Genomic DNA, 57,671 nt, shown 5'->3' on the forward strand with positions numbered 1-57,671 from the left:
GGGGTATTTCGACGGGGCCATCAGAGAATCGATGTCCTTTCAGGATGTTTGGCTTACCCTCAATCAAACCAAGGACGATTCACTACGCCACCGGTAACCACTCCACGATCAGCCTGCGTGAGGAGCTGATCGACCGGGGTCTGACGACCGTGCCCACCCCGAAGCGGCCCTCCAAGCCGCCGGTGCTGTCTACGATCCACAAAATGCTCACCAACCCCTACTACAAGGGCAGCGTCCGGTTCCGCGGCGCCAGCTACGACGGCATCCACGAACCCCTGGTCGCGCCCGAGGTCTGGTACCGAGTTCAGGCCGTTCTGAACGCGCATCAGACATCTGGAGAGAAGACTCAATCCCACGACCACTACCTCAAGGGAAGCCTGTACTGCGGGGAGTGCGGGTCCCGGCTGACGCTGACCAACGCCAGGAGCCGCCGCGGGGTCGTCTACCCGTACTTCATGTGCTCCGGCCGGCACGCGAAGCGCACCAACTGCGAGCGCAAGTCCATGTTCGTGCCCGACATCGAAGCCGCCGTCGAGGACCACTACCGACAGGTGCAGATAGCCGAACACGTCGTGACCGCGCTCCGTGAGCTGGTCACCGGCGAGTTCGACCGGCTCCACGCCGTCGCCAAGCAGGAGAGCCAGGCGTACAAGATCGAACGCGACGCGCTCCGCGATGAGCGCACCAAGCTCATGCAGGCCCACTACGCCGGAGCCGTGCCCCTCGACCTGCTCGGCTCCGAGCAGCGTCGCATCGCCCGACGGCTCGTGTTCCTCGATGCGCAGATCAAGGCCGGCGACATCGAGTACGACCAAGCGAAAGCCCACCTGGACGACTGCCTCGCCCTCGCAGGCGACATGCACGCCATCTACATGAGCATCGACGACTCACTACGACGGATCGCCAACCAAGCCTTCTTCGACAAGCTCATCGTCCAAGACGAAGACTCCATCCACGGCGAACCCGGCGTCCCGTTCACCGTGTTCCTCAACCCCGACGTCCAGACCCTCGCCGTCCGTCAACAAGGACGGACGGCGGAGTCTAGAACTCAAACCGGTGATGTCGCTGGTTTGAACAACGACCTTCTGGTGGAGGTAAGGGGATTCGAACCCCTGACCTTCTCCATGCCATGGAGACGCGCTACCAACTGCGCCATACCCCCGAAAGGTGCCTCCCGGAACTCCGGGCGACTCGAACCATAGTACTCAGTCCCGGACCGTTTGCAAAATCGGCGAGGCCGCCGCCGCAGAACCTTCATCGACGACCGCCGGACGGCCCGGTCCACACAGCCCGGCGCCCACCGAGCACCCGGTCGCGCTCGCTAGGCTGGCCCCTATGAGCTGGATCGATTCCTCCCGGGTGGACCTCAACGTGCCGGTGCCCGGCGGCGTCCACCCGACCGCGGTCTGGGAACACCCGGCACGCGCCTCCGCGCCGACGGATCCGGTCACGGCGGCCCGCCCGCTGCTCCTCGTCCACGGCTTCCGCGGCGATCACCACGGCATGGACCTCATCGCCCACCACGTCCGCCGCCGCCCGGTCGTCGTCCCCGACCTCCCCGGCTTCGGGGCGACCGCTCCCCTGCCCGGCGGACTCACCCTCGGCTCCTACGTCGGCTTCCTCGACGGGCTCCTCGGCGTAGTCGAACAGCGGTTCGGCACCCGGCCGCTCGTCGTCGGTCACTCCTTCGGCTCGATCCTCGTCGCCCACCTCGCCGACCGCCTCGCTCGGCAGAACCATCCGCTCGACGCGCTCGCACTCATCAACCCGATCACCTCGCCCGCGCTCGAGGGGCCGTCGCGCCTCGCCTCGCACCTCGCCCGCGTCTACTACGCGCTCTCCGCCCGGCTGCCGGAGCGGGCCGGCGATGCCGTGCTCGGGCACCCGCTCATCGTGCGCGGGATGAGCGAGGTCATGGCGACCACCCGGGACCCCGGTCTGCGCCGCTACATCCACGATCAGCACCGCCGGTACTTCTCGACGTACAGCGACCGGGATTCCCTCGCCCAGGCGTTCGACATGTCCGTGTCCCACACCGCCGCCGAGGCGGCCCCAGCCCTCACCATGCCCGTGCTCGTGATCTCCGGGGGCGCCGATTCGATCGCACCGCCCGCTCCCACCCGCGCCTTCGTCGACGCGCTGCCCGATGCCCGCTCGCATGTGTTCGACGGCGTCGGGCACCTCGTCCACTACGAACGGCCCGAACCCACGGCCCGGCTCCTCGAGGACTTCGCCGACCGGCACCCCGGTCGCTGACCGCGGCTCCGCACCCGGATAGGGTGCCTCCATGGAGGATCCGACCCCGTTCACCGTGGCACAGCCGCGTCCCTCCGACTGGGCGGACCTCGCCCGGATCCACGTGCAGGCCTGGCGGGAGACCTACAGCTCTCTCCTGCCCGCCCGGTTCTTCGGCGATGAGGCCCTGCGGAAGCGGGAGGACATGTGGCGCTCCTCGCTCTCCCACCCTGATGCCGCAGAGCGGATCCGCGTCGCCCGGGTCGACGGGCGCCCGGTGGGTTTCGCGATCCACGGGCCGTCCCGGGACACCCCGCCGGTGCGCCCGCTGGAGCTGTTCACGCTCTACGTCCTCGCCGCTCACCACGGCACCGGAGCAGGCCAGGCGCTGCTCGACTCGGCGATCGGCGATGCGCCGGCTTCCCTGTGGGTCGCTGAGGAGAATCCCCGCGCCCGGCGCTTCTACGCCCGCAACGGGTTCGCCCGGGACGGCGCGCACCGGGTGGAGGACGACCTCGAGGACCTTGCCGAGGTCCGCCTGGTGCGCTGAGCACGAACATCCGGCAGACCCCGCGTGAACACCGCACGCTGCGCCACCGGCACCCGCTGACCGCCGGCAGTCGGTCGTCTACACTGCGAGCATGAAGGAACCGCGCACGCTCAGCGGCGATGCGACGCTGCATCTGCCGGAGTTCGACTCCCCGCCCGCGGACCCGCTCGCCCTGCTCCGACAGTGGATCGGCGACGCAGAGGACCGCGATGTGCGCGAGCCGCACGCCGCCGCCCTCGCCACCGCTGCAGCAGATGGGCGGGTCGCCCTGCGCACGGTGCTCCTCAAGGGGATCGGCGACGACGGGCCGGAGCTGAGCTTCACCGCGCGCAGCCGCAAGGGCGCCCACCTCGCGGCGAACCCGCACGCAGCGCTCAACTTCTACTGGCGCGAGACGCTCCAGCAGATCACCGTCGAGGGAGTGGTGCGCGCGCTCCCCGACGCCGTCTCCGACGCGATCTGGGAGGACCGCCCCCGAGGCGCCCGCGCCACCTCCTCGCACTCCTACCAGAGCGCCGAGCTCACCGAGGAGTCCGCGCTCTCCACGGCCGCGCGGGAGCTCGAGGAGTCCGCGGCGCCGATCCCCCGTCCCGAGCACTGGCATGCCTTCGTCCTCGTACCCGAGCGGATCGAGTTCTGGCACGGCAGCCCCGACCGCCTCCACCGGCGGCTCGAGTACTCGCGCACGGAATCCGGCGCTGCCTGGACCACGCACCGCCTCCAGCCCTGACGCCCGGACGGCGCACGCGCAGCCGTGCGCCACCACCGGTGAATGCAGGGGTTTCTCCGGAGAGCATCTGAATCTCCGCCCAGGGAACCCTGATCAGCGACGATTCGGTCGCCGCGGGCAGAAACTCTCGCATCGGCGGTCAGTGCGACGCCGCCAGGGTGCCAGCAGGGCGCCGGGCGGGTGCCAGGAGGGTGCCCGGGCCCGCAGGGCGCCTCTCAGTGCTCGGAGTCGTCGATATCGAAGTCGGCGAGGGTCGACTCGTACTCGGTGAGGCCGGCGTCCTCGTCCCCGGGCGCCTCGGACAGGCGGTTGGGCGAGGTATGACGCCACACCGGAGCACCCCCGGCGAAGGTCGAGCGCGAGAGCACGTTCGACGCGACCGAGGACACGACGATGAGCGCGAGGAAGCCGGCGACCGCCATGAAGAGGCGGGTGAGGCTGAAACCGTCGTGCCACAGCGTGTAGATGTAGGCGGCGAGCAGGATGAGCGGCATCGCCAGTCCCGTCGCCGGTGAGAACACGTTGATCCGCGACAGCGCATCGTTCGCGCGGAACATCGCGACCGCACAGAGGAGCACGATGGCGCTGCCGGTGATCCCGAAGACCCCGACGAGGGTGATGGCGAGCGTGTCCGGGATCATCAGCGGTGCCCCCTCGTCTGGATGCGGGACAGGGCCACGGTGGCGAGGATGCCGAGCATCGACGACAGGAAGATCACGTCGAGCACGATCGAGAGGTCGACGAGCATCGCGATGAAGGTGAGGATGCCGATCGCGGAGAAGTACACGAGGTCGCCGACGATCGCCCGCGAGCCCATGTCCTTGGCGGTGAGCACCCGGGAGAGGCCCACCACGATCGCCAGCGCGAGCAGGCCGATGCAGATCCACAGCACGATGGTCACTGGGCACTCCTCTCCGTCGATCCGGCTTCACCGGTCGTCCCGGATTCTCCCGGCGAGCCGGCGTCACCGCTCGGCCTCTGGACGGCGGCCCCCCTGCTGATCGGCTCGGGCTTCCGTCCGCGCGTCATGTGCAGCAGCCGGTCCTCCATCTCGTACAGGCCCTCGAGCACGTCCGCCTCGGACTCCCCGAACAGCGCATGGACGAAGAGCGTCGCACGCGACCGCTCGTCCGCCGCTGCCGAGGCGACGACGAGCGTGCCCGGAGTGATGGTGATCGAGGAGGCCATGAGGGTGATCTCGACGTCCGTCTCGCAGCGCAGCGGGAGCTCGACGATCATCGGCCGACCGTACTCCCCGGCCTTGAAGATCCCCGTGAGGACATCGACGGTGCCGGTGACGATCTCCTTGCCGATCCACAGGCTGTAGCCGATCGCCCGGAACGGATTCATCATCGTGTGCGCACCGCCTCGATGTAGGGGACCGTGTGCAGGAGGTCCTCCGCGGCCCGCTCGGTCACCGCGAACAGCAGATCAGGGAACAGGAACAGACCGACGGACAGCGCGATCATCACCGTGCCCGGCAGGAGCAGCCGCGTGCGGATCCGCACGGAGTCCGGCAGCTCGGTGAGCGCGGCGCGCCCGGTGCTCAGCGAGTCCGGGTGGTAGTGCGTCATCGGCTCCCCCCAGAAGGAGTTCGCCCACAGCCGCTGGAGGGCGAGGATGCTGATGAGCGACCCGAGGATCACTGCGCCGATGAGCACGGGGCCGAGCACGGACTCGTCCGCCGCCGAGGCCCGGATGAGCCCGATCTTGCCCCACACGCCGGAGGTCGGGGGCAGGCCGATGAGGGAGAACAGGCCGACCACCATGAGCACGGTCGCCCATTTCTCGCGCCCGGCTACCCCGGAGAGCTTCTTGAACGCGCCCGTGCCGTAGGTCTGCTCGACGGCACCCATGGTCAGCAGCAGTCCCGCCATGGTGATGATGTGGTGGGTGAGGTAGAAGGTGCCGGCGGACAGCGCGGCGGCACTCATGAGGACGACGCCGATGAGGATGTGGCCGACGCCGGACACCATCTGGAAGGCGAGCACGTTGCGCACGCGGATCTCGCCGAACGCGGAGAGCACCGCCAGCAGGATGGTGACGACGACGATGACCGCGACGACCCACGACCAGACCGGGGGCTCGACGAACACCGAGGAGTAGACCCGGTAGATCGCATAGAGCGCGACCTTGGTGTGGAGACCGGAGAACAGCGCCATCATGCCGGCGGAGGTGTTCGGGTAGCTGCGGACGAGCCAGCCGTGCACCGGCGCGGCACCGGCCTTGACGAACAGCGCGGTGAGCACGACGCCGATCGCGAGCTGCCCGGCCGGTGGGATCTCCTCCATCTCCGCGATGAGCGCGAGGTTGACCGTGCCGAGCGAGCCGTAGACGAAGCCGACGCCGATGAGCAGGATCGTCGAGGTCAGGAGGTTGACCATGACGAACATCCGGCCCACCCCGAGCCGCCGCCAGGTGCCGGTCACCGCGATGAGTGCGTAGGACGGCAGCACCATGACCTCGACGAAGACGAAGAGGTTGAAGAGATCACCGGTGAGGATCGCGCCGTACACGCCGGTGAGCATCATGAGGATGAGCGCGGGCATGAATCGGTACTGGTCCTCGCCGGTGGCGATGAGGAACCACGAGCACACGAGCGCGGCGATCGAGGTGACGGTGAGCAGCAGTGCGGCGAAGGTGTCGGACACGAACGGGATCGCCAGTCCGTCCACGAAGCCGCCCACGGAATGCGCGATCACCGGCTCCCGGGTGTGCACCGCGAGCAGGTACAGGCCCGCCGCCGTGATGAGGGCGGGGATGCCGATGAGGAGGATCCGGTCGAGGAGCCGGGAGCGGACGATCGTCGACAGCGCCGAGGCGCCGAGCGGGATCGCGATGATGAGCAGGAGGAGAGCGGAGTTCACTGTTCGCGGGCCTCCCCCGTGTTCGGCGGCGTGTGCTGGTCGTCGTCGTGGCCGAGCACGGCCATCGCGAGCATGAAGATCGTGATCGCGAGCGTGATGACGATCGCGGTGAGCACGAACGCCTGGGGCAGCGGGTCCGCGGCGATCGAGGGGTCGGTGCGCCCTTCGAGCGGCTCGCCGCGCCATGCTGTCACCCCGGAGGCGAGCAGCGCGAAGTTCGCCGCGTGGGAGATCAGCGTGAGTCCGAACACCGCGCGCACCATGGAGCGCTGCAGCAGCAGGTAGACGCCTCCGGCGACGAGGATTCCGACGGTCACTGCGAGGATCATTCGCCACGCTCCTGGTGCTGCTCGCCGGTGGACATGTGCTTCGACCGCACGCCGAGCCGGCTCCTCCGCTGGGGCTTGACGAGCGCACCGGCCTGCGGGCGCTCGCCGCGGGTCGCGTCGAGCGGGCCGTGGAGCTCGCCGTACATCATCTCGTCCGCGCGCTCGCGCGTGCCCTCGAACGGCAGCGCGTCGACGTCGCGCTGCATCTGCCCGTCGGTGAGGACGTCGTCGCCGGCCGGGGTGAACGCCGAGTCCGAGGTGCCGAGCAGGTTGAAGGACACGAGGATGAGTCCTACCACGGCCATGTACACGCCGACGTCGAACAGCAGCGAGGTGGTGAAGTGCTCGCCGAAGATGTACCCGTGGATCGGTTCGAGGAAGGAGCCGGCGAAGATCAGGCCGACGAACCCGGTGAGGACGGCGACCATGACGCCGCCGCCGATGAGGATGAGCGGGGCGCGCGGCGGACCGATCGCGCGGTCCTTCGAGGTCGACATGTAGAGCAGGCCGACGATCGCGGAGCCGACGAGCGCGGCGATGAAGCCGCCGCCGGGCTCGTTGTGGCCGCGCCAGAAGATCAGCGCGGAGGCGATCGCGAGGATCGGGCCGAGGACGCGCACCATGAGCTGCATCGGGATGACGTTGGGCCAGGCGACCATGACGGCGCGATGGGCGACCGAGCCGCGCGGTCGCAGGCTGAGCCACGGGGTGCGCGGCACCTCGGGGATGTCCGCGGCGTGCGGGTCGATGAACTTGTCGCGGACCGAGGACAGCACCGCGACGATCGCGATCCCGGCCATCCCGAGCACGGTGAGCTCGCCGAGCGTATCGAGTGCACGGAACTCCACGAGGATCGTGTTGACGATGTTCGAGCCGCCGCTGATCTCCGGGGCCTCGTGGAGGTAGTAGAGCGCGATCTCGGAGCGCTCCCGGCGACCGGTCATCACCCACACCGCGGTGCCGACGGCGACGCCGACGAACACGGCGAAGATCCCGCGCCGGGTCTGCGTGCGCTTGCGGTACCGCCAGAAGGTGCGCGGGAGCTTCTGCAGGACGAGCATGATGACGATGATCGTCATCGCCTCGACGAGCAGCTGGGTGAGTGTGACGTCGGGGGCGCCGAGCGCCATGATCTGCACGGTCGCAAGGATGCCGACGGCCGACAGCGCGACCGTCGCGGTCATCCGCGAGCGCGCGAAGCACACGGCGAGCACGGAGAAGCCGATGAGGACGAGGAGGACGAGGTCGATCGGGCGCGACAGGTTCGGCTGCACCGGCGGCAGACCGGGGCCGAGCGCGATCGCCAGGGTGCCGCCGAAGATCACGAGGGAGAGCAGTCCGAGGATCGCGCGCACGTGCGGCGCGGCGCGGACCGGGGCGACGAGTCCGCTGGCGCCGCGGCCGGCGGACTCGAGGCCGCGGGTGATGCCGCTGATGACATCGGCGCCGTCGAACGGCAGGCGGGCACGCATGAAGAACGGGAACACCGTGCGGCGGGCGAGGATGATGGCGATGCCGGCGGCGATGATGAGGATCGAGGCGATGAGCTCCGGGGAGATCCCGTGCCACAGCGCGAGGTGCGGGTGGGGGTCGGTGCCGGGCAGTGCGGCAGCGGCCGCGGGGACGACGAGGCGCTCGACCGTCGGGAGCATGAAGGCCAGCGGCACAGAGGCGAGGATCGGCAGCGCTGCGAAGGTGAGCATGACGCCGTCGGTGCGTCCGAGCCGCTCCCGGTCCGGGGCCGGACCGTCGACGAACGCGCCGAACACGACCTTGGCGCAGTAGGCGAAGGTGAGCACGGAGGCCGCGGCCGCGGCGATGAGCGCGGCCCAGCCGGTCCACGCCGCACCCGGCGCCTCGCCGAGTCCCATGAACACGGTCTCCTTCGAGGCGAAGCCGAGCAGCGGCGGGATGCCGGCCATCGAGGCGGTGCCGATGATCGTGACGACGAAGGCGAGCGGGGACACGCGGAAGAGCTGCGGAATCTTCCCGAAGTCGCGGGTGTGGCCGATGTGGTCGACGACGCCGACCATCATGAACAGGCCGGACTTGAACAGGGCATGGGCGATGACGTGGAGCACGGCGGCAGAGAGCGCGAGCTCGGTGCCGACGCCGATCGCGGCGACGATGAGGCCGAGCTGGCTCACCGTCGAGTAGGCCATGAGCTTCTTGAGGTCGACCTGGTTGAGGGCGAACCAGCCGCCGATCGCGGTGGTGATGAGTCCGGCGACGATGAGCACCGCGTTCCAGGCCGGGGTGGAGTGGAAGGCCGGGCTGAACCGGATGAGGAGGAAGATGCCGGCCTTGACGACCGCCGCGGCGTGGAGATAGGCGCTCACCGGAGTGGCGGCGGCCATCGCGTCGGGCAGCCAGGAGTGGAACGGGAACTGCGCGGACTTCGTCATCGCGGCGAGCGCGACGAGCAGTGCGACCGTCGTGGTGAATGCCGGATCGGCGCCCCACACCTCGTCGGTGAGCGCGGCGTGGATCGAGGTCGTGCCGGTGCGGGCGATGATGAAGCCGATCGCCACGAGCAGGCCGAGACCGCCGATGAAGGTGATGAACATCGTGCGCAGCGACGCCGGGTGGGCGGCGGCGCCCGAGCGGGCGATGAGCATGAACGACGCGAGCGAGGTGACCTCCCACGCGATGAAGAGCACGAGCAGGTCGTCGGTGAGGACGAGCACGACCATCGCGAAGGTGAAGGTCGCCATGAGCCAGTAGAAGCTGAGGTTCGGGCCCGGCGACAGGTAGGCCGTCGAGTAGAAGAGCACGAACGCGCCGATGACGAGGGCGATGAGGGTGAAGACCACGCCGATCCCGTCGACCCGGAAGGCCAGGGCGACGTCGAGGCTCGGGACCCATTCCCAGGCGGCTTCGACGGTGCCGCCGGCGAGGACCTCGGTGACAGCGGGCAGGAAGGCCGCGGCCGCGGCCAGATACGCGACTCCCAGCACCCACCCGGCATGGCGTCCGAGCCCGGCGGTGACGAGCGGGGTGAGGACGAGGAGGGCTGCGAGGATGCCCACGGTCACGAGGATCGTCATGTGTCGACGGCTCCCGTCCTGCCACGCGATGCACACGAGGACATCCGGGTCCCGACCATTGACTTCATGGTTGTCGATCCTAGCGAAACTGTACGATCCTCAGCAAAATGGTGAGAGCCGACGGAGAGTCGACAAACCGGTCCGGACGCTCATCGGCTCGGCCCGCCGAGGCATGGGCGCACTCCTCTAGGCTGATGCACCATGAAGCTGTTCTTCGATGCCCGGTTCACCCGCACCGATCGCCACGACGGGATCTCCCGCTACGGCTCGTGCCTGCTCGCCGCACTCCTCGAGGTCACCCGCGGGACCGAGATCGAGGTCATCGCGATCATCCACGACGAGGCGCAGCTCGCGCTGCTGCCCGACACCCCGTACGTCGTCCTCAACCATCCGATGTCCCCGGCCGAGCTGACCATCGCCAAGCGGCTCGACGCCCTGGGTGCCGATGTCGTGTTCTCGACGATGCAGGTGATGGGCTCCTGGGGCCGCGACCACGCGCTCGTCCTCACCCTCCACGACCTCATCTACTACGCGCACCCGCAGCCGCCGGCGGACCTGCCGGCGGTGGTGCGCGGGGCGTGGCGGCTCTACCACCGGGCGTACTGGCCGCAGCGGCTGATGCTCGACCGCGCGGACGCCGTCGCGGTGGTGAGCCGCACGACGGCCCGGCTCGTCGCCGAGCATGCGCTCACCTCGCGGCCGGTGCACGTCGTGCCCAATGCCGTCGCTCCCCCGCCGGAGCTGCCTGCCCGCGCGCCCGGCCACGACGCCCGCTCGCTCGTCTACATGGGGGCGTTCCTCCCCTACAAGAACGTCGAGGCGCTCATCCGCGCGCTCGCGCACCTGCCGGGCTGGACGCTCCACCTGCCGAGCCGGATCACCCCGGCCCGCGAGCGGGAGCTGCGGGCGCTCGTCCCCGACCGGGCGCGCGTCGTGTTCCACCGCGGGGCGAGCGACGAGGAGTATGCCGCGCTCCTCGATTCGGCGACTGCGCTCGTCACGGCCTCGCTCGACGAGGGCTTCGGGCTCCCCGTCGTCGAGGCGATGGCGCGCGGGGTGCCCGTCGCGGTGAGCGAGCTGCCGATCTTCCGGGAGCTCGCCGACGGGGTCGCGGAGTTCTTCGACCCGCACGATCCCGCCGACATCGCGCACGCCGTCTCCGCGCTGTCCGTGCCCGAGGTGTGGGCCGCCCGCGCCCAGGCGGCGCAGGTCAGGGCCGCAGAGTTCTCCTGGGAATCGTCCGCCGAGGTGCTCCTCGACCTCGCCCGCTCCCTCCACGCCGAGCGGACGCGACGCTGATCCGGCGCCGGATCAGGCGATGGCGGCGGGGTCGGAGCTCGCGCCCCAGGAGCGCAGCACCCAGGTGTCGCGGCGCGGGGTGAGCACGCCGTAGCCGCAGTTCGCCATGACGCCGAGGTACCCGGCGCCCTCGCGGCCCAGGCCGAGGAGCTCCTCGGCGGCCCCGCGGAGCACAGCGCCGTGGGCGACGACGGCGAGCGTCTCCTCCGCTCCGGCGCCGGCGACGATCTCGCGGATCGCTGCGACGACGCGGGCCGAGGACTCCCTGCGGCTCTCCCCGCCCGGGGGGCGCATGTCCACGCCGGACTGCCAGGCGGCGAGCTGGTCGGGCCAGATCTCCGCGATCTCCGACCGGGTGCGACCCTGCCATTCCCCGACGGAGATCTCGCGGAGCAGCGGGTCCGCCTCGAGCCCAGCGCCGGTCCGGGCCGCCAGGGCCTGGGCGGTCTCGTAGGCACGGGCGAGGTCGGAGGACACGATCCGGTCGATGCCGGAGCCGGCGAGCGCCTCGGCGGCCGCGCGGGCCTGGGAGCGGCCGAGCTCGTTGAGCGGGATGTCCGCTTGACCCTGGAATCGTCCTTCGGCGTTGTAGTCCGTCTGCCCGTGGCGCAGCAGGATGAGCGAGGCGACCACGGCTCAGGCCTCCGCGGTGCCGCGGGTCTCCGCGGCGTCAGCACCGGCGACGGCAGGCAGGTCGAGGTCGACGACCGGGCAGTCGCTCCACAGCCGCTCGAGGGCGTAGAACTGCCGGTCCTCCTCGGTGAACACGTGGACGACGATGTCGTCGAAGTCGATGAGCACCCAGTTCCCGTCGCCGTTCTCACGCCGCACGCGCTTGACGTCGTGCTCCTTGAGGAGCGCCTCCTCCACGCCGTCGACGATGGCCTTGACCTGGCGCTCGTTGGTCGCGGAGGCGATGACGAAGACGTCGGTGAGCGCGAGCTGGGCGCTGACGTCGAGGCCGACGATGTCGGTCCCGAGCTTGTCGGCGGCGGCTGCGGCGGCGGTGCGGGCGAGTGCGGTGGCTGCGGGAGTGGCCGTCACGCATGTCCTTTCGGGGGCATCGAGGTGCAGAGGGCGGGAGCGAGCGGGTCGGGAATCAGAAGATCAGCAGGAGCGCGATGACGACGAGGACGAGCGCGATCGCCGCAGACACCCCGAGCAGGACGTAGGGCACCTTCGAAGGACGCTCCCCGATGAGGATGTCGCCGTCCTGGCCGGTGACGTTGCGTGCGCTCAGCGGCGACGCGGGAGGGTTCTCGATCTCCTCGCCCACCTCCGCGTTGGGCAGATCCCACACCAGTCCGTCGGACTCGCCGTCCTCGTCGGCGTCGACCGAGGAGATCGGCTGGGTGGGCGGGTGCGCCGCGGCCCGACGCACCTGCTCGTCGTCCGAGGTGTGCTCGGCGGCGGGCCGGGAGACGATCGGCTCCTCGTCCGTCGACGTCGCGGGCCGTGCTCCGGCTCCGGTCTGCGTTCCGCCCGTCTTCGCGGACCCGCTCGGTGCGGTCCGGGCAGCGGGCCCGGCGGTGTCTCGACCGGAGTCGGACCCAGCGGACCCGGACTGCTCCTCGAGCTCGGCGCGGCGGGCGGCGTCCATCGCGGCCTGGGTGCGGGCGAGCGAGGTCGCGCCGGTCACCACCCGGATGCTCTGCGATGTGGGCGGATGCACCACCGGGGTGCGACGGGCGCGGGAGGCCGCCGCGCCGTTCGCCGCGGAGTCGTCCGGCCCGCCGAAGTCGAGTCCGGCCGGGTCTGCGGCAGACGCCGTAGCGGTGCTGATCTGCGGGCGTGCCGCGGCCTGGCGACGGGCGGTGAGATCATGGCCCGCGGTGTCCCGGGCCGGAGCGTCCGGGCGTACGGGGACCGGTTCTTCCGCAGAAGCGGGCGGAGGCGCCGGCGACGGCGCCGCAGGGGGTGCGGCGGGTGCGGACGCAGCGGACGAGTGCTCCGGAGCAGCACCGGGGCCGTTGCGCGGCTCACCGTCCTCCCGAGCGGGCTCGGCATCCTGCTCGCCGCTCGAGGGGCCGTCCTCCGCGTCGACCGGGGGCGGCTCGAGCCCGTGCTCGCGCAGGTAGCGCTTCCGCTCGGCACGAGTGGCGAAGTGCGGGATGTCATCGGCGCCGACGCCGGGCCGACCCGTGCCTCCCGGGAGGTTCCGGAGGTTGACGGAACTCGCTGCGTCGCGCGGAGCGGCCTCTCGCTGGGGGTGGTCCGACGCCAGCGGTCCGCGTTCGTGCCGGTCGGGCTCGAACGGCGTGTCTTCGAAGGCCGGGATCTCCGACTGCGGGGTCAGCGCCGAAGACGCAGACTCCGCGCGGGCGGCCGGAGGCGCCTGCTGGGCCGATGGCTGCTGGGTCGGGGCCTCGGTCCGAGCGGGATCTCCCGGCTGGGGAGAGGACTCCGTCGGTACGGCACCGGCAGCAGCCGCGCGCCGTTCCGCCTCCCGGCGTTCTCTGCGCGTCATGAACTGCTCAGCCATGCTCACTCCTGTACAACTCGTGTTTTGCGATGTACTGTACAACGCCGTCCGGCACGAGGTACCAGACCGGCAGATCGTCCTCCACCCGCGCCCGGCAGTCCGTCGACGAGATCGCCAGAGCCGGGATCTGCAGCAGGCTCAGGCCCTCCGTCGGCAGTCCGTCGACGACGAGCTCGTGGCCAGGTCGGGTCACACCGACGAAATGGGCCATCGAGAACAGCTCGTCGAGGTCCTTCCACGTCATGATCTGCGCCAGGGCATCGGCTCCGGTGATGAAGAACAGCTCGGCGGTCTCCCCGTACTCCGCCCGCAGATCCCGGAGGGTGTCGATGGTGTACGTGTCCCCCGGCCGGTCGACGTCGACGCGCGACACCGTGAAGCGGGGGTTCGACGCCGTCGCGATGACCGTCATGAGGTAGCGGTGCTCAGGCGGCGTCACCTCCCGCATGCTCTTCTGATACGGGCGTCCGGTAGGCACGAAGACGACCTCGTCGAGCGCGAACTTGGCCGCCACCTCGCTGGCGGCGACCAGGTGTCCATGGTGGATCGGGTCGAAGGTGCCGCCCATGACACCGACCCGGCGTGAGGAGAGACTCATATCAGTGGCGGTGCGAGATGCCCTTCCACGACATGGTGATGAACATCAGCAGCATGAGCGCCGCGAACGCGATGAGGCCGAAGAAGATCGGGTGCATCGGCAGGTCCACCACGGTGTGATGGGCCTCTTCGGCCTGGGCCAGCAGGATGGACGTCGTCACGGAGTGCTCCTTGTCTCACGACCGCGTGCGGTCGGGGTGATGGTCCTCAACAGTTTCTCATGCATTGTACGCAGGTGCCCCACGCGCCGTGCCGTGGGACGGGGATCGTGTCAGCCGCGGACCTGCCCGCTGCCGCGCATGATCCACTTGGTGGTGGTGAGCTGGGCCAGTCCCATGGGGCCGCGCGCGTGGAGCTTCTGGGTGGAGATCCCCACCTCCGCCCCGAGCCCGAACTCGCCGCCGTCGGTGAAGCGGGTCGACACGTTGATCCCGACCGCCGCGGAATCGATCGCCGCGACGAACCGCTCCGCCTTGTCGAGCTCGTTGGTCACGATGACCTCGGTGTGCCCCGAGGAGTAGGCGCGGATGTGCTCGATCGCCTCGTCGAGCCCGGCGACGATCTTCACCGCGAGCTCGAGCTGGAGGTACTCCTTGGCCCAGTCGCGGCGTGTCACCCGCTTGGTCCGCATGCCCTCGGGCGCGAACTGCGCGACGTCGGCGTCGGCGTGGACGACGACCCCGGCCTCGTCGAGCCGGGCGAGCAAGCGGGGCAGCACCCGCTTGGCGGCCTTCTCGTGGACGAGCAGGGTCTCGAGCGCGTTGCACACGCTCGGGCGCTGCGTCTTCGAGTTGATGACGAGGTCGCAGGCCATCCCGACCGGCGCGCTCGCGTCGAGGAACATGTGGACATTGCCCACCCCGGTCTCGATGACCGGGACGATCGATTCGCGCACGACTGCGGAGATGAGCTCCGCTCCCCCGCGCGGGATGAGCAGGTCGACGTGGTCGCGCGCCTGCATGAGTACCTTGGCGCCGTCGCGGCCGTACTCGTCGATCCCCTGCACGGCGTCGGCGGGCAGCCCGGTCGAGGCGACCGCGCGGCGCAGCAGCTCGATGAGCAGGGTGTTCGAGGAGCGCGCCGCGGAGCCGCCGCGCAGCACCACCGCGTTGCCGCTCTTGAGTGCGAGCACCGCGATGTCGACGGTGACGTTGGGGCGGGCCTCGTAGATCGCGCCGACGACGCCCATCGGCACGCGCTCCTGCCGCAGCAGGATGCCGTTGGGCAGGGTCCGGCCGAGCACGACGTCGCCCACCGGGTCCGGCAGCGCCACGACCTCGCGCACCGCGGCGGCGACTTCCGCGATCCGCTCGTCGGTGAGGGTGAGCCGGTCGATCATCGCCTCCGGGGTGTCCTTCTTCCGGGCGGTCTCGATGTCCTCGGCGTTCGCGGCCCGGATGTCCTCGGTGTTGTCCTCGAGGATGCGGGCGATCGCCTCGAGCGCGGCGTCCTTCTCCGTCGTGGAGGCGGCGGCGAGCGCGAAGGAGGCGGCCTTGGCCGCGCGCACCGTGCGGGTGACTCCGCGCACGGTCTTCTGGTCGATGTCGGGGGTGGGCGTGGGGATGTCGGTCATAGTGTTGCTTTCCTAGAACACCGCATCCGTGAGGACGAGGTCGTTGCGATGGATGACCTCTTTACGGTAGTCGCCGCCGAACCTGTCGCCAAGTGCGTCGATCGACATCCCGAACATGCCCGGCAGCTCGTGGGAGGCGAAATTCACCATCCCGCGCGCGATGAGGTCCCCGGCCGGATCGCGCACGTCGACAGGGTCCCCTGCCTCGAACTCGCCGCTCACCGCGGTCACTCCGGCGGCCAGCAGCGAGGTGCCGCGCCGCAGCAGCGCGCGCGCCGCCCCGGCGTCGACGTGGACGGAGCCGTGGGTCTCCGCGAGGTGGGCGAGCCACAGCAGGCGGGTCTGGCGCCGCCGGTGGGTGACCCCGAAGTACGTGCCGAGGTCCGCCCCGGCGAGCGCCGCACCGACCTGCGGGGCCGAGGTCAGCACGGTGGGGATGCCGGAGTCGGCGGCCATCGTCGCGGCCTGGACCTTGGTGAGCATGCCGCCGGTCCCGACGCCGGCCTCGCCGACCCCGCCGATCCCCACCGCCGCGAGGTCGTCGGATCCGGCGACGAAGGGCACGTGGACGGCCCCGGGGGTGCCGGGCGGCGCGGTGTAGAGAGCATCGACGTCGGAGAGCAGGACGAGCGCGTCGGCGTGGGCGAGGTGGGCGACGAGCGCGGCGAGCCGGTCGTTGTCGCCGAACCGGATCTCCCGCGTGGCGACGGTGTCGTTCTCGTTGACGATCGGCATGATGCCCAGCGCCAGCAGCCGGTCCACGGCGCGCTGCGCGTTGCGGTAGTGGGAGCGTCGGATGAGGTCGTCAGCGGTGAGCAGCACCTGGCCGGGGACCACCCCGTGCCCGGCCAGGGCATGGGTGTAGGCGGCCATGAGGAGGCTCTGGCCCACGCCCGCCGCGGCCTGCTGGGTGGCGAGGTCCTTGGGGCGCCGGGAGATCCCCATCGGCTCGAGCCCGGCGGCGATCGCGCCGGAGGACACGAGGATGACCTCGTGCCCAGCGGCGCGGTGGGCGGCGAGTGCCGCAGTGAGCGCGTGCAGGTGGGCGTGGTCGAGCCCGCCGGCCACGGAGGTGAGCGAGGACGAGCCGATCTTGACAACGACCCGCTTGGCGCCGGACACCGCCGTACGCACTGCGGCGAGATCGGCCCCCGCCCCGGCCGGAGCGGTCACGCGCCGGACTCCCGGGCGCGCTTCTCCGCGAGGCGCTCGGCCTCGAGCTCGGCGCGCGCCTCGGCCTTGGCATCCATCCGCTCGTGGAAGGCGGCCTTGCGCTCCTTGCGGGAGGCGCGCCCGGTCTCCTCGAGGCGCAGGTCGGTCCCGCGCTGGCCGAGCAGCTCCGCCCCGCCGACCATCGTCGGGTCCCAGTCGAAGACGACACCGGCCCCGGGCCCGATGACCACGGTGGAGCCCGGCACGGCACCGGCCTTGAACAGCTCCTCCTCGACGCCGAGCCGCTCGAGCCGGTCGCCGAGGTAGCCGACGGCCTCGTCGTTGGCGAAGTCGGTCTGCACGATCCAGCGCTCGGGCTTGTCGCCGAGGATCCGGAACACCGGCCCGTCGGCGGTCTCCTCGACCGTCACGCGGAAGCCGGCGTCGTCGACGGCCCGGGGCCGGATGACGATCCGTTCGGGCACGGCGGGCTCGGCCTCGCGGCGGGCGCGCTCGGCGGCGACGAGCTCGGCCATCGCGAAGGACAGCTCGCGCAGGCCGCGGTGGGACACGGCGGACACGTCGAACACGCGGTAGCCGGCGGCCTCGAGGTCGGCGCGGACGATATCGGCGAGGTCCTGCCCGTCGGGGATGTCGATCTTGTTGAGCGCGACGAGGGTGGGGCGCTCGGTGAGCGGGAGCAGGTCGCCGCCGTCATGGGCGATGTCGACGGCGTACTGCGCGAGCTCGGCCTCGATCGTCGCGAGGTCGGACACCGGGTCGCGGCCGGGCTCCCACGTCGCCATGTCGATGACGTGGACGAGTGCGGCGCAGCGCTCGACGTGGCGGAGGAACTCGAGTCCCAGGCCGCGGCCCTCGGATGCGCCCGGGATGAGTCCCGGGACGTCGGCGACGGTGAAGCGGACGTCCCCGGCCTCGACGACGCCGAGGTTGGGGACGAGCGTGGTGAACGGGTACTCCGCGATCTTGGGTCGGGCGGCGGACAGCGCGGCGATGAGGCTCGACTTCCCGGCCGACGGGAAGCCGATGAGCGCGATGTCCGCGACGGACTTGAGCTCGAGCACGAGGTCGCGGGTCTCGCCGGGCTCGCCGAGGAGGGCGAATCCCGGGGCCTTGCGCTTGGTCGAGGCGAGGGCGGCGTTGCCGAGCCCCCCGCGCCCACCGGCGGCGGCGACGAACTCCGTGCCGGGCTCGACGAGGTCGGCGATGACCTCGCCGGCGGTGCTCTTGACCACGGTGCCCACCGGCACCGGGAGCACCAGGGTCTCGCCGTCGGCGCCGTGGCGCAGATCGCCCTTGCCGATCCCGCCGTTGGGGGCGGAGCGGTGCGGGCTGCGGTGGTAGGGCAGCAGGGTGGTCGTCTGGTCGTCGACGAGGAGCACCACGTCGCCGCCGTCGCCCCCGTTCGCACCGTCCGGGCCGCCGAGCGGCTTGAACTTCTCCCGGCGGATCGAGGCGCAGCCGTTGCCGCCGTCGCCTGCGGAGACGTGCAGGGTGACGCGATCGATGAACTCCGTGGCCATGGCCGTCCTTTGCGTTCGGAGGGTGCGGGTACGGGAATGGGGCGAGCCCAGCGGGCTCACCCCATCCACGTGCGGAACGTGCTCAGCGGGCGCGTGCCCGCGAGCCGACCGGTGCTGCCGGTCGCTCGGCGTCTCAGCCGGCGATGATGTTGACGACCTTGCGGCCGCTCTTGGCACCGAACTCCACGGTGCCCGCCGCGAGGGCGAAGAGGGTGTCGTCGCCGCCGCGGCCGACGTTCTGACCGGGGTGGAAACGGGTGCCGCGCTGCCGGACGAGGATCTCACCGGCGCTGACGACCTGGCCGCCGAAGCGCTTCACTCCGAGGCGCTTGGCGTTGGAGTCACGACCGTTGCGAGTCGAGCTCGCTCCCTTTTTAGTTGCCATGGTTATTCTCCTGCGAAAGAAAAGTCGGTGTCGGTCTTACTTGATGTCGGTGATCTTGAGGCGGGTGAGGTCCTGACGATGGCCCTGCCGCTTCTTGTACCCGGTCTTGTTCTTGTACTTCTGGATCACGATCTTCGGACCGCGGAGCTCGTCGACGACCTCGGCGGAGACCTTCACCTGGGCGAGCTTGTCCGCGTCATGGATGACGGTGTCGCCGTCCACGTGCAGAACAGCGGCGAGCTCGACGGTGTCGCCTGCGGCCGCCTTCATACGGTTGACAGTGATGATGTCGCCGACGCTGACCTTCTCCTGATGGCCGCCGGCACGGACGATGGCGTAGACCATGTCGAACCTCTTCTCATGTGTTCTGCGCGGACAGCTCCGGGCTGCTCACGTCTGCTGTGACGGCAGCTCTCCCTTGGCCGAACGGGACCCGGGCGCCTGCCCATGATCCGCGCTGCCCATTGGAAGGAAGAACCCACCGTGGCGCTTGTGCACCGACGCACCATCGTACCGTCGTTCCGACCCCGGGGACAAATCGCACAGCGGGCGCGGCGGCGGTCTCAGCGCCCGTCGCGGTGCTCTTCGGCGATCCGCTCGTGATGGCGGATCACCTCGGCGACGATGAACGCGAGGAACTTCTCCGCGAACTCGGGGTCGAGGTTGGCCTCCGCGGCGAGCCGACGCAGCCGCTCGACCTGCCGTGACTCCCGGGCCGGGTCGGCGGCGGGCAGGTCGTGGCGCGCCTTGAGCTCGCCCACCCGCTCGGTGAGCTTGAAGCGCTCGGCGAGGATGTGGAGGAGGGCGGCGTCGACGTTGTCGATGCTGCCGCGCAGGCGGGCGAGCTCGGCGGGGATCTCAGCGCTCATCGTCGTCCTCGGTGTCGGGTGCGGTGGTGGCGGCGTCCGACGGCCGCGTCCCGGACTCCGCGACGGCTGCGGGCTCGGGTCCGACAGGCCGCTCCTCGTCCATGGTAGCGGGGGCCACCGGCCGGTCCGCGGCGACCTCGTGGGCGGAGGCGTTCATGATCCGGGCGATGACCGGCAGCCGGTCCCCGCCGTCGAGGTCGTCGAGCACCACCGGCGCGCCGGTGCCGTCGGTGAGCGGCAGCGTCCAGTTGGGGTACTCCTCGGAGGTGCCCGGTTTGTTCTGCGCCCGCGTCTCCCCCACGACATCGGCGAGCGCGACCCCGACGAGCTGGGCCGAGGTGCGGGCGAGGTAGGCGTGGAGGCCCACCGTCACCGGCCACACGTCGTCGATCGTGCCCACCATGGTGTCGGTCGGCTCGAGGTCGCCGGCCTCCGCGATGGTCTTGAGGGCGTCCTGCCGGTTGCTGCGCTCCCCGGTGTAGACCTCGCGGGGGTCGGCATCGAGCAGCCCGAGCTCCTCGGACAGCTCGATGTCGGCGAGGTTGAGGTACCCGGCGGTCGGATGCATGTCGTGGGTGTTGAGGGTTGCCAGGCTGAGCGAGCGGTAATCCCGGGGGTCGGTGAGTCCGGACTCGGTCTGCTCGAACCACAGCACCGAGGTGCCGAGCACCCCCAGCTCCGTGAGCCGCTCGCGCACCCCGGGGCCGACGGTGCCGAGGTCCTCGCCGATGACGAGCACGCCGGCCCGGTGCGCCTCGAGCGCGAGCACGGCGAGGATCGCCTCGGAGTCGTAGGAGACGTAGGCGCCGTCCTTGGCAGCGTTGCCGCGCGGCACCCACCACAGTCGGAACAGGCCCATGATGTGGTCGATGCGGATGCCGCCGGCACCGGTGAAGGCGGTGCGGAACAGGTCGCGCAGCGGGGCGTAGCCGGCGTCGGCGAGACGCCGAGGGTGCCACGGCGGCTGCGACCAGTCCTGGCCCTGCTGGTTGTAGAAGTCGGCGGGCGCACCGACGGTGGCATCGGTGGCGAGGAACGCGTCGAGGGTCCAGGAGTCGGCCCCGCCCGCGGACACGCCGACGGCGAGGTCGGTGACGAGACCGATCCGCATCCCGAGCTCGCGCGCGGTGCGCTGGGCCCGGCGCAGCTGCTCGGCGGCGATGAACTGCGTCCACATCCAGAACTCGATGTCCCCGGCGTGCTCGGCCTCGAACTCGCGCACCGCCTCGGCGCGCGGACCGGTCATCTCCTGCGGCCAGGCGACGCCGGTGGCGAGGATGCGCACCGTGTCCTTCCCGGAGCGTGCGCTGTCCTTCTGCAGGGACTTCGCGGCGCGCTTCGCCTTCGCCCCGCCGCTGCTCGCGTGGCGGTAGATCGCGTTGAAGACCGCCCAGTCGCGCATCCCCTGCGGTGCGCGCTCGACGAAACGGCGGAACTTCGCCCGACGGGCGGCGCCCACGGGGACCTTGTAGAGGAGCTCGAGGGCGGCGATCTTGTCCGCGATGATCCGGTCGCGGTCGATCGGATCGGCGGTGATCGCCGGCTTCCCCCAGCGCCGGGCGAGCGACTGGATCGCCAGCCGCTGGTCGGTGTCGATGTAGGCGGCCTCGGGGACGTCCTCGATCCGGATGTAGATCGGGTCGATCGCCTGGCGGCTCGACGGGAGGTACGGGGAGTTCTCCACCGGCGGCACCGGCGCCTGCGCATGGATGGGGTTGATGAGCACGAAGTCCGCGCCCTGTTCGGCACTGATCGCCATGAGGTCGCGGAGGTCGCCGAAATCGCCGGTCCCCCACGAGATGCGCGAGCGCAGCGAGTAGAGCTGCACGGTGATCCCCCAGGGACGACGGTGGCTGTCGGATGCCGCCATCGCGGCGGCGGTGACGTCCTCGACGGTGGGGACGGTGCGCGGAGCGACGATGAACGGCATGGTGTCCGCGCGGTGACCGCTCGTCAGGGTGATCGTGTGCTCGCCGAGCGGCAGGTCGGCGGGGATCGCCACCGTGCGCACCTGTCGCAGCACCGGCGCGCCCTCGGTCATCACGGTGCGCGTCTCCGTCACCGGCCCAACCTCGGTGAGCGGGACGCGGGTACCGGACTCGGTCATGAGCGACAGGCCGAAGCGCTCCCCCTCCGGCAGGGTGAACGGGATCCGCGCGGAGTCTCCGGCGAACTGGTGGGCGAACGCCGGCAGGGGCCGCGCGAAGCGCGCGTCGTCGAGGGCACGGAGCCCGTCCTCGACCTGCGCACGCGTCTCGCAGCGCGCACCGAGCGCGGTGAGCACGGCGGCGAGCGTGCGGTCGGGGATCTGCACGGTCTCGCCCTCGGCGGAGCGGTACTCGGGCTGGACGCCGAGCGCCTGTGCGAGCCGGTGGAGGGGCCCGGTCATGTCGGTGACGAAATGGGGCGCTGCGGATGAGGAGGACTGCTCTGCCATGCTCCCAGCTTAGTCGGACGGCGGGGCGATCCGGTGCGCGCACGACGGAGGCCGGAACCCCAGGGGTTCCGGCCTCCGCAGGTGCAGCTCAGCTAGGGCAGAGCTTCCGCGCGATCACAGGTTGCCCTGCTCCTGACGGATCTCGACGAGCTCCTGCTCGTCCTCGGCACCGAGCTCGTGCAGGGTGCCCGCCCTGCGGTCCTCGAGGTACTTCTTCATCTCGCGCTTGACGACCGGCATGAGCATGTACAGGCCGAGGATGTTAATGAAGGCGCACATGAACAGCGCGGCATCGGCGAAGTTGATGACCTGGCCGAAGGTCGCGACACAGCCGATGATGATGAACGCCATGAGGATGAGGCGGAACACGATGTCCGTGGCCTTGCGGCGGCCGAACAGGTAGTGCCATGCCTTCTCGCCGTAGTACGCCCAGGTGATGAGGGTGGAGAAGGCGAACAGGGTGACGGCGATCGCGAGCAGGATGGGCCACCAGCCGGCGATCGTGGTGAACGCGTCGGAGACCAGCGTGACGCCGTCGGGCGACACACCCTCCGCGGCGTAGTCCTGCTGCGCCTGCGAGTAGGAGGCCTGGTCGGCGATGATGATCGTCAGCGCGGTCATGGTACACACGACGACGGTGTCGATGAAGGGCTCGAGCAGGGCGACGAAGCCCTCGGAGACCGGACGACGGGTCTTCACCGCCGAGTGGGCGATCGGAGCCGAGCCGATGCCGGCCTCATTGGAGAAGGCCGCACGCTGGAAGCCGACGATCATGACGCCGAGGAAGCCGCCGGCGATGCCCTGCGGGCTGAAGGCGCCGGAGACGATCTCGCCGAAGGCCGCCGGGATGTGACCGAAGTTGCCGATGAGCACGATGAGGCAGGACACGACGTAGAGGATGCCCATGCCCGGGACGAGCTTGTCGGTGACCCGGCCGATCGACTTGATGCCGCCGATGATGACGAGGCCGACGAGGACGGCGATGATGATGCCGACGATGAGGCCGGCCCACTGGCCGCCGAGCACGCCCTCGCTGCCGCCGGTGACGTTCTTCAGCTGCGCGAAGGTCTGGTTGGCCTGGAACATGCCGCCGCCGGCGACGCCGAAGAGGAGGATGGCGATGGCGAACACGCCGGTGAGCACGGTGGCGACCGGGGTGGAGAACTTGCGGAAGGCGACGGGCAGGTACTTGAAGGGACCGCCGTGGACGACGCCGTCGGAGTCGATGGTGCGGTACTTGACGCCGAGTGTGCACTCGACGAACTTCGTCGCCATGCCGAGCAGACCGGCGACGATCATCCAGAAGGTCGCGCCGGGGCCGCCCATGGCGATCGCGGCGCCGACGCCGGCGATGTTGCCGAGGCCGACGGTGCCGGACAGCGCCGAGGACAGGGCCTGGAAGTGGGTGACCTCACCCGGGTCGTCCTTCGAGGAGTACTTGCCGCGCACCACCTCGAGCGCGACGCCGAAGCCGCGGAACTGGATGAACCCCGTGTAGATCGTGAACACCAGGGCGCCGATGATGAGCCAGGCGACGACGATCGGGAAGCTCACGCCGCCGATGGTGATCGGGAAGAAGATGATGTTCGAGAATGCGGTGACGAACGGGGACAGGATCGAGTCGACCTGCTGCTCGATCGGGGACAGTTCGGTCGCAAGGATGTCAGCCTGTATCGATGTTCTACTCATGGAACACTAAACTCCACGAGAATGTGACCTGGATCAAGCCAGGACAGGGTGGCGCCCGGTTTGGTTACTCAACTGTTACCTCGGTCACAGCAGGTGACGCGCACCACACTCCTTTCGGCCCAGCCTCGGCCCAGGTCGGACGGACGACAACGGCGGCCGGGGACCCAAGGTCCCCGGCCGCCGCTGGCACGTCCTGTGCGCTCCGAATCCGGCTGATCTCAGCCGCGTCGCGCGCTCAGCCGTCCATGCCGATCATGAGCACCGGCAGCGCCGCCTTCGTCTCCGCAGGCTTCGTCTCCGCCGGCTTGGTGTCCGCCGGCTTCTCGACCGGCTTCGACTCCGATGCCTGCGGTGCCGGCTCCGGCTTCTCCTGCACCTGCGGCGCCTGCTGGACACGGGTCGCGCTGTCCGCGCCGATCATCAGCGGCGCCGGGCCGGTGGGCTTCGTCGGTGTGCGCTTGGCACGCGGCTTCCGGGCGGCGCGCTTCGGCTCCGCCGGCTCGGCGTCCTCGGCAGGCGCAGTTCCGGGCACGGTGCCGGTTGCCCCGGAGTCGGCAGGCTGGGAGTCCTCGGTGCCGGAGTCGGACCGTGCGGGCTCGGACTGCACCGCGGTCGCGGGTGCGTCCTCGCTCCGGGTGTCCTCGCTCCGGGAGTCGTCGCTCTGTGCGCCGCCCCGCCTGCTCCCCCGGCCACGGCCGCGGCGGCTCGAGCGGCGACCCGCGGTCTTCTCCTCGGAGCCGTCCGAGCCGGGATCGGGATCACCCGACCCGCCCGTGCGGGATCCCTCGCCGGACTCGTCCGCTGCGGGTGTCCCGGCCGCGGTCCCGTCCCCGGGCACCTCCTCGGCGTCCGCGGCCGAGGCCTCCGCCGCGTCCTCGTCCTTCTTGAGGGTGGCCTTGGCGATCGCGGCGACCGCTGAGCGCGAGGCGTCCTGCTTCTCCTCGTCGATCGGCTCGGAGTCGTTCCGCCTCTGGTCCTGGCGGGAGTCCTTGGCGGAGTCCTGCCCCTTCCGGCGGCGCGAGGAACGGCCCTGCGACTGGCCGCGCCCGGATTGCTCCGGCTCGGTGCCCGGGAGCAGCAGGCCGCGCCCGGTGAAGTCCTCGCCCGCCTGGGCGAGCGACTCGGCCAGGCCGGTGCCGATCCTCTTGCGGGTCATCTGCACGAGTCCGAGCGAGGTCACCTCGGCGACCTGGTGCTTGGTGCGGTCCCGGCCCAGGCACTCGATGAGGCGCCGGACCACGAGGTCGCGGTTCGACTCGAGGACCATGTCGATGAAGTCGACGACGATGATGCCGCCGATGTCGCGCAGCCGCAGCTGGCGGATGACCTCTTCGGCCGCCTCGAGGTTGTTCTTCGTCACCGTCTCCTCGAGGTTGCCCCCGGAGCCGGTGAACTTGCCCGTGTTGACGTCGATGACCGTCATCGCCTCGGTGCGGTCGATGACGAGGGAGCCGCCCGAGGGCAGGTTGACCTTGCGATCGAGCGCCTTCTCGATCTGCTCGGCCACCCGGTAGTGCTCGAAGATGTCGCCGTCCGCCTCGTACCGGCTCACCCGGTCGAGGAGGTCGGGCGCGACGGCCTCGACGTACTCGCGGATGGTCTCCCACACCTTGTCGCCGTCGACGACGAGGGCGGAGAAGTCCTCGTTGAACACGTCGCGGATGATCCGGACGGTCATGTCGGGCTCGCTGTAGAGCAGCTGCGGGGCCTGCACCTTGGTCGACTTCGACTTCTTCTCGATCGACTCCCAGCGCTTCGACAGCCGTTCGACGTCGCGCCCGAGCTCCGACTCCGAGGCGCCCTCGGCGGCGGTGCGGACGATGACGCCGGACGAGCCGGGCACGAGCTCCTTGAGCACCTTCTTGAGCCGCTGGCGCTCGGTATCGGGCAGCTTGCGCGAGATCCCGGTCATCGAATTGCCGGGCACGTAGACGAGGAAGCGACCGGGCAGCGAGACCTGGCTGGTGAGCCGGGCGCCCTTGTGGCCGATCGGGTCCTTGGTGACCTGGACGAGCACGGGATCCCCGGGGTTGAGCGCGACCTCGATGCGGCGCGGCTTGCCCTCCATCCCGAGGACGTCCCAGTTGACCTCCCCGGCGTAGAGGACCGCGTTGCGGCCCTTGCCGATGTCGACGAACGCGGCCTCCATGCTCGGGAGCACGTTCTGCACCTTGCCGAGGTAAACGTTGCCGATGATCGAGGCGTGGGCCTTCGCCTCGCTGAGGTAGTGCTCGACGGCGATGCCGTCCTCGAGCACGACGAGCTGTGTGCGGCCATCGGTCTCGCGCACGAGCATGGTGCGCTCGACGGATTCGCGGCGGGCGAGGAACTCCGCCTCGGTGATGACGGGCCGGCGGCGACCGGCCTCGCGTCCCTCGCGCCGCCGCTGGCGCTTGGCCTCGAGCCGGGTCGAGCCCTTGAGACCGGTGACCTGGCTGTCGTCGGACCCTCCGCCCGCGGGCCTGCGGCTGCGGGTGCGGCGGCGCCGACGGCCGTTCGAGCCGTCCTCGGAGTCATCGTCGGCGGAGTCGTCGCCGCGGCCGGAATCGTCCTGGCCGCCCCTGCGATCCTGGTCCTGCTGCGAACCGCGGCCCGAACCGCGTCCGGAGCGGCGGCGGGACCGGTTCGAGCCACCGCTACCGGAGTCGTCGGTGTCTTCCGAGTCGTCTTCGGAGTCCTGCCCGTTCGACGCGTCGGAGTCGTCCTGCTGGTCGCGGTTGCGCGACCGCCGGCCGCGACCGCCGCGCCGACGGCGGCGCGGCTGGGAGTCGGAGTCGTCCGAGTCGTCGTCGGAGTCGTCGGTGTCGCGGGCATCGTCCCGGGAGTCGTCAGCGGAATCGCCGTCGCCGGAATCCTCGTTCCCCGAGTCGCCCGAACGCCGGCGGGAGCGGCGACCGGATCCGCGGGAGCGCGAGCGGCGGCCGTCGCGGCGGCCGCGGTCGTCGTCGCTGTCGCCCGCGTCCCCGGAGTCGTCGGAATCCTCGGAGTCGTCACGATTGTCGGTGTCGTCGTCCGCGGAGTCGTCGTCGAACTCGTCCACGTCGTCCTCGTCCCACTCCGAGTCGACCTGCTCGGCGAGCTCGGGATGGGGCGGCTGGAACAGCAGTCCTCCGCCGGTGGGGATCGGGGCGGCTTCGAAGGTCACCGGCTCCTCAGGGGCGGAGAACGCCTGGTTGAAGGCGAAGGGATTGCGGAGGTCCACCTGCGCGGGGGCGGCGGCCTGTACGGGGGCGGGATCGTCATGGTCGTCGGACTCGTCCGCACCGCTCACGGCGGACTCGAAGATCAGTCCGCGGTTGGCGACGGCGGAACGCGCCGAGCGCGGTGCCGACTCGTCCCGGGCGGCGCGGGGCGCCTCGGCCTCGTCCGGGTTCCCGGAGTCGCGGCGCACCGGCGGTGCGGCGGGCTCGCGGAGCGAACCGGCCGCATCGGCCAGTGAGTCGAGGCGGGCGCGGGTGTCCTCATCGACCTGACCGGATCCGTCCGTCCGGGATTCGTGCTCTGCGCGGAGGTTCTCGAGATCCGCGAGGATCCCGGCGGTGGGATCCTGCTGGTCCTCTGGGGTGTTCGTCATGGTGCACTGCTCCTAGCACCGAGCGGCGGGCGGCACACCGACTCGCCTGCGCTGCGGTTCGACCGGTGTCCGGGTGCGTACCCGGATCCAAAAACCTGTGGCGTACAGGGGCGGCTCGCGCGATAGTGTCGGCGCGGTGGCCAGGCCCATGCCGCTTCGTCTTGTTACCTGCCGGCGGGAGAGCCAGGCTCGGTGGAAGCGGGAGACCCGCTTGGTGTGAATGGCGGGTCGCCATGAACATTATGTCACAGGCGCCCCGGCAGACCGTCGAACGGGCCGCGGGACGGCGGGTGCCGCATGCCCGCGCTTGTGCCCGCGCACCGAGCAGGTGCATTCTGGCGGGGTGAGCGCATCGCATTCTTCCACCACCGACCACGAGCACGACGACGCGGAGTTCGGCGATTCCGGGTCCGACGGCACCCGGTTCGACGACGGCGAAGGACACCTCGACCCCGGGGCGCGTTCCGGGGGGCCCTGGTTCATGGACGAGGTCAAGCTCGGGATATTCCTCGTCGTGAGCTCGGTCATCGGCTTCCTCGCGTCCTTCGAACTCTCGATCGACAAGGTCCGGCTGCTCGAGAACCCCTCGGCGACGCTGTCGTGCGACTTCAATCCGTTCTTCTCCTGCGGCAGCGTCATGGCGTTCGAGCAGTCGCAGATCTTCGGGTTCCCCAATCAGTTCCTCGGGATCGCGGCGTTCATCTTCCCGCTCCTGCTCGGTGTCCTCCTCATCACCCGCACCCGGGTCCCCGGCTGGGTGCTGGTCGGCCTGAATCTCGGCCTGCTCGCCGGCACCGTGCTCGTGATGTACCTCTACTACTCCTCGATCTTCGTCATCGGGATCGGCTGCCCGTGGTGCATCGTGGTGTGGACCGTGACGATCCCGCTGTTCTGCGTGGTCACCGGTTACAACGTCATCGCCGGGAACCTCGGCGCCGGGCTGCGCGACAACGGGGTCGTGCGGGCGATCGCCGGCACCGCGCTCATCATCGCCGTGCTCTGGCTGATCCTCGTCTATGCGTCCATCGTGTTCCGCTTCTGGGTGTTCTTCGGCTCGCTCGTCGGCTGACGGGAGAGCTCCAGGAGCTCGAGCAGCTCCGGGTGGTTCGCGTCGAACGCAGGGCGCTCGGAGCGGATCCGGGGCAGCGAGGTGAAGTTGTGGCGCGGCGGCGGGCACGAGGTCGCCCACTCGAGGGAGGAGCCGTAGCCCCACGGGTCGTTCACCGTGACCTTCGGTGCCTTGCGGGCGGTGACCCAGACGTTCCAGAAGAACGGGATCATCGACAGGCCCAGGATCAGCGAACCTACGGTGGAGATCTGGTTCATCCACGTCCAGCCGTCCTGCGGCAGGAAGTCCGCGTACCGGCGCGGCATGCCATCGGCACCCATCCAGTGCTGGATGAGGAACGTCATGTGGAAGCCGATGAACAGCAGCCAGAAGTGGATCGTGCCGAGCGACTCGTTGAGCATCCGGCCCGTCCACTTCGGCCACCAGAAGTAGAACCCGGCGAACATCGCGAACACCACGGTGCCGAAGATGACGTAGTGGAAGTGGGCGACGACGAAGTACGAGTCGGACACCTGCTGATCGAGGACCGGGCTGGCGAGGATGACCCCGGTCAGCCCGCCGAACACGAACGACACGAGGAACCCGAGGGACCAGAGCATCGGAGTCTCGAAGGTCAGGGAACCGCGCCACATCGTGCCGATCCAGTTGTAGATCTTCACACCCGTCGGCACCGCGATGAGCATCGTCATGAACGCGAAGAACGGGAGGAGGACCGCACCGGTGACGTACATGTGGTGGGCCCACACGGTGACGGACAGCGCGGCGATCGCGATCGTCGCGTAGACGAGGCCCTTGTACCCGAAGATCGGCTTGCGGCTGAAGGCCGGGAAGATCTCCGACACGATGCCGAAGAACGGCAGTGCGATGACGTACACCTCGGGGTGGCCGAAGAACCAGAACAGGTGCTGCCAGAGGATCGGCCCACCGTTCTCGGGGCTGAAGAGATGCGCTCCGGCGATCCGGCCCGCCGCCAGGCCCAGCAGCGCCACCGCGAGCGGCGGGAAGGAAATGAGGACGAGCATGCCGGTAGGGAGCACGTTCCAGGTGAAGATCGGCATCCGGAACATCGTCATGCCCGGAGCCCGCATGGTGATGATCGTGGTGATGAAGTTCACCGAGCCGAGGATGGTGCCGAAGCCCTGGAACGCCAGGCCCATCGCCCACAGGTGTCCGCCGAGCCCGGGGGTGAAGGTCGTGTTGCTGAGCGGGGCGTAGGCGGTCCAGCCGAACGAGGCAGAACCCTGCGGGGTGAGGAAGCCGGCGATCGCGATGAGGCTGCCGAACAGGAAGAGCCAGAACGCGAAGGCGTTGAGGCGCGGGAACGCGACGTCCGGCGCGCCGATCTGCAGCGGCATGATGACATTGGCGAAGCCCGCGAAGAGAGGGGTGGCGAACATCAGCAGCATGATCGTGCCGTGCATGGTGAACAGCTGGTTGTACTGCTCCTTCGTCTCGATGATCTGCATCCCGGGCTCGAACAGCTCGAGCCGGATGAGCAGCGCCATGACGCCGCCGATGCAGAAGAACGTGAAGGACGCGATGAGGTACATGTACCCGATGGTCTTGTGGTCCGTCGAGGTGATCCACTCGACGAACGGTGCGCGCCGTCGCACGGGTGGCCGCTCGGGTGTCGGTGTGCGTCGTCCGGTGTCGGGGATCTCGGTTGCGCTCGTCATGACCGCGCCTGCTTCCATCGGCTGGAATGTGCGCGACGGGTCGGCGGTGGCCCTCCTCGCGCGGCCCGGAGATCGACCGGGGGCCATTCCGGTTCCTCGAGCTTCCCACCCGGGCACCGGCCGGTCTACGGATCGGACGCCTCGGACGCGAACTGCGCGGTATCCCGCAGAAACCGCGCAATTCCGCGCAGTTCGTGGGATACCGCGCAGTCCGGCGCGGGGCCGGCCCATGAGTGGGAGCCGGCCGGTGGGCGTCTCAGCCCTCGGGGAACCAGATCGCGATCTCGCGCGCGGCGGATTCCTCGGAGTCGGAGCCGTGGACGAGGTTCTTCTGCACGTTCAGCCCCCAGTCGCGGCCGAGGTCGCCGCGGATGGTGCCCGGGGCCGCAGTCGTCGGGTCGGTGGTCCCGGCGAGCGAGCGGAAGCCCTGGATGACCCCGTGGCCGGATGCGACGAGCGCGACGAGCGGCCCCTCCGACATGAACTCGACGAGCGGCGGGTAGAAGGGCTTGCCCTCGTGCTCGGCGTAGTGCGCGGCGAGCTGTTCGGGGGTGGCCCGGAGGAGCTCGAGGCGTTCGACGGTGTAGCCCTTGGTCTCGATGCGGGCGATGATCGCTCCGATCAGTCCGCGTTCGACGCCGTCGGGCTTGACGAGCACGAGAGTGCGTTCGGTCACGAGGGGTTCTCCTTCAGGGATCTCGGTTTCGCAGGCGGCGGCCGGTGTGCGGCGCCGCGATCAGTCTAGGACATGCAGGGCCCGGCGCACCGGGCGAGACGGCCTCGGGCCGGTGCACCGGGCGAGACGGTCCCGGTCGGGCGCACCGGGGCCGCGCCGGCGCTCAGCGGCCCCAGGCGGTGAGCTCGCGATCCATCCGCCGCCCCCAGTAGACGGCGACCGCCCACATCACCCCGAACACGGCCCCGACGAAGAACAGCGAGGTCATGACGAATCCGGCGGCGAGGATGAGGATCTGCGCGAGCCAGCCGAGCGCGATCCCCGCGCTGCGCTGTCCGCGACGCCGTGGCAGGGTCGCCACCGCAAGGATGCACAGTGCCGCGAGCGCGGTCGCACCCCCGATCACCCAGCCGAAGGGCACGGGCCGCAGCCCGAAGCCGGCGAGCGCGGCGAAGTAGATGACGAGCACCTCGGAAACGAGCACGGTCGCGCACAGCAGCGGGATCTTCGACTTCTGGGCGGCCGCGCCGGTCATGAGGCGTCCTTCCGGCCGAGCAGCGTGCGCGCCTCGGCGACGGTGGTGAGCGAGCCGGTGACGACGATGCCGACTCCCGGTTCGCCATCGGCGAGTGCGAGGTCGATCGCCTCCATGAGGGCCGCGTTCATGTCCTCGGCGCCGATGACATCATCGGGGTCCCACCATTCGCCCGCCGCCGCGGCGAGCTCCTCGCGCGGCAGTGCGCGTTCGGAGCGGGCCTCGGTGACGACCACCCGGTCGGCGAAGCGGTGGACGTGCTCGAGCACGCCGTGGAGGTCCTTGTCGCCGAACATCGCGAGCACGGCGACGACCTCGCGGAAGTCGAAGGCCTCCTCGATGGTGTCGGCGAGGACGCGGGCGCCGTCCGGGTTGTGCGCACCGTCGACGAGGATCGTCGGCTCGCTCCGGAGGATCTCCGCGCGTCCCGGCGAATCGACCTGGGAGAACCCCTGGGCGACGGTCTCCGCATCGAGCGGCTTCTCCCCGTCGGACAGGAACCGCTCGCAGATGGCGAGCGCGAGCGCGGCATTGTGCACCTGGTGCGCTCCGTGGAGCGGGAGGAACAGGTCCGGGTAGATCCCGAACGCGCCGCGGAGCGTGACGAGCTGGCCGTCGACGGCCTGCTGCCGGGAGATCACGGCGAAGTCGCTGTCCTCCCAGGCCGCGCTCACTCCGCGCTCCTCGATCTGCGCGGTGAAGGCGGCTGCGGCCTCCGGGTCCTGCCGGGCCAGCACGGCAACCGGGTCCGGGGCCGGACTCGGGTCGACGGTGCGGTCGAGGATCCCGGCCTTCGTCGTGGCGATCGCGGTGAGATCGGGGCCGAGGAACGCGGTGTGGTCGAGGCCGACGGGGGTGAACCCGCACACCTGGGCGTCGGCGACGTTCGTCGAGTCCCATTCCCCGCCCATCCCGACCTCGAGCACCATGACGTCGACGGGGGCGTCGGCGAACACGGCGAGGGCGAGGACGGTGAGGGCCTCGAAGTACGTCAGCCGGGCCCGGCCGGCCGCCTCGAGCTCGGCGTCGACGACGGCGAGCACCGGCGCGATCTCGTCGTGCACGCGCACGAACACCGGTTCGGGCACCTCGGCGGAATCCACCGCGATGCGCTCGGTGACCCGGTGGAGGTGGGGGCTGGTGAAGCGGCCCACGCGCAACCCGTGCGCGGTGAGCAGCGCATCGACCATCCGGACGGTCGAGGACTTGCCGTTCGTGCCGGTGATGGTGATGACCGGCGCCGCGGTGTGGACGTCGCCGAGCAGCTCGCAGGCCCTGCGCGTCGCGTCGAGCCGCGGTTCGACCATCGTCTCGCCGGCCCGCGCGAGCAGCTCGGCGTAGACGCGGGCGAGGTCTGCGGTGCCGCGCGCGTCGGCCGGCAACGGGCGGTCCTCGGAGGTCCCCGTCACCGCCTCGACGGCAGGGGCGTCCGGGTCGTCGGGCAGGAGCGGGGCGAGCTCGCCGCCGGGGAGACCGTCGGGAAGCTCCTCGGGGAGGTGCTGATCCGTCATGCGCGGCTCACCTGCAGGCGCGCATCGGGGTGGAGCTCACCGGCCGGGAACACGCCCTCCTCGGACTCCGGCAGCGGTGCGGCGGTGAGCTCGAGCCGCTCGGTGAGCGTCTCCCCCTGCACCAGCTCGGTATGGGCGCGGAGGTGGTCGAGCGCGGGCTCGGGGGCGGAGATCGTCACCCGGATGCGGTCGGAGACGTTGAGGTCGAGCTGCTTGCGGGCGTTCTGGATCGCGCGCACGGTGTCGCGCGCCGCACCCTCCGCCTCGAGCTCGGGGGTCACGGCGGTGTCGAGGGCGACGAAGCCGGAGTCCATCGCGGCGAGCGCGGCATCGGCGCCCCCGGCGTCGGCGACCTCCTCGAGCGTGTACTCGCCGTCGACGAGCTCCATGCCGCCGGCGGTCACGACCCCGTCGACCACCGACCAGTCGCCGGTCTTCGAGCCCTTGATCGCCTGCTGCACCTGCTTGCCCAGGCGCGGGCCGGCCGCGCGGGCGTTGACGGTGAGCTTCTGCTCGAGGGTGAAACCAGCGGCCGCAGCCTTCTCGAGCGGCAGCACGGTGACCTGCCGCACGTTGAGCTCGTCGGCGATGATCGCGGTGAAGTCCTCGCCGAGCGCGGTGTCGGTGGCGACGGTGAGCCCGGCCAGCGGCAGCCGCACGCGCAGGCTGTTCGCCTTCCGCAGGCTCGAACCGGTGGAGCACACGTCCCGGGTCCGGTCCATCGCGGCCACGAGCTCGGGGTCGGCGGTGAACAGGGAAGCATCCGGGTAGTCCTGCAGGTGGACGGAGCGCTCGCCGGTGAGGCCGCGGTAGATCTCCTCGATGGTGAACGGGATGAGCGGGGCGGCGGCACGGAGGAACGCTTCGAAGCACGTGTAGAACACGTCGAAGGACTCGCGCGTGTCCGGGGTGCCGTCCCAGAACCGGCGCCGCGAGCGGCGCACGTACCAGTTGGTGAACATGTCGAGGTGCTCGCGCACCATGTCGCAGGCGCCCCAGATGTCGTAGGTGTCCATGCGGGCCTCGAAGGCGCGGAGGAAGTCGTGCGTCTTCGCCAGCAGGTAGCGGTCGAGCACCCGGGTCGACTCGTAGCGGGGGCGGGCGGCGTAACCGGTCTTCTCACCCGAGTCGGAGTCCGCGGAGTTCGCGTAGGTGGCGAAGAAGTGCCAGGCGTTCCACAGCGGCAGGATGACCTGGCGCACGCCGTCGCGGATGCCCTGCTCGGTGACGACGAGGTTGCCGCCGCGCAGGATCGGGCTCGACATGAGGAACCAGCGCATGGCGTCGGAGCCGTCGCGGTCGAGGACCTCGTTGACGTCGGGGTAGTTGCGCAGGCTCTTCGACATCTTCTGGCCGTCGGAGCCGAGCACGATCCCGTGGGAGATGCAGTTGAGGAACGCCGGGCGGTCGAACACCGCGGTGGCGAGCACGTGCAGGGTGTAGAACCAGCCGCGGGTCTGGCCGATGTACTCGACGATGAAGTCGCCCGGGAAGTGGTGGTCGAACCAGTCGCGGTTCTCGAACGGGTAGTGCACCTGGGCGTAGCTCATCGACCCGGAGTCGAACCACACGTCGAGGACGTCGGTGACGCGGCGCATCGTCGACCTCCCCGTCGGGTCGTCGGGGTTGGGCCGGGTGAGCTCGTCGATGAACGGGCGGTGGAGGTCGGGCTCCCCGGCCTCGTTGCGCGGCAGCCGTCCGAAGTCGGCCTCGAGCTCGGCGAGCGAGCCGTAGACGTCGGTGCGCGGGTGCTCGGGGTCGTCGGACACCCACACCGGGATCGGCGAACCCCAGAAGCGGTTGCGGGAGATCGACCAGTCGCGGGCGTTGGACAGCCACTTGCCGAACTGACCGTGCTTGACGTTCTCCGGCACCCAGGTGATCTGCTCGTTGAGCTCGACCATCCGGTCCTTGAAGGTCGACACCGCGACGAACCAGCTCGACACCGCGCGGTAGATCAGCGGGGTGCGGCAGCGCCAGCAGTGCGGGTAGGAGTGCTCGTAGGTCTCGTGGCGCACGAGCAGCGCGCTGCGCCCGGCGAGCGGACCGGTGTGATGCTTGAGGTCGGCGATGATCGGCTTGTTCGCGTCGAACACCTGCTGGCCGGCGTAATCGTCGACGGGGTGCTCGAAGCAGCCGCTGTCGTCGACGGGACGCGCCGCCCGGATGCCGTAGGTGTCGGTGAGGACCTTGTCCTCCTCACCGAAGGCCGGCGACTGGTGGACGATGCCGGTGCCGTCCTCGGTGGTGACGAAGTCGGCCTCGAGGATCGTGTGCATCCGCTCTCCGAACTCCTCCTGGCGTCCCTCGAAGTACGGGAACGGCGGCTCGTAGCGGCGGCCGGCGAGCTCGGGGCCGGGCACGGTGGCGACGACCTCGGGCTCGGCGCCGAGCTCGCTGGCGTAGGCGGCGAGGCGCTCGCGGGCGAGGACGAGGACATGCCCCTGCAGCTCGGGGGCGGCGTCCTCGCCGGGGAACACGGCGACGTACTCGACCTCGGGGTTCGCGGCGACGGCCTGGTTGCTCGGCACCGTCCATGGGGTCGTCGTCCAGATGAGGACGTACTGCTCGGCGGAGTCGACCTCGGCGCGGCCGGTGCCGAGCTCGACGGGATCGAGGAGCCGGTAGCCGATCGTCACCGAGGGGTCCTGACGCATCTTGTAGACGTCGTCGTCCATCCGGAGCTCGTGGTTGGACAGCGGGGTCTGATCGCGCCAGCAGTAGGGCAGCACGCGGTAGCCCTCGTAGACGAGGCCCTTGTCCCACAGCTGTTTGAACGCCCAGATGACGCTCTCCATGTACTCGACGTTGAGCGTCTTGTAGTCGTTGTCGAAGTCGACCCAGCGACCCTGCCGGGTGACGTACTCCTGCCATTCGTCGGTGTACTTGAGGACCGAGGCGCGGCAGGCGGCGTTGAACTCGGCGATGCCCATGTCGGAGATCTGGGACTTGTCGGTGATGCCGAGCTGGCGCTCCGCCTCGAGCTCGGCGGGCAGTCCGTGGGTGTCCCAGCCGAAGCGGCGCTCGACCCGCTTGCCGCGCATGGTCTGGTAGCGCGGCACGACGTCCTTGACGTAGCCGGTGAGGAGGTGGCCGTAGTGCGGCAGGCCGTTGGCGAAGGGCGGTCCGTCGTAGAAGACGAACTCGTTCTCCCCGTTCTCACCGGCGGGCCGGTTGTCGATCGAGGCCTGGAAGGTGCCGTCCTCCTCCCAGAACCGCAGCACATCGGCTTCGATGGCGGGGAACCGCGGAGAGGCGGTGAGCCCGAAGGCGGAGGTCGACTTCTTCGGGTAGAGCGGAGCGGAATCGTGCTGTTCGGTCATGAGCGTCCCTCGGGGTTCGTCCGGTTCGATGGTGTGTCGGTTCGATCCGTGCGAGGACGACATCACTGCCGCGGTACCACCCCGCTTATCCGCCCACCCGCCGGGTCGAGCCCGGACCTCCGACCTGCCCGGACCGATGTCGGGGCAGATGATCGGTCCGCGGCTCCGGTGGGGAGCGGATCGCTCATTCCTGCAGGCTGTGACGGGCCCACCCGTCCGGTTCTACTGGGCCGCGGCGCCACGCCCGAGGCGGACGCGCGCGGCTGTTCTTCCGAATGCTCCCCGGTGATGGCCGGATCAGCGCAGTTCCTCAGTCTAGCGCACGGCCGCACGGGGTCCAGTCCACCGTCGCGCCCGCGCGCCCGCTGCCGAACTGCGCGGTATCCGACGACTGCCGCGCAATTGCGCGCGCGGATTCGGATACCGCGCAGTTCGAGCCCGCTGGGCCGGCCGGGACCCCGGGGTCCAGGCGGGCCTCAGAGGCCCTGGTGCCTGGCGACCTTGTGCTGGGCGGCCTGGGCGATCGGGCGGATGACCATGAGGTCCACGTTGAAGTGGTGCGGCCGGGTGAGCGTGTAGACGACGGCGTCGGCGCAGTCCTCGGCGGTGAGCGGGTTCTCCACGCCCTCGTAGACCTTGTCGGCCTTCTCCTGGGATCCCAGCCGCTTGCGGGAGAACTCCTCGGTGGCGACCATGCCGGGAGCGATCTCGATGACCCGCACCGGCTGCCCGGCGAGCTCGAGGCGCAGGGTCGCGGCCGTCGAGTGCGAGCCGTGCTTCGCCGCGACGTACCCGCCGCCGCCCTCGTAGGCCTGGTGGCCGGCGGTCGAGGACATCACGACGATGTCGCCGCGCCCGGACTCGACGAGCGCAGGCAGCAGCGCCTTGACGCACCGCACCACGCCGAGCACGTTGATGTCGAACATCCGCCGCCAGCCGTCGACGTCGGCCTCGGCCACGGTGTCGGTGCCGAGCGCGAACCCGGCGTTCGCGACGAGCGCGTTGACGGGGCCTCCGGCGACGACCTGCTCGGCCATCCGGGCGACGTCGGCGTCGCTCGTCATGTCGGCGACGACGACCTCGGCCCCGGTCTCGGCCGCGAGCTCGGCGAGCCGGTCCTCGCGGCGGGCGACGGCGACGACGTCCCACCCCTCCCGGCGGAGGCGGCGGACGGTGGCCGCTCCGATTCCCGAGCTCGCTCCGGTGACGACTGCGCGCAGATTGGACATGGCTCCTCCGTGTTCCTGGTGGTCGAGTTCCCGGTCACCCGCGGTCACGGGTTCGGCGGTCCTGCGGCCAGCCTACCGGGGTGCGCCGCCGGTGGGCGGAACCGTGCCCGAGGCGCCCGCGGCCCGGCAGGACCGAGCCCGAGCCCCGCGGTTCCTGCACCGGCCGGCACGATCTGCACAGGATCCGCAGGCTCCTGCAGGTCGCGTGGGAGCCCCGACCGGTCGGCGAGCGACCGACGCCCCGGTGAGCGCGCTCAGCACCCGGGCGTCCCGAGGTGGGAGGGGCCGGACCCCGTCGACCCGGTGCCCGGAGAGCCGTCGCGGAGAGAGTCCTCGGCGGCGAGTCGGCGCATCCACCGGCGCGGCGGCCGCCCCTCCCCGAATGCGGCCCGCACGAGCGGGGTCCGCAGCGCGATCATCGTGAGGACGGTGCACACGAGGGTGTAGACGATCGGCATGACGAAGCCGTGGAGCGCGACGTCGCCGAGGCTCGACGGGCCGCCGATGAGTTCGCGCATGGGGAACAGGAGCAGCGGGTGGAGGAGGAACACGCCGAAGGAGTACGGATAGAGGCGAGTGAGGAGCCCGAACCCCGAGCGCATGGAGAAGTGGAGGAGGAGGTAGGCGGCGAGCGACATCGCCACGACCATGGGCGAGAGGTACTCGTAGGAGAACTTCCACGGCTTCTCCCCCGGGCCGAACCCCGCCCACAGGAAGGTCGACAGCACACCGGAGGCGAACACGAGTGCGGCGATCACGGCCTGCCGGCGGGTGAGGATCCAGTCGCGCAGCACCCAGCCGAGCACGTAGTAGCCCATCATCGGCAGGAAGCGGGTGGCCGCGTTGGACTCCCCGACCCCGAACGCCGAGGCGAAGATCCCGTCGGCCATCCCGATCCCGAGCAGGATGAGCGCGGTCCCCCACTGGACCCGCCGCGAGCCGTGCGTGGACAGGAGCCGCATGAACGGCGTGAGGAGCGTGAGCCCGGCGAGCACGTAGAGGAAGTAGAGCTGGACGAACGGCGAGCCCGAGGCGATCGCGAGGATCGGATCCCAGTCCGACTCCCGACCGCCCATGTAGTAGAGGCGGAACAGGACATATATCACGGTCCACACGACGAGCGGGATCCCGATCCGGAAGACCCGCTTGAGGAGGAACTCGCGTGGTCGGCCGCCCTTGGCCGGATCGAGGGCGAGCGCGCCGGCGATCATGAGGAACACCGGAACGGACCAGCGGGCGGAGGAGTCGATCGCATTGGCGAGCCACCACGCGCTCGTCCCGAGATCGGTGTACCGGGTCTCCACGGTGTCGCCGATCGCGTGGATCGCCACGACAGCGATGATCGCCAGCGACCGGGCGGGGTTCATCCAGCCGGTCGAGGTGGGCGGGGGGTTGTCCTCCCCCACGCGTCCGAGCAGTGCCATGCCACCATCGTGCCACGGCAGCGCGCCGCGACGGTCCCGCCTGTTTGGATTGCACCTGCACCGGTGCGAGAATCTGAGCACTATGACTCAACCTGCCTCGCGCACACATGACTCGGTGCATCTCCCGGACAAGCCGGCCCTCGAGGGCCTCAAGGACAAGTGGGACGCGAACTGGGGTGAGTCCGGCGTCTACGCGTTCGATCCCGACACGCAGCGCGACGCCGTCTACTCCATCGACACTCCCCCGCCCACCGCCTCGGGCTCCCTGCACGTGGGGCACGTGTTCTCCTACACCCAGACCGACATCATCGCCCGCTACCAGCGGATGACGGGGAAGAACGTGTTCTACCCGCTGGGCTGGGACGACAACGGCCTGCCCACCGAGCGGCGGGTGCAGAACTACTACGGCGTGCGGTGCGAGCCCAGCCTGCCCCACGAACCGGGCTTCACCCCGCCGGCCAAGCCGGCGAAGAACCCGCGGGACTTCGTGCCGGTGTCCCGGCAGAACTTCATCGAGCTGTGCGAGCAGCTGTCCGCCGACGACGAGAAGGTCTTCGAGGACCTCTTCCGCTCCGTGGGCCTGTCGGTCGACTGGAAGTACACCTACCGCACGATCGACGACACCTCGCGCGCGGTGAGCCAGCGGGCGTTCCTCGCCGACCTGGCGGGCGGCCACGCCTACTCCACCGATGCGCCGACGATGTGGGACGTGACCTTCGGCACCGCGGTCGCCCAGGCCGAGCTCGAGGACCGCGAGAAGGAGGGCGCCTACCACCGGGTGGCATTCCACCCGGCCGCCGCTGACGGCACCGCCGACACCTCCGTCGACCCGATCATCATCGTCACTTCGCGCCCGGAGCTCATCCCCGCCGTCGTCGCGCTCGTCGCCCACCCCGACGACGAGCGCTACCGGCCGTACTTCGGCACCACGGTGGTGTCCCCGCTGTTCGGCGTGTCCGTCGAGGTCCGCCCCCACGAGCTGGCGAAGGCCGACAAGGGCACCGGCATCGCCATGGTCTGCACCTTCGGCGACCTCACCGACGTCACCTGGTGGCGCGAGCTCGACCTGCCCACCCGCCCCGTGATCACCCGCGAGGGGCGTCTGGCCCGCGAGGTCCCCGAGTGGATCGCGGACTCGCCCAAGGCCGATGCGGCCGAGCTCTACACGCAGCTCGCCGGCAAGACGACCTTCACCGCCCGCAAGGACATCACCGAGCTCCTCCGGGAATCCGGCGACCTGCTCGCCGACCCGGAGCCGATCACCCACCCGGTGCCCTTCTACGAGAAGGGCGACAAGCCGCTCGAGGTCGTCACCAGCCGCCAGTGGTACATCCGCAACGGCGGGCGCTCGGCCGAGCTGCGCGACGCCCTCGTCGAGCGCGGGCGCGAACTCACCTGGTACCCCGGATTCATGCGCTCGCGCTATGAGAACTGGGTCGAGGGCCTCAACGGCGACTGGCTCGTCTCCCGCCAGCGCTACTTCGGCGTGCCGATCCCGCTGTGGTACCGCCTCGACGCCGAGGGCAGCCCCGACTACTCCTCTCCGATCGTGCCCGAGGATGCCGCGCTGCCCGTCGATCCGCAGGCCCAGGCTCCCACCGGGTTCAGCGAGGATCAGCGCGATCAGCCCGGTGGCTTCACCGGCGACCCGGACGTCCTCGACACCTGGGCGACCTCCTCGCTCACCCCGCAGATCGTCGGGGGCTGGTCGCGGGACCAGGCGCTGTTCGACACGGTCTTCCCGTTCGACCTGCGGCCGCAGGGTCACGACATCATCCGGACCTGGCTGTTCTCCACCGTGGTGCGCGCCAATTCGCTCAATGATTCGATCCCGTGGACGAACGCCGCGCTCTCGGGCTGGATCCTCGATCCGGACCGCAAGAAGATGTCGAAGTCCAAGGGCAACGTCGTCGTGCCGAGCGACATCCTCCAGGAGGCGAAGCCCGGGTTCGGCCCGGACGCCGTGCGCTACTGGGCCGCGAGCGCCCGGTTCGGCGCGGACACCGCCTACGACGTGTCGCAGATGCAGATCGGCCGGCGGCTGGCGATGAAGCTCCTCAACGCCTCGAAGTTCGCGCTCGCCCAAGGTGTGCATTCCCGACTCGTGGGACGCGGCGAGCTCATCACCGAGCCGCTCGACCGGGCGCTGCTGACCTCGCTGCGGGCCACCGTGGCCGACTGCGGCACCCATATGGCCGCCTACGACTATGCCCACATGCTCCGCGCCGCGGAATCCTTCTTCTGGGAGTTCACCGACGACTACGTCGAGCTCGTCAAGGACCGGTCCTACGGCGCCGACGGGGAGGCCGCCCAGCTGTCGGCGCATGCGACGCTGGCCACCGCACTCGACGTGCTGCTGCGACTGTTCGCCCCGATCACGCCCTTCGTCACCGAAGAGGTGTGGTCGTGGTGGCGCGAGGGCTCCGTCCACCGGACCGCCTGGCCGACCGTCGAAGCGCTGCCGGAGTTCTCCGCCGCCGAGGCGCCCGCCGGCATGCTCGCCGACGTCGCGACGGTGCTCGGCGAGGTGCGCCGCACGAAGACCGAGGCGAAGGTCTCGCAGAAGACGGAGATCACCCGCGCCGTGGTCACAGCCGTTCCCCGGATCATCGAGCTCGTCACACTGGCGGAATCTGACCTGCGTGCCGCCGGCCGGGTGAAGGACTGGGAGCTGCGTGCCGTCGACGGTGCGGAGCTCGCCGTCGCCGAAGTCGAGTTCGCTATGGCGGATCCGCAACGCTGAGGCCTCGTCCACGGAGCTCCGGGGATCTAGGCTGGGGAGTGCGAGCCACCGCTCGCACTCCCCTTCTTTGTCGTCACGAGGAGCCCCTGATGCGAAGCGAACTCTTTGCCAAGCGCAATGCCGAACAGGAGAGCAACCAGCGCTGGACGATGCAGTCGTCCAAGATGCTGCGCGCGCTCGTCACCCCCGATGCCCCGATGGTCGCCACGAAGGGCGCGATGGTCGCCTACCAGGGCAACGTCGAGTTCACCCACCAGGGCTCCTCGTCCGTCGGTCAGTTCCTCAAGAAGGCGATGACGAACGAGGACACCCCGATGATGCGGGTCGAGGGCCACGGCGAGGTGTTCTTCGCCCGGCAGGCCGCGAACATCTTCATGATGCAGCTCGAGGGCCAGCAGGACGCCCTCACGGTGAACTCCTCGAGTCTGCTCGCCTTCGATGCGAACCTCGCCTGGGACATCAAGCGGATCAAGGGCGTCGGAGCGCTCGCCGCCGGTGCCGGCCTGTTCAACCTCGAGATGTCCGGGACCGGCACCGCCGCGGTGTGCTGCCAGGGCGATCCGATGATCCTCGACTGCTCGCGCACCCCGACCTTCGTCGACCCGCAGGCCGCCGTGTGCTGGTCGGCCAACCTCGCACCGAGCATCAAGTCCGCGGTGAGCGTGGGGTCGTTCTTCGGCCGCGGGTCCGGGGAGAGCTTCCAGCTCGTGTTCCACGGTCCCGGCTTCGTCGTCGTGCAGCCCTCGGAGGGCTACGGTCAGACCGTCGCCACGCAGTGATCCGGGGAGACAGCGGATGCCCGGTGCGGACCATACGGTCCGCACCGGGCATCCGTTCTCCGCTGTCCGGTCAGGCGGACTTGGGCCTGCGCTGCTGGGGTTCGGAGTCCTTCTTCGGCACGATCGTCGGGGCGGCGTTGCTCTCCACCACCGCCTTGGTGACGACCACGGAGCCGACGTCGTCGCGGCTCGGGATGTCGAACATCACCGGCTGGAGCACCTCCTCCATGATCGAACGGAGGCCGCGCGCACCGGTGCCGCGCAGCAGTGCGAGGTCGGCGATCGCCTCGAGCGCCTCGGACTCGAACTCGAGCTCCGCCCCGTCGAACTCGAACATCTTCTGGTACTGCTTGACGAGCGCGTTCTTCGGTGCGGTGAGGATCGACATGAGCGCCTCGCGGTCGAGGTTCGACACCGTGGCGAGCACCGGCAGGCGGCCGATGAACTCCGGGATCAGCCCGAACTTGAGCAGGTCCTCCGGCATGAGCTCGGAGTAGAGGTCGTCCTCGTCCTGCTTGGACTGGATGAGGGCCCCGAAGCCGATGCCGTGCTTGCCCTTGCGGGAGGCGATGATCTCCTCGAGGCCGGCGAAGGCGCCGGCGACGATGAAGAGCACGTTCGTCGTGTCGATCTGGATGAAGTCCTGGTGCGGGTGCTTGCGCCCGCCCTGCGGAGGCACCGAGGCCTGTGTGCCCTCGAGGATCTTGAGCAGCGCCTGCTGCACACCCTCGCCGGACACATCGCGGGTGATCGACGGGTTCTCCGACTTCCGTGCGATCTTGTCGATCTCGTCGATGTAGATGATGCCGGTCTGCGCCCGCTCGACGTCGAAGTCGGCGGCCTGGATGAGCTTGAGGAGGATGTTCTCCACGTCCTCGCCGACGTAGCCGGCTTCAGTCAGCGCCGTGGCGTCCGCCACGGCGAACGGCACGTTGAGGCGCTTCGCGAGAGTCTGGGCGAGGTAGGTCTTGCCGGAGCCCGTGGGGCCGACGAGGAGGATATTCGACTTCGCGATCTCGACGCCGGAATCCGCGTCCGACCCGGAGTCGGTGAGTGCGCGGATGCGCTTGTAGTGGTTGTACACCGCGACGGCGAGGGCCTTCTTCGCCGGCTCCTGGCCGACGACGTACTCCTGGAGGAAGTCGTAGATCTCGCGCGGGCGGGGCAGCTCCGTCTCCTCGACCTCTGCGGTCGATTCGTTGAGCTCCTCCTCGATGATCTCGTTGCACAGGCCGATGCACTCATCGCAGATGTAGACGCCCGGCCCGGCGATGAGCTTCCGGACCTGCTTCTGGGACTTCCCGCAGAAGTTGCACTTGAGCAGGTCAGCACCCTCAGTTCCGCGAGCCACTGTCACAACCTTTCAGCGGGGCATGTGCCCTCAAGACTATCCCTGTTCGGATGAACACCTCAACAGCATTCCACATCCCGCTGACACGGCGCCGGACCCGGCTCCGGAGGCGTGTCGAGGAACCGGGCCCGCGGCCGGCGGCGGCCGTGTGCGCGACGGTCCCGAATGCGCAACGGGGCGCGGACCTCTGCGGTCCGCGCCCCGGGCGCCCGGCGCCGTTCGCGGCGTCGGGGATGAGACCGATCCTCAGCGCACGGCCTTGCGCGAGGTCAGCACCTGGTCGACCAGACCGTAGTCGAGCGCCTGGTCGGCGGTGAGGAACAGGTCGCGCTCGATGTCGCTCGACACCTGCTCGGCCGTCTTGTTCGAGTGGGACGCCAGGGTCTCCTCGAGCCAGGTCCGCATGCGCAGCACCTCGGCGGCCTGGATCTCGATGTCCGAGGCCTGCCCGTGACCCTGCCCCTGCATGGACGGCTGGTGGATGAGCACACGGGCGTTGGGCAGCGCGAGGCGCTTGCCCTTGGTGCCCGCCGCGAGCAGCACTGCCGCCGCGGAGGCCGCCTGGCCCAGGCACACCGTCTGGATCTCCGGCTTGACGTACTGCATGGTGTCGTAGATCGCGGTGAGGGCGGTGAACGAGCCGCCCGGTGAGTTGATGTAGAGGGTGATGTCGCGGTCGGGGTCCTGCGACTCGAGGACGAGCAGCTGGGCCATGACGTCGTCGGCCGACGTGTCGTCGACCTGCACGCCGAGGAAGATCACGCGGTCCTCGAACAGCTTGGTGTACGGATCCTGCCGCTTGAAGCCGAACGGGGTGCGCTCCTCGAACTGCGGCATGACGTAGCGCGAGGTCGGCATCTGGCCGGCGGCGGCCCACGGTGAGAGATTCGTCATTCTTCTGACTCCTTGGTTCTTCAGTTGAGCGCGGACTCGCCGGACATGTCCTCCGAGCCGGTGATGACCCGGTCGATGAACCCGTACTCGCGGGCCTCCTCGGCGGTGAACCAGTGGTCGCGGTCGTTGTCCTTGAGGATCTGCTCGAGCGACTTCCCGGTCTGCTCGGCGGTGAGCTCGGCCATCTGCTTCTTCATGTGGAGGATGAGCTCGGCCTGGATCTTGATGTCCGTGGCCGTGCCGCCGATCCCGCCGAGCGGCTGGTGCATGAGGATGCGCGCGTGCGGGGTGGCGTAGCGCTTGCCCTTGGCGCCCGAGGACAGGAGGAACTGGCCCATCGAGGCGGCCATGCCCATGGCCACGGTGCCGACGTCGGGCTTGACGTGCTGCATGGTGTCGTAGATCGCCATGCCGGCAGTCACCGAGCCGCCGGGCGAGTTGATGTAGAGCCAGATGTCCTTGTCCGGGTCCTCCGCGGCGAGCAGCATCATCTGAGCACAGATCATGTTGGCGTTCTCGTCCCGCACCTCCGAGCCGAGCCAGATGATGCGCTCCTTGAGAAGGCGGTTGAAGATGTGGTCATCGAGGCCCAGTCCCCCGGTTCCGCCTGCGGAAACCGGTGAGGCGAACTCGTGTGTGCTCACGTTTCACTCCTGTTGTCTGTTGCTGTCCTGTACTGGACTCTAACCGCTGCATCCGGGGATTTAGTCCCCGACCGTCCGGTGTTCGCCCTCAGCGTGATCGGCCCCGGCGCGGCCCTCACTGAGCCGCACACAGGACGCGCCGCAGCGAGCGCCGGACCGCCTGGAAGGCGTCTGCCCCCGGGCCCGGAATGGGCCGGCGCGAGGTGACACGAGAGTGCCCGGACGACGACGGCGGGCACGGTGTGCACCGTGCCCGCCGTCGGGTGACCGGACCGCCTCGCAGCGGACCGGCGCGAACTCACTCGGAGTCGGAGTCCGCCTTCTCGTCCTTCTTCGCCGCGGCCTTCTTGGCCGCCGGCTTCTTGGCGGCGGCCTTCTTCGCCGGCGCCTTCTTCTTGGGCGCGTCCTCGGCATCGGCCTCGGCGTCGTCCTTCTTCGCGGCAGCCTTCTTCGGAGCGGCCTTCTTGGCCGGGGCCTTCTTCTCGGCCGTCTCCTCGGAGTCGGCCTTCTCGCCGGAGTCGGACCCCGCCTCGGCGTCGGTCGACTCGACAGCCGCCTCGACCTCCTCGGAGTCCTCCTCGTCCTCACCCGGGGCGGTGGTGAACGCGGTCATGTCGACGGTGCTGCCGTCGGCATCGACGACCTTCGCCCCGGCGAGCACCTCGGCCAGGGCCTTGCGGCGCGCGACCTCCGACACGATGGCCGGGACCTGGTTGTTCGAGTCGAGCGCCTGCGCGAACTCGTTGGGGTTCATGCCGTACTGCTGGGCCGCGGAGATGATGTACTCGATGAGCTCCGGCTGCGAGACGTCGACGTTCTCGGCCTCGACGACCGCGTCGAGCACGAACTGGGTGCGCAGGGTCTTCTCCGTCTCCGCGGTGACCTCGGCGCGGTGCTCGTCGTCCTCGAGCCGGTTCTCCTGCTCGAGGTGGCGGTGCACCTCGTCCTCGACGAGCTTGGCCGGGACGGGGACGTCGAGCTTCTCGATGAGGAGCTCGAGGACCTTGTCGCGCGCCTGCACGCCCTGGTCGAACTCCTTCTGCTTCGCGGCCTGCTCGCGCAGGTCGGCCTTGAGCTCGTCGATCGTGTCGAACTCGCTGGCGAGCTGCGCGAAGTCGTCGTCGGCCTCGGGGAGCTCGCGCTCCTTGACGGCCTTGAGGGTGATCGCGACGAGACCGGTCCTGCCGGCGTGCTCGCCCCCGGCGAGAGTGGACTCGAAGGAGGTCTCCTCCTCGGCGGACAGCCCGTCGAGTGCCTCGTCCATACCCTCGAGCATGGTGCCGGCACCCACCTGGTAGGAGATGTCGGAGGCCGAGTCGATCTCCTCGCCGTCGACGGTGGCGGTGAGGTCGAGGGTGACGAAGTCGTCCTTCTGCGCCGGGCGGTCGACGGTCTTGAGGGTGCCGAAGCGGCTGCGGAGGTCGGTGAGCTCCTTCTCGACGTCCTCGTCGGAGACCTCGAAGGTGTCGACCTCGACGCTCAGGGTGTCGTAGGCGGGGAGCTCGATCTCGGGGCGGACGTCGACCTCGATGGTGAAGGTGAGATCGCCCTCCTCCGTGCCGTCGAGGCCGGGGATCGCGGTGACTTCGACCTCGGGCGAGCCGAGCGGGCGGAGCTCGTGCTCGTCGATGGCTTTGCGGTAGAGGTCGTCGAGGCTGTTGTTCACGGCCTCCTGCAGGACCGCCGGGCGACCGACGCGCTGGTCGATGATCCGCGCAGGGACCTTGCCGCGGCGGAATCCGGGGATGGAGACCTGCTTGGCGATCTCCTTGTACGCCGCGTCGATGCTCGGCTTGAGTTCGGCGTAGGGCGCTTCAACGCTGAGCTTGACCCGCGTGGGGTCGATGTTCTCGACGGAGCTCTTCACAGTAAACCTCTCGTTGGGACAGAAGGTAGGGGGATCCGGCTCACTCGCCGGATTGCAGACCGCCCTACACCCTATCCCAGACCGTTCGACGGGCGAAAATCCGCCGGAGCAGGGTCCGCGGCGGCCACCCGCCCGACCACGGAGTGAACACCGGATGTCGACGATCCGAACGCACGCACACATGCGCATACGTCGCTCTAGGGTGGAGGTGATCACGGTTCCCGGGCCACCGGGCCCGGCGGCTGCGATCGGGCCGGCGACACCGGCCCGCCCCGGAACGCATCAACAGGAGTGAGGCATCCATGCGTGCGATCGTGTTCGAGGACTACAAGACCTTCCCGACCCTCAAGGAGATCGACCGACCAACCCCGGGCCCCGGGGAGGTGCTGCTCAAGGTCGCCGGCGCCGGCGCCTGCCACTCCGACGTCGCGATCTACGACGTGTTCGAGGCCGACACCCCGGGTCGCGTGCCGCCCTCGTTCGTGCTCGGCCACGAGAACTCCGGCTGGGTCGAGGAGCTCGGCCCCGGGGTCGAGGGGTTCGAGAAGGGCGACGCCCACCTCGTCTACGGGCCGGTCGGCTGCGGCCGGTGCAAGGCCTGCTCACGCGGGCAGGACACCTACTGCGAGAACCAGGCGACGAACCCCTACATGGGCATCGGGCTGGGCCGCGACGGCGGGATGGCGGAGTACGTGTCCGTCCCCGCCCGCAACCTCGTGCCGCTCGGCGATGCCGACCCGATGGCCGCCGCTCCCCTGTCCGATGCCGGCCTCACCCCGTACCACGCGATCAAGCTCGCGCTGCCGCAGCTAGCCGGCGGCGGGAAGACCGCGCTCGTCATCGGCCTGGGCGGGCTCGGTCAGATCGGGGTGCAGATCCTCCGCGCGCTCACCGGTGCGACGATCATCGCCACCGACATGAAGCCCGAGGCGATGGCCCAGGCGGAGAAGTACGGTGCGGTGACCGTGCCGGGCGGGGACGATCAGGTCGATCGGATCCGCGAGCTCACCGGCGGTCGCGGGGTGGACGCGGTGTTCGACTTCGTCGGCGCGGCTCCGACGATCGGGGTCGCGATGGCCTCGGTCGCGGTGCAGGGCCGGGTGACGATCGTCGGGATCGACGGCGGCGCACACCCCTGGTCGTTCTTCACCGCGCCCAACGAAGCGGAGCTGACGAGCACGTACTGGGGCACGATCGAGGACCTCCACGAGGTCGTCGCGATGTACCGCGCCGGTCAGATCGTGCCGGAGGTCGAGCGCTTCTCGCTCGACGACGGGCTCGAGGCGTACCGGAGGCTCCAGGCCGGCGAGCTGTCCGCCCGCGCCGTGGTGGTCCCCCACAGCAGCTGAGGAGCCTGATCGTCGGGAGCCGGCGATGCACGAGGGCCCGCGGACCGATCGGTCCGCGGGCCCTCCGCCGTCGGGGTGACAGGATTTGAACCTGCGACCCTCTGCTCCCAAAGCAGATGCGCTACCAAGCTGCGCTACACCCCGGGGTCCCCTCGAATCATAGTCAGGCGTTCTCGATTGCCCTAATCACCCGGGCCGGATCACCCGGGCCGATGGGGATGCGGGTTTTGCCAAACCGCCCGCCTCTGGTCTAGAGTCGGTCTCGCACATTCGGGGATGTAGCTCAATGGTAGAGCCTCAGTCTTCCAAACTGATGGTGCGGGTTCGATTCCCGTCATCCCCTCCGAACAGAAGCGCCGCTGGTGACAGCGGCGCTTCTGCATTCTCGGGTACCCACCTCGGGACCCGGCGGGGTCACTGCGGGCGACGGCCCGGTTCCATGGACGCAGCCGCCGAGGTGCCGGCCGCCCGGCCATCTCCACGCGCACCCGCATCCGTGCCTCCGGTCCCGCTCGCCTCGTCTCCCGCGCCGTCCGACCGCTCGGAATCGAGCACCAGGCGCGTCTCCTCGGGAGGCAGCCCGGCGAACTCGACGAGCCGCCTGCGGTCGATCGCATGGATCACCAGATAGGTGACGATCGACAGGGGCAGACCGAGGAACACCGGGTGGATGCCGAACGGCCCGCCCAGCAGGGTCCAGCCGATCGACACGACGAGACCGACCCACATCGAGGTCAGCGCGGCGCGTCCGGACACCCGCGTGAAGTACAGCGCCACGATGGCGGGGAACAGGAGGCCGGACACGAGCATGGCCGTTCCGGTCACCCACAGCTCGACGAGCACCGGCACCGCGAGCGCGAGGACGAGCGCGATCACCGCAGTGATGACGACCGCGATCCGGCTCCAGCGCAGGAGCGCCTTCTGCGAGGTGTCCTTGGCCAGTCGGGGTTTGATGACGTCGTTGACGATCGACGACGCGCCGCACATGAAGAACGAGTCCGCGCACGAGATCACCGTCGCCATGAGAGCGACGATGAGGATGATGACGACCTCGAAGGGGAGCAGCTCGGCGATGAGCTCGTAGTACACGAGGGTCGGGTCCTCGGATTCGAGTCCGATGCCGAACCGGGCCCAGACGCCGATCCAGATCACCATGACCATCGTTGCGGTCATGAGCGCCAGCGCGATCCAGTACCCCTTGATCACCGTCTTGAGGTCCTTGCCCGCCCAGGCGCGCTGCCACAGGTCCTGCCGGACGAGCTGGTAGGCGCCGACGGTGAGCGCGTAGACGGCCACCTCGGCGAAGCCGATCCCCATCGGATCCATGAGCTTACCGAGCCCCTGGGCCTCGGCGTTGGCCTGCACCTGGCTGAAGTCCCCGGCGGCGACGAGGACGAGGACGAACAGCCCGAACACCGCGATGGTCTGCAGGGTGCCGTGGAACGCGTCCTGCCACACCACGGCCTTGAGACCGCCGAACACCGTCTTGATCGTGAGCATGACGGCGGAGATGATGATCGCCGCGGTCATGGGGACGTTGGCGATGAGGTTGAGGATGAGGCCGATCGACACGAACTGCATGCCGGTGATCGCGCAGTAGGCGGTGAGCACGGCGATCGTCGTCGGGATGCGGGCCGCGGAGCCGAAGCGGTGCGCGGTGAAGTCGCCGATCGTCACATAGTTGTTCTTCTCCCCGAGCACCCGGATGCGCTTGATGAAGAAGACCGCCATGAGCACGCTGGCGAGGATGATGCCGGCGTTGAACCACTGCTGACCCATGCCGAGCGAATAGCCGTTGGTGATGAGGCCGAGCAGGATCGAGCCGCCGATCGCGGTGCCGACGTAGGTGAGGATGAGGGGGAACAGCGTCACGCTGCGCGAGGCGACGTTGTAGTCCTCGTAGGTCTTGATCTGCTTGAGTCCGATCCACACCGAGACCCCGATGAGGAAGAAGAAATAGGCGATGGTGATGACGGTGAGGATGACCTGCTGGTCTCCTGAATAGAGCATGAGTGCGTCCTCTCGGCGGTGTCCGGTGGGCGTCAGTTCGGTGAGACGGGCTCCCCCGCCAGGTACACCCCGACCGGGGTGAAGTCCTTGAGCTCCTCGACGTCGACCTCGAACGGACTGCGCTCGTAGACGCCGAAGTCCGCGTGCGCTCCGACGGCGATCGTGCCGAGCGTGTCCTCCTCGAACGTCGCATAGGCGGCGAGCGAGGTGTAGGCGGCGAGCGCCTCGGCCACGGTGATGTTCTGCACGGTGTCGAGCACCTGGCCCGAGGAGCTCTTCCGGGTCACGGCGCCGTAGATCCCCTCCCACGGATTGCCGTTGGTGACAGGGACATCGGAGTTGCCCGGTGCCACGATCCCCCGATCGATGAAGGTCCGGTGGGGGTAGACCCGCTCCATCCGCTCGGCTCCGAGGACGTCGAGGTAGCTGTCGCCGATGTGATAGACGAACCCGACGGAGGAGGCTGCGATGATGCCGTGGCGGGCGAGCGCATCGAGGTTCTCGTCGCTCGGCAGGGTGCAGTGCTCGATCCGCGCCCGCATCTCTTCGACCCGGCCCATCAGGCCGGTGCGCTCGAGCGCACGCAGCGCCTGGTCGATCGCGGCGTCCCCGATCCCGTGGATCGCCGGACGCAGGCCGTGCTCGAGCGCGCGACGCACGGCCGCCGTGATCTCCTCGTCGTCGTAGTAGAGGATCCCGGTCTCGTCGCTGTGCTCATAGGGGCATGTCAGCGCGGCGGTCTGGCCTCCGACTCCCCCGTCGAGCACGAACTTCATTCCCTGGATCCGGACCATGTCGTCGCCGAGGCCCGAGGTGATCCCGGCGCCCACCGCGGCGGGCAGGAGCCCCTTCATCCCCATCTGGTCGAGCGCCCACAGCCACGGCCGGACCCGGACGCCGAGCCGGTCGGCGCGGTTGAGGGCGGTGTAGAGGCGCATCTCCGCAGAGCCCGTGGACATGTCGTTGACGGTGGTGACTCCCCATTCGGCGAACTTCGCCTGGGCGAGCGCGAATCCGCGTTCGAGCATCTCCGGGGTGTAGGCGGGGATCTGCAGGAGGTCCTGGGCGGCCTCCTGGAGGATCCCGGTGGGCTCGCCGGTGTCCGGGTCGCGCACGAGCCGTCCGCCCGCCGGGTCCGCGGTGCTCGCGTCGATCCCCGAGAGCTCGAGCGCCTTCGAGTTCGCGAGTGCGATGTGCCGGCAGCCGCGGATGAGGACGACCGGGTGATCGGGGGCGACCGCATCGAGATCCTGCCGGGTGGGGACCCTCCGGTCGTCGAGGTAGCCCTCGAGCCAGCCCGCCCCGCGGATCCAGCCGTCGGCCGGCGGATCCTGTACGGCCGCGGCGACCGCGTCCTGGATCGCGGCGATCGACCCCGCGCTCTGCGGCGTCACATCGACCTCGAGAAGCGTTCGCGCGAGCATCGCAGGATGGCCGTGGCTCTCGATGAAGCCGGGCAGCAGGTACTGCCCGGCGAGGTCGACGGTCCGGGAGTCGGGGTCGGCCCGAGCCCAGTCCGGGGCGGCCTCGTCGATCGAGCGGACCCGGCCGTCGACCACCGTGACGGTCCGCGGTGGCGAGAACGAATCCCCTTCGAACACCCGGGCATTGGCGAAGATCCTGACGGTCACATGCTCTCCTTCGTCGACGTGTGACCAAGGTAACACGGGTGATCCGACCGTCGGAGCACAGTGCTGGGCCGGTGCCGAGGCCCCGGTCGCCGTGCCCGGCGGCCCGACCTGCGACACTGGGACGGTGAGCTCATCCTTCGAATCCCGTACAGCGTCCCCCGGCAGCGCCCATCCGAGCCGGCACGGTGCGTTCTCGCTCGGGTCGCTCGCGACCCTGCTGGTCTCCATCGCTGCCGTGCTGCTCTTCGGCTTCATGTCCGACTGGGGCTATCTCCCGCTCGTCGCTGGGGTCGCGCTCGGGTTCGTCGCGGCGGCCTCGCTCGGCCGCGACCTGCTGCTCATCGCGCTCGCGCTCGGCCTCATCAGCCTGATCTCCGTCGAGGCGGACATCACCTGGGGCAACATCGCGCTCATGGGTGTTGTGCTGTCCGGAGCCGTCATCATCCCGTACGTCATCAGCCGGTACGGGTACAAGGACCGGGCGATCGTGTTCCCGCGCCGTCAGGGCCGCCCGTGGTCGAAGCTCGAATGGGGCTGGCTGTTCGCAGTCCTGTTCCTCGGCTGGCTCATCCTGCCGCGCTACTTCATCTCCTCCGGGGTCTATCAGAACTGGCCGGCGGTGGAGACCCCGAGCGAGATCATCCGGCTGTTCCTCGGTGTCAACGCCGTCGGCATCTGGGACGAGCTGTTCTTCATCTGCACGATCTTCGCGCTCCTCTACCGCCACTTCTCGTTCTGGACGGCGAACGTGCTCACCTCGATCATCTTCGTGTCGTTCCTGTGGGAGCTCGGCTACCAGTCGTGGGGACCGCTGCTGACCATCCCGTTCGCGCTCGTCCAGGCGGTGATCTTCACCCGCACGAAGTCCCTGCCGTACACGATCACCGTGCACCTGCTGTTCGACCTCATCGTGTTCCTCACCATCGTCCACGCCCATCACCCGGAGTGGATCCCGATCTTCTGGTACTGACCTGCTGGTGCCGAGACAGCGATATCCTGCGGTTCCGTTCTCAGGAACCGCAGGATATCGCCGTTTCGCGGTGGAGCGGGAAGGCCGGGGTCAGACGGTGCCGGTGTCCTCGAAGGAGCGGATGATCCCGATCCGGCGCTCGTGGCGCTCGTCGGCGGAGAACGGCTCGGCGAGGAATGCGTCGACGATCGCGAGCGCCTCGGCCTCGGGGTGCTGGCGGGCACCCACGCTCACCACCCAGGCATCGTTGTGCTGCCGGGCGAGCTGCGCGGTGTCGGTGTTCCAGGCGAGGGCCGCCCGTGCGCCGCGGACCTTGTTCGCCGCGATCTGCTCACCGTTGCCGGAGCCGCCGATCACCACGCCGAGCGAGTCGAGGCCGGACTCGCGGTCGGCCACCACGCCCTGCGCCGCCTCGATGCAGAACGCCGGGTAGTCGTCGAGCGCGTCGTACTCGAGCGCGCCGTGGTCGACGACCTCGTACCCGCCGGCGTCCAGGTGCCGCTTGAGCGTCTCCTTGAACTCGTAGCCGGCGTGGTCGGTCCCCAGATGAACTCTCATGTCTCCCCCATCGATCGAAGCCGTCGGTCGGGCCGCGGCTCCGCGGTCGTGCGGCCACCGGTGCCGATCAGTCGAAGATCGGGCCCTCGGTCCGGGTGCGCTTGAGCTCGTAGAAGCCGGGCGTGGAGGCCATGGCGAGCACTCCGTCGAACAGTGTACCGGCCGCCTCGCCCTTGGGCGCCGGGGTGACCACGGGGCCGAAGAACGCGGTGTCGCCGACCGCGACGACCGGGGTGCCGACGTCCTCGCCGACCTTGGAGATGCCCTCCTGGTGCGAGGCGCGCAGCTGCTCGTCGTAGTCCGTGGAATCCGCTGCGGCGGCGAGCTCGGCGGGCAGGCCGACCTCGGCGAGCGATTCGGCGATGACCGCGGCGTAGTCGGTGCTGCCGCCGGGATGGATCCGGGTGCCCATCGCGGTGTAGAGGGCAGGGACGACGTCCTCGCCGTGCTGGTCCGCGGCGGCGACGATCACGCGCACCGGGCCCCAGGCCCGATCCATCTTGGCGCGGTAGTCCTCGGGCAGGTCCCGGCCCTCGTTGAGCACCGCGAGGCTCATGACGTGGAAGCGCACCTCGACGTCGCGGACCTTCTCGACCTCGAGCGCCCAGCGGGAGCTCATCCAGGCCCAGGGGCAGGTGGGGTCGAACCAGAAGTCCAGGGTGGTCGTCGACATCGATCGGTCCTCTCTGCGGGCCCGCGGGTCCGGCTCTCCGGCCCGCTCCCGCGCGCAACGGTGACGGTGAATCGCGGGGCCCCGCGCCTCGGCGGCGGCGTCCGCACTTCGTGGAACAATGATCCAGCAGTGATCATTCCACACCCGACCCGCCCGGGAGGCCCATCGATGCCGCAGCACAACCTCACCCGCGCCGAGGCGCAGACCCGCGCCGCGCTGCTCTCCGTCCAGTCCTACGACATCACGCTCGTGCTCGACGGGCAGGGCGAGGACTTCCGCTCGGTGACGCGGGTGACGTTCTCCGCCGAGGAGGGCGCTGCGACGTTCATCGACGCGATCACCACGCACGTCGAGTCGATCACCCTCAACGGCGAGGAGCTCGATCCGACCGCGCTCGTCACCCCGGGCCGGATCGCGCTGCCGGGGCTCGCCGCGGAGAACGTTCTCACCGTCGACGCCCGCTTCGCGTACATGAACACCGGCGAGGGCCTCCACCGATTCGTCGACCCGGTCGACGACGAGACCTACCTCTACACGCAGTTCGAGGTGCCCGACGCCCGCCGCGTGTTCCCGGTGTTCGAACAGCCCGATCTCAAGGCGTCCTTCTCCTTCACCGTGCTCGCCCCGGACCACTGGACCGTCGTGTCGAACTCCCCCACCCCACAGGCCGGGGAGGCCGCGGAGCCGGCCGCCCGGCTCGGGATCGACGCCGCCGGCCTGAGCACCTGGCAGTTCGCCCCCACGCCGCCGATCTCGAGCTACATCACCGCGATCATCGCCGGGCCGTACCGCGGCGTGTTCTCCTCCCTGCGCAGCTCCGACGGGGAGGACGTCGAGCTCGGCGTCTACTGCCGCGCCTCGCTGTTCGAGCACCTCGACGCGGACGACATCCTCGACATCACCCGCGCGGGCTTCGAGTTCTACGAGCGCATCTTCGGCACGCCGTACCCGTTCGAGAAGTACGACCAGCTCTTCGTCCCCGAATTCAATGCCGGGGCGATGGAGAACGCCGGTGCGGTGACCTTCCTCGAGAACTACGTGTTCCGCTCCCGCCCCACCCGGGCGATGGTCGAGCGCCGCGCGGTGACGATCCTCCACGAGCTCGCGCACATGTGGTTCGGCGACCTCGTGACGATGCGCTGGTGGAACGACCTGTGGCTCAACGAGTCCTTCGCGGAGTTCATGTCGACGCTCGCCACCGCGGAGGCGACCGAGTTCACCGATGCGTGGACGACCTTCGCCACCTTGGAGAAGGCCTGGGCCTACCGGCAGGACCAGTTGCCGAGCACCCACCCGATCGTCGCGCCGATCGAGGACCTCGCCGACGTCGAGGTCAACTTCGACGGCATCACCTACGCCAAGGGCGCATCGGTGCTCAAGCAGCTCGTCGCCTGGGTGGGACGCGAGGAGTTCTTCACCGGCGTGCAGCGGTACTTCGAGTCGCACGCCTGGTCGAACACCGAGCTCTCCGATCTCATGGTCGAGCTCGCCGAGGCCTCCGGTCGCGACCTCTCGGCGTGGACGGCCCTGTGGCTCGAGGAGTCCGGGGTCACCCTCATGCGGCCGCGGCTCGAGCGCGCCGCCGACGGCACCGTGTCCGCGCTGTCGATCGAGCAGACGCCGGTCGAGCTGCCGGGGCAGCCCGTGCCGAGCCTGCGCCCGCAGCGCATGGGGGTCGGCCTCTATTCCCTCGGGACCGACGGCATCTTCGCGCGTACGGAGTTCCACGAGATCGACATCGACGGCCCCACCGCGCAGGTGCCGCTCACCGGGACCGGGGGCACCGGCGCAGAGCGTGCCGGGACCGGGCACGCCGGGGTCGAGGCGGCTCCCGTCGTCGTCGTGGTCAACGACGCCGACCTCGCCTATGCGAAGGTCCGCTTCGACGAGCTCAGCCTGCGCACCGCGATGGAGCACCTCAGCGGCTTCACCGACTCGCTCACCCAGCTCATGGTGCTCTCCACGGTGTGGGACATGGTGCGCGACGGGGAGCTCTCCGCCCGCGCCTACATCGACATGCTGTGCACCCATCTGCCCGCTGTCACCCATTCGACCGGTCTGCTCGTGCAGATGCGCCAGCTCACCACCGCGCTCACCGCCTACCTGCCGCCGGCCGATCGGCCGCAGGCCCGCGCACAGGTGGCCGCCGCCCTGCAGCGGATGATGCATGCCGCGCCCGCAGGCTCGGACCAGCAGCTCCAGTTCTTCCAGGGCTTCACCGCCCACGCCTGCACCCCGGAGCAGCTCGACGAGCTCGCCGCGGTCCTCGACGGGCAGGACGAACCGCTGCCGGGGCTGAGCCTCGACACCGACCTCCGCTGGTCGGTCGTCGTCGCGCTGGCCGCCGCCGGGCGCCTCGACGCCGCCGGGGTCGAACGCTGGCTGGCCGAGGACGACACCGCCACCGGGCGGCGCAGCGCGCAGACCGCACTCGCCGCCCCGGCCACCCCGGAGGCGAAGAGCACGGCGTTCACGCGCCTGGTCGACGACCGGTCGCTGCCGAATGCGACCGCGCAGGCGATCGCCCGGGGGTTCCGCCTGGGCCTGGAGACGGAGTCGGGAGAACCGGTGGCCGCGCTCGCACCGCTCGAACCGTTCGCCGCGGAGTACTTCGACCGCGTCGCCGGCTGGTGGGAGACCCGCACCCTGGAGATCGCACAGCTCTTCACCCTCGAGCTCTACCCGCCGGCCTCGCAGTCCACGGTCATCGCGACGCTCGCGTGGCTTCAGTCGCACCCGGCCGCACCGAAGGGACTGCTGCGACTCATGCGGGAGAACCTCGATACCGCCGAGCGCACCCTGCGCTGCCAGGCGGCGGCCGGAAGCTGAGGCGGGCGGCCGACGCCCGGGGTGAGATCGCTCACGACGGACCCGCGCAGTCCGACCTGCGACCGGCCGTACGGCCTGGTCAGGACGCACGGCCGGGATCCGGACCCAGCGCGTCCTCAGACACCGCGGACCGCGTGCCGCTGATACTCAGAGACCGTCCCTAGAGTGGGTGCACGTTATGCAGACTCCAGCTGAACAGGTCCGCGACGCCGTCACGGACACCGTCGACAAGACCACCGAATTCGACTACTGGGCGTTCTTCCTCGGCACCCCGCTGCGCATCCTCGTCATCGTCGTCGTGGCGATCATCCTCAACGTCGTCGTGCGCAAGCTCATCCGCCGGTTCGCCCAGTCGATCGCCGACGGCTCGACCGCGGCGACGGAGAAGAAGCGGTTCCCCGCCGGGGAGAGGCCCGCCGAGCAGGACCCCTCGGTCCGGGCGCGGCGCGCCCAGCGCGCCAAGACCGTCGGGTCGATGCTGTCGTCGATCGCGACGATCCTCATCAGTGTGCTCGCAGTCCTCATGGTGCTCACCGAGCTCGGCTTCAACCTGGGCCCCGTGCTCGCCTCT

The 57,671-nt window shown here is 69.8% G+C and carries 46 protein-coding genes, 3 tRNA genes and 1 pseudogene (1 of these 50 running past the window's edge); 13 read left to right on the forward strand and 37 right to left on the reverse strand.

The features are described from left to right. Positions 1 to 44 precede the first annotated feature (44 nt). Positions 45 to 536, forward strand: a pseudogene (locus ABD883_RS13785) (recombinase zinc beta ribbon domain-containing protein); the annotation flags it as partial. 550 nt (positions 537 to 1,086) lie between these two features. Here ABD883_RS13785 and ABD883_RS08175 read toward each other — a convergent pair. Next, positions 1,087 to 1,162: transfer RNA gene (locus ABD883_RS08175), tRNA-Ala, on the reverse strand. Positions 1,163 to 1,335: 173 nt separating this feature from the next. Between ABD883_RS08175 and ABD883_RS08180 the strand changes: the two genes are divergently transcribed. The 3 genes from ABD883_RS08180 (at position 1,336) to ABD883_RS08190 (ending at position 3,515) form a co-directional block, all read left to right on the forward strand. Beyond that, complete coding sequence (locus ABD883_RS08180; RefSeq protein ID WP_295688673.1) at positions 1,336 to 2,256, forward strand: alpha/beta fold hydrolase; 921 nt, start codon at positions 1,336 to 1,338, stop codon at positions 2,254 to 2,256. A gap of 31 nt (positions 2,257 to 2,287) precedes the next feature. Next, the gene (locus ABD883_RS08185; protein WP_247619128.1) at positions 2,288 to 2,785 is read left to right on the forward strand and encodes a GNAT family N-acetyltransferase; all 498 of its coding nucleotides are present in this window, start codon (positions 2,288 to 2,290) and stop codon (positions 2,783 to 2,785) included. 91 nt (positions 2,786 to 2,876) lie between these two features. Beyond that, on the forward strand, positions 2,877 to 3,515 hold the full coding sequence (locus ABD883_RS08190) for a pyridoxal 5'-phosphate synthase (RefSeq protein WP_295688677.1): 639 nt from the start codon (positions 2,877 to 2,879) through the stop codon (positions 3,513 to 3,515). Between the two features lie 215 nt (positions 3,516 to 3,730). Here the strand turns inward: ABD883_RS08190 and ABD883_RS08195 are convergent, their stop codons facing one another. The 6 genes from ABD883_RS08195 to ABD883_RS08220 are packed head-to-tail and all read right to left on the reverse strand — an operon-like array spanning position 3,731 to position 9,758. Next, the gene (locus tag ABD883_RS08195) at positions 3,731 to 4,156 is read right to left on the reverse strand and encodes a cation:proton antiporter (protein ID WP_137319481.1); all 426 of its coding nucleotides are present in this window, start codon (positions 4,154 to 4,156) and stop codon (positions 3,731 to 3,733) included. Then, positions 4,156 to 4,416, reverse strand: a complete 261-nt coding sequence (locus tag ABD883_RS08200) for a hypothetical protein (RefSeq protein ID WP_265808583.1) — start codon at positions 4,414 to 4,416, stop codon at positions 4,156 to 4,158. Before ABD883_RS08200 ends, ABD883_RS08195 begins: the two co-directional genes overlap by 1 nt. Continuing rightward, a complete protein-coding gene (locus tag ABD883_RS08205) occupies positions 4,413 to 4,868 on the reverse strand; it encodes a Na+/H+ antiporter subunit E (RefSeq protein ID WP_295688680.1) in 456 nt (151 codons plus the stop codon). The genes ABD883_RS08200 and ABD883_RS08205 overlap by 4 nt, the downstream gene beginning before the upstream one ends. Next, positions 4,865 to 6,382 carry a monovalent cation/H+ antiporter subunit D family protein gene (locus tag ABD883_RS08210; RefSeq protein WP_295688682.1) on the reverse strand — a complete coding sequence of 506 codons (1,518 nt, stop codon included), beginning with the start codon at positions 6,380 to 6,382 and terminating at the stop codon, positions 4,865 to 4,867. Before ABD883_RS08210 ends, ABD883_RS08205 begins: the two co-directional genes overlap by 4 nt. Then, entirely contained in the window at positions 6,379 to 6,711 is a 333-nt protein-coding gene (locus ABD883_RS08215; RefSeq protein ID WP_137319477.1) for a sodium:proton antiporter, read from the reverse strand. Before ABD883_RS08215 ends, ABD883_RS08210 begins: the two co-directional genes overlap by 4 nt. Continuing rightward, positions 6,708 to 9,758, reverse strand: a complete 3,051-nt coding sequence (locus tag ABD883_RS08220) for a DUF4040 family protein (protein WP_295688683.1) — start codon at positions 9,756 to 9,758, stop codon at positions 6,708 to 6,710. The genes ABD883_RS08215 and ABD883_RS08220 overlap by 4 nt, the downstream gene beginning before the upstream one ends. Before the next feature lie 201 nt (positions 9,759 to 9,959). Between ABD883_RS08220 and ABD883_RS08225 the strand changes: the two genes are divergently transcribed. Beyond that, entirely contained in the window at positions 9,960 to 11,057 is a 1,098-nt protein-coding gene (locus tag ABD883_RS08225; protein WP_295688685.1) for a glycosyltransferase family 4 protein, read from the forward strand. 12 nt (positions 11,058 to 11,069) lie between these two features. Here the strand turns inward: ABD883_RS08225 and ABD883_RS08230 are convergent, their stop codons facing one another. The 14 genes from ABD883_RS08230 to ABD883_RS08295 all read right to left on the reverse strand — a co-directional run bounded on the left by ABD883_RS08230 (position 11,070) and on the right by ABD883_RS08295 (position 27,359). Next, positions 11,070 to 11,690, reverse strand: coding sequence for a histidine phosphatase family protein (locus tag ABD883_RS08230; RefSeq protein WP_137319474.1), 621 nt, complete (start codon positions 11,688 to 11,690; stop codon positions 11,070 to 11,072). A 3-nt stretch (positions 11,691 to 11,693) separates the two neighbouring features. Further along, on the reverse strand, positions 11,694 to 12,101 hold the full coding sequence (gene rsfS / locus ABD883_RS08235; protein WP_137319473.1) for a ribosome silencing factor: 408 nt from the start codon (positions 12,099 to 12,101) through the stop codon (positions 11,694 to 11,696). A gap of 55 nt (positions 12,102 to 12,156) precedes the next feature. After that, on the reverse strand, positions 12,157 to 13,539 hold the full coding sequence (locus tag ABD883_RS08240) for a hypothetical protein (protein WP_295688688.1): 1,383 nt from the start codon (positions 13,537 to 13,539) through the stop codon (positions 12,157 to 12,159). Beyond that, the gene (gene nadD / locus ABD883_RS08245; protein ID WP_265808577.1) at positions 13,532 to 14,137 is read right to left on the reverse strand and encodes a nicotinate-nucleotide adenylyltransferase; all 606 of its coding nucleotides are present in this window, start codon (positions 14,135 to 14,137) and stop codon (positions 13,532 to 13,534) included. Before nadD ends, ABD883_RS08240 begins: the two co-directional genes overlap by 8 nt. Before the next feature lies 1 nt (position 14,138). Continuing rightward, a complete protein-coding gene (locus ABD883_RS08250; RefSeq protein WP_247619137.1) occupies positions 14,139 to 14,297 on the reverse strand; it encodes a hypothetical protein in 159 nt (52 codons plus the stop codon). Between the two features lie 110 nt (positions 14,298 to 14,407). Next, positions 14,408 to 15,709: a glutamate-5-semialdehyde dehydrogenase gene (locus ABD883_RS08255; protein WP_137319470.1), complete on the reverse strand. Its 1,302-nt coding sequence runs from the start codon at positions 15,707 to 15,709 to the stop codon at positions 14,408 to 14,410. Positions 15,710 to 15,721: 12 nt separating this feature from the next. Next, positions 15,722 to 16,882, reverse strand: a complete 1,161-nt coding sequence (gene proB / locus ABD883_RS08260; RefSeq protein WP_295688692.1) for a glutamate 5-kinase — start codon at positions 16,880 to 16,882, stop codon at positions 15,722 to 15,724. Continuing rightward, positions 16,879 to 18,405, reverse strand: coding sequence for a GTPase ObgE (gene obgE, locus ABD883_RS08265; protein WP_295688693.1), 1,527 nt, complete (start codon positions 18,403 to 18,405; stop codon positions 16,879 to 16,881). The genes proB and obgE overlap by 4 nt, the downstream gene beginning before the upstream one ends. Before the next feature lie 133 nt (positions 18,406 to 18,538). Beyond that, a complete protein-coding gene (rpmA, locus tag ABD883_RS08270) occupies positions 18,539 to 18,790 on the reverse strand; it encodes a 50S ribosomal protein L27 (RefSeq protein ID WP_137319467.1) in 252 nt (83 codons plus the stop codon). Between the two features lie 36 nt (positions 18,791 to 18,826). After that, positions 18,827 to 19,135 (reverse strand): 50S ribosomal protein L21, encoded by a 309-nt coding sequence (gene rplU / locus ABD883_RS08275; RefSeq protein WP_295688694.1) that lies wholly within the window; start codon positions 19,133 to 19,135, stop codon positions 18,827 to 18,829. A gap of 218 nt (positions 19,136 to 19,353) precedes the next feature. Then, complete coding sequence (locus tag ABD883_RS08280) at positions 19,354 to 19,659, reverse strand: chorismate mutase (protein WP_137319465.1); 306 nt, start codon at positions 19,657 to 19,659, stop codon at positions 19,354 to 19,356. Further along, entirely contained in the window at positions 19,649 to 22,096 is a 2,448-nt protein-coding gene (gene malQ, locus ABD883_RS08285; RefSeq protein ID WP_295688696.1) for a 4-alpha-glucanotransferase, read from the reverse strand. The genes ABD883_RS08280 and malQ overlap by 11 nt, the downstream gene beginning before the upstream one ends. A gap of 114 nt (positions 22,097 to 22,210) precedes the next feature. Next, entirely contained in the window at positions 22,211 to 23,785 is a 1,575-nt protein-coding gene (locus ABD883_RS08290; protein ID WP_295688697.1) for an alanine/glycine:cation symporter family protein, read from the reverse strand. A gap of 235 nt (positions 23,786 to 24,020) precedes the next feature. Then, on the reverse strand, positions 24,021 to 27,359 hold the full coding sequence (locus ABD883_RS08295; protein WP_345031336.1) for an Rne/Rng family ribonuclease: 3,339 nt from the start codon (positions 27,357 to 27,359) through the stop codon (positions 24,021 to 24,023). Between the two features lie 343 nt (positions 27,360 to 27,702). Between ABD883_RS08295 and ABD883_RS08300 the strand changes: the two genes are divergently transcribed. Then, a complete protein-coding gene (locus ABD883_RS08300) occupies positions 27,703 to 28,428 on the forward strand; it encodes a vitamin K epoxide reductase family protein (RefSeq protein ID WP_345031339.1) in 726 nt (241 codons plus the stop codon). Here the strand turns inward: ABD883_RS08300 and ctaD are convergent. From ctaD to ABD883_RS08335, 7 genes are all read right to left on the reverse strand, one after another. Further along, on the reverse strand, positions 28,374 to 30,104 hold the full coding sequence (gene ctaD, locus ABD883_RS08305) for an aa3-type cytochrome oxidase subunit I (protein WP_295690127.1): 1,731 nt from the start codon (positions 30,102 to 30,104) through the stop codon (positions 28,374 to 28,376). The genes ABD883_RS08300 and ctaD overlap by 55 nt on opposite strands. A 256-nt stretch (positions 30,105 to 30,360) precedes the next feature. Continuing rightward, positions 30,361 to 30,780 carry a nucleoside-diphosphate kinase gene (ndk, locus tag ABD883_RS08310; protein WP_137319460.1) on the reverse strand — a complete coding sequence of 140 codons (420 nt, stop codon included), beginning with the start codon at positions 30,778 to 30,780 and terminating at the stop codon, positions 30,361 to 30,363. A 163-nt stretch (positions 30,781 to 30,943) separates the two neighbouring features. Then, positions 30,944 to 31,315, reverse strand: coding sequence for a DUF4233 domain-containing protein (locus tag ABD883_RS08315; protein WP_137319459.1), 372 nt, complete (start codon positions 31,313 to 31,315; stop codon positions 30,944 to 30,946). Continuing rightward, complete coding sequence (locus ABD883_RS08320; protein WP_295690129.1) at positions 31,312 to 32,826, reverse strand: bifunctional folylpolyglutamate synthase/dihydrofolate synthase; 1,515 nt, start codon at positions 32,824 to 32,826, stop codon at positions 31,312 to 31,314. Before ABD883_RS08320 ends, ABD883_RS08315 begins: the two co-directional genes overlap by 4 nt. Beyond that, a complete protein-coding gene (gene ileS, locus ABD883_RS08325; RefSeq protein ID WP_295690130.1) occupies positions 32,823 to 36,149 on the reverse strand; it encodes an isoleucine--tRNA ligase in 3,327 nt (1,108 codons plus the stop codon). Before ileS ends, ABD883_RS08320 begins: the two co-directional genes overlap by 4 nt. Before the next feature lie 476 nt (positions 36,150 to 36,625). After that, positions 36,626 to 37,378: an SDR family oxidoreductase gene (locus tag ABD883_RS08330; protein WP_295690132.1), complete on the reverse strand. Its 753-nt coding sequence runs from the start codon at positions 37,376 to 37,378 to the stop codon at positions 36,626 to 36,628. A 254-nt stretch (positions 37,379 to 37,632) separates the two neighbouring features. After that, entirely contained in the window at positions 37,633 to 38,802 is a 1,170-nt protein-coding gene (locus ABD883_RS08335; RefSeq protein WP_295690134.1) for an acyltransferase, read from the reverse strand. An 82-nt stretch (positions 38,803 to 38,884) separates the two neighbouring features. On the opposite strand from ABD883_RS08335, the gene valS reads away from it, so the two are divergent. Together valS and ABD883_RS08345 are read left to right on the forward strand one after the other, a co-directional pair. Further along, positions 38,885 to 41,545 (forward strand): valine--tRNA ligase, encoded by a 2,661-nt coding sequence (valS, locus tag ABD883_RS08340; protein WP_345031351.1) that lies wholly within the window; start codon positions 38,885 to 38,887, stop codon positions 41,543 to 41,545. Positions 41,546 to 41,634: 89 nt separating this feature from the next. Beyond that, a complete protein-coding gene (locus ABD883_RS08345; RefSeq protein ID WP_295687600.1) occupies positions 41,635 to 42,324 on the forward strand; it encodes an AIM24 family protein in 690 nt (229 codons plus the stop codon). 70 nt (positions 42,325 to 42,394) lie between these two features. Here the strand turns inward: ABD883_RS08345 and clpX are convergent, their stop codons facing one another. From clpX to tig, 4 genes are all read right to left on the reverse strand, one after another. Then, positions 42,395 to 43,675, reverse strand: a complete 1,281-nt coding sequence (clpX, locus tag ABD883_RS08350) for an ATP-dependent Clp protease ATP-binding subunit ClpX (protein ID WP_295687603.1) — start codon at positions 43,673 to 43,675, stop codon at positions 42,395 to 42,397. Positions 43,676 to 43,921: 246 nt separating this feature from the next. Then, positions 43,922 to 44,569: an ATP-dependent Clp protease proteolytic subunit gene (locus ABD883_RS08355; RefSeq protein ID WP_137319451.1), complete on the reverse strand. Its 648-nt coding sequence runs from the start codon at positions 44,567 to 44,569 to the stop codon at positions 43,922 to 43,924. Positions 44,570 to 44,589: 20 nt separating this feature from the next. Next, entirely contained in the window at positions 44,590 to 45,213 is a 624-nt protein-coding gene (locus ABD883_RS08360) for an ATP-dependent Clp protease proteolytic subunit (protein ID WP_295687608.1), read from the reverse strand. Between the two features lie 298 nt (positions 45,214 to 45,511). Next, a complete protein-coding gene (gene tig / locus ABD883_RS08365; RefSeq protein WP_295687611.1) occupies positions 45,512 to 47,080 on the reverse strand; it encodes a trigger factor in 1,569 nt (522 codons plus the stop codon). Between the two features lie 302 nt (positions 47,081 to 47,382). Between tig and ABD883_RS08370 the strand changes: the two genes are divergently transcribed. Beyond that, positions 47,383 to 48,429, forward strand: coding sequence for an NAD(P)-dependent alcohol dehydrogenase (locus ABD883_RS08370; protein ID WP_295687613.1), 1,047 nt, complete (start codon positions 47,383 to 47,385; stop codon positions 48,427 to 48,429). Between the two features lie 70 nt (positions 48,430 to 48,499). Here ABD883_RS08370 and ABD883_RS08375 read toward each other — a convergent pair. Beyond that, positions 48,500 to 48,573: transfer RNA gene (locus tag ABD883_RS08375), tRNA-Pro, on the reverse strand. Between the two features lie 128 nt (positions 48,574 to 48,701). Here ABD883_RS08375 and ABD883_RS08380 point away from each other — a divergent pair. Continuing rightward, a tRNA-Gly gene (locus ABD883_RS08380) sits at positions 48,702 to 48,772 on the forward strand. A gap of 71 nt (positions 48,773 to 48,843) precedes the next feature. On the opposite strand, the gene ABD883_RS08385 is transcribed toward ABD883_RS08380, so the two are convergent. Then, on the reverse strand, positions 48,844 to 50,439 hold the full coding sequence (locus tag ABD883_RS08385) for a sodium:solute symporter family protein (RefSeq protein WP_295687615.1): 1,596 nt from the start codon (positions 50,437 to 50,439) through the stop codon (positions 48,844 to 48,846). Between the two features lie 32 nt (positions 50,440 to 50,471). Beyond that, entirely contained in the window at positions 50,472 to 52,070 is a 1,599-nt protein-coding gene (locus tag ABD883_RS08390) for an amidohydrolase (protein WP_345031357.1), read from the reverse strand. A gap of 124 nt (positions 52,071 to 52,194) precedes the next feature. On the opposite strand from ABD883_RS08390, the gene ABD883_RS08395 reads away from it, so the two are divergent. After that, on the forward strand, positions 52,195 to 53,040 hold the full coding sequence (locus tag ABD883_RS08395) for a CPBP family glutamic-type intramembrane protease (RefSeq protein WP_425548428.1): 846 nt from the start codon (positions 52,195 to 52,197) through the stop codon (positions 53,038 to 53,040). Between the two features lie 90 nt (positions 53,041 to 53,130). Here ABD883_RS08395 and ABD883_RS08400 read toward each other — a convergent pair whose 3' ends face one another. Next, positions 53,131 to 53,598, reverse strand: a complete 468-nt coding sequence (locus ABD883_RS08400) for a ribose-5-phosphate isomerase (RefSeq protein WP_295687620.1) — start codon at positions 53,596 to 53,598, stop codon at positions 53,131 to 53,133. A 67-nt stretch (positions 53,599 to 53,665) separates the two neighbouring features. Then, complete coding sequence (locus ABD883_RS08405; RefSeq protein ID WP_345031360.1) at positions 53,666 to 54,271, reverse strand: mycothiol-dependent nitroreductase Rv2466c family protein; 606 nt, start codon at positions 54,269 to 54,271, stop codon at positions 53,666 to 53,668. 168 nt (positions 54,272 to 54,439) lie between these two features. Here ABD883_RS08405 and pepN point away from each other — a divergent pair, with 168 nt between their 5' ends. Both pepN and ABD883_RS08415 read left to right on the forward strand, forming a co-directional pair. After that, positions 54,440 to 57,100 carry an aminopeptidase N gene (gene pepN / locus ABD883_RS08410; RefSeq protein WP_295687624.1) on the forward strand — a complete coding sequence of 887 codons (2,661 nt, stop codon included), beginning with the start codon at positions 54,440 to 54,442 and terminating at the stop codon, positions 57,098 to 57,100. Between the two features lie 178 nt (positions 57,101 to 57,278). Next, on the forward strand, positions 57,279 to 57,671 hold the 5' portion of the coding sequence (locus ABD883_RS08415) for a mechanosensitive ion channel family protein (protein WP_137319442.1). Its footprint extends 681 nt past the window's final position; 393 of the gene's 1,074 nt are visible here — the first part of the coding sequence; it begins with the start codon at positions 57,279 to 57,281; its stop codon lies off the right edge, out of view.

The organism is Brevibacterium pityocampae (genome assembly GCF_039541555.1).
Classification (GTDB): Bacteria; Actinomycetota; Actinomycetes; order Actinomycetales; family Brevibacteriaceae; genus Brevibacterium; species Brevibacterium pityocampae.

Excerpts from the sequence above, each read along its gene's own strand:
- ABD883_RS08180 (WP_295688673.1), top strand. The coding sequence starts at position 1,336 with ATGAGCTGGATCGATTCCTCCCGGGTGGACCTCAACGTGCCGGTGCCC.
- ABD883_RS08185 (WP_247619128.1), top strand. The coding sequence starts at position 2,288 with ATGGAGGATCCGACCCCGTTCACCGTGGCACAGCCGCGTCCCTCCGAC.
- ABD883_RS08190 (WP_295688677.1), top strand. The coding sequence starts at position 2,877 with ATGAAGGAACCGCGCACGCTCAGCGGCGATGCGACGCTGCATCTGCCG.
- ABD883_RS08195 (WP_137319481.1), bottom strand. The coding sequence starts at position 4,156 with ATGATCCCGGACACGCTCGCCATCACCCTCGTCGGGGTCTTCGGGATC.
- ABD883_RS08205 (WP_295688680.1), bottom strand. The coding sequence starts at position 4,868 with ATGATGAATCCGTTCCGGGCGATCGGCTACAGCCTGTGGATCGGCAAG.
- ABD883_RS08215 (WP_137319477.1), bottom strand. The coding sequence starts at position 6,711 with ATGATCCTCGCAGTGACCGTCGGAATCCTCGTCGCCGGAGGCGTCTAC.
- ABD883_RS08220 (WP_295688683.1), bottom strand. The coding sequence starts at position 9,758 with ATGACGATCCTCGTGACCGTGGGCATCCTCGCAGCCCTCCTCGTCCTC.
- ABD883_RS08225 (WP_295688685.1), top strand. The coding sequence starts at position 9,960 with ATGAAGCTGTTCTTCGATGCCCGGTTCACCCGCACCGATCGCCACGAC.
- ABD883_RS08240 (WP_295688688.1), bottom strand. The coding sequence starts at position 13,539 with ATGGCTGAGCAGTTCATGACGCGCAGAGAACGCCGGGAGGCGGAACGG.
- nadD (WP_265808577.1), bottom strand. The coding sequence starts at position 14,137 with ATGAGTCTCTCCTCACGCCGGGTCGGTGTCATGGGCGGCACCTTCGAC.
- ABD883_RS08255 (WP_137319470.1), bottom strand. The coding sequence starts at position 15,709 with ATGACCGACATCCCCACGCCCACCCCCGACATCGACCAGAAGACCGTG.
- obgE (WP_295688693.1), bottom strand. The coding sequence starts at position 18,405 with ATGGCCACGGAGTTCATCGATCGCGTCACCCTGCACGTCTCCGCAGGC.
- rpmA (WP_137319467.1), bottom strand. The coding sequence starts at position 18,790 with ATGGCAACTAAAAAGGGAGCGAGCTCGACTCGCAACGGTCGTGACTCC.
- rplU (WP_295688694.1), bottom strand. The coding sequence starts at position 19,135 with ATGGTCTACGCCATCGTCCGTGCCGGCGGCCATCAGGAGAAGGTCAGC.
- ABD883_RS08280 (WP_137319465.1), bottom strand. The coding sequence starts at position 19,659 with ATGAGCGCTGAGATCCCCGCCGAGCTCGCCCGCCTGCGCGGCAGCATC.
- malQ (WP_295688696.1), bottom strand. The coding sequence starts at position 22,096 with ATGGCAGAGCAGTCCTCCTCATCCGCAGCGCCCCATTTCGTCACCGAC.
- ABD883_RS08290 (WP_295688697.1), bottom strand. The coding sequence starts at position 23,785 with ATGAGTAGAACATCGATACAGGCTGACATCCTTGCGACCGAACTGTCC.
- ABD883_RS08295 (WP_345031336.1), bottom strand. The coding sequence starts at position 27,359 with ATGACGAACACCCCAGAGGACCAGCAGGATCCCACCGCCGGGATCCTC.
- ctaD (WP_295690127.1), bottom strand. The coding sequence starts at position 30,104 with ATGACGAGCGCAACCGAGATCCCCGACACCGGACGACGCACACCGACA.
- ABD883_RS08315 (WP_137319459.1), bottom strand. The coding sequence starts at position 31,315 with ATGACCGGCGCGGCCGCCCAGAAGTCGAAGATCCCGCTGCTGTGCGCG.
- ABD883_RS08320 (WP_295690129.1), bottom strand. The coding sequence starts at position 32,826 with ATGACGGATCAGCACCTCCCCGAGGAGCTTCCCGACGGTCTCCCCGGC.
- ileS (WP_295690130.1), bottom strand. The coding sequence starts at position 36,149 with ATGACCGAACAGCACGATTCCGCTCCGCTCTACCCGAAGAAGTCGACC.
- ABD883_RS08330 (WP_295690132.1), bottom strand. The coding sequence starts at position 37,378 with ATGTCCAATCTGCGCGCAGTCGTCACCGGAGCGAGCTCGGGAATCGGA.
- ABD883_RS08335 (WP_295690134.1), bottom strand. The coding sequence starts at position 38,802 with ATGGCACTGCTCGGACGCGTGGGGGAGGACAACCCCCCGCCCACCTCG.
- valS (WP_345031351.1), top strand. The coding sequence starts at position 38,885 with ATGACTCAACCTGCCTCGCGCACACATGACTCGGTGCATCTCCCGGAC.
- ABD883_RS08345 (WP_295687600.1), top strand. The coding sequence starts at position 41,635 with ATGCGAAGCGAACTCTTTGCCAAGCGCAATGCCGAACAGGAGAGCAAC.
- ABD883_RS08355 (WP_137319451.1), bottom strand. The coding sequence starts at position 44,569 with ATGACGAATCTCTCACCGTGGGCCGCCGCCGGCCAGATGCCGACCTCG.
- ABD883_RS08370 (WP_295687613.1), top strand. The coding sequence starts at position 47,383 with ATGCGTGCGATCGTGTTCGAGGACTACAAGACCTTCCCGACCCTCAAG.
- ABD883_RS08385 (WP_295687615.1), bottom strand. The coding sequence starts at position 50,439 with ATGCTCTATTCAGGAGACCAGCAGGTCATCCTCACCGTCATCACCATC.
- ABD883_RS08400 (WP_295687620.1), bottom strand. The coding sequence starts at position 53,598 with ATGAGAGTTCATCTGGGGACCGACCACGCCGGCTACGAGTTCAAGGAG.
- ABD883_RS08405 (WP_345031360.1), bottom strand. The coding sequence starts at position 54,271 with ATGTCGACGACCACCCTGGACTTCTGGTTCGACCCCACCTGCCCCTGG.
- pepN (WP_295687624.1), top strand. The coding sequence starts at position 54,440 with ATGCCGCAGCACAACCTCACCCGCGCCGAGGCGCAGACCCGCGCCGCG.